Origin of the sequence: Streptomyces sp. PA03-6a (genome assembly GCF_033792765.1) — a bacterium.
Classification (GTDB): Bacteria; Actinomycetota; Actinomycetes; order Streptomycetales; family Streptomycetaceae; genus Actinacidiphila.
The window spans coordinates 1-45438 of sequence record NZ_JARAVK010000049.1 but is presented as its reverse complement, the minus strand read 5'-3'; the positions used below and the strand labels follow the sequence as shown (position 1 = coordinate 45438).

Annotated in this window: 43 protein-coding genes and 1 pseudogene; 22 read left to right on the top strand and 22 right to left on the bottom strand. The window is 72.3% G+C overall.

Going from position 1 to position 45438, the window contains the following annotated elements; translation table 11 throughout:
- Positions 1–202 precede the first annotated feature (202 nt).
- Positions 203–2482, top strand: coding sequence for a transglycosylase domain-containing protein (locus PV350_RS14795; RefSeq protein ID WP_500334201.1), 2280 nt, complete (start codon positions 203–205; stop codon positions 2480–2482).
- A gap of 140 nt (positions 2483–2622) precedes the next feature.
- A complete protein-coding gene (locus PV350_RS14790; protein WP_499512907.1) occupies positions 2623–4170 on the top strand; it encodes a glycosyltransferase family 87 protein in 1548 nt (515 codons plus the stop codon).
- Between the two features lie 22 nt (positions 4171–4192).
- On the opposite strand, the gene PV350_RS14785 is transcribed toward PV350_RS14790, so the two are convergent.
- The 3 genes from PV350_RS14785 to PV350_RS14775 all read right to left on the bottom strand — a co-directional run bounded on the left by PV350_RS14785 (position 4193) and on the right by PV350_RS14775 (position 6876).
- Positions 4193–5224, bottom strand: a complete 1032-nt coding sequence (locus PV350_RS14785; protein ID WP_500334198.1) for an alanine racemase — start codon at positions 5222–5224, stop codon at positions 4193–4195.
- 51 nt (positions 5225–5275) lie between these two features.
- On the bottom strand, positions 5276–6397 hold the full coding sequence (locus tag PV350_RS14780) for a lipid II:glycine glycyltransferase FemX (RefSeq protein WP_499512909.1): 1122 nt from the start codon (positions 6395–6397) through the stop codon (positions 5276–5278).
- Positions 6398–6540: 143 nt separating this feature from the next.
- Positions 6541–6876 carry a hypothetical protein gene (locus tag PV350_RS14775; RefSeq protein ID WP_499512910.1) on the bottom strand — a complete coding sequence of 112 codons (336 nt, stop codon included), beginning with the start codon at positions 6874–6876 and terminating at the stop codon, positions 6541–6543.
- Positions 6877–7167: 291 nt separating this feature from the next.
- On the opposite strand from PV350_RS14775, the gene rpsF reads away from it, so the two are divergent.
- The 4 genes from rpsF (at position 7168) to rplI (ending at position 8858) form a co-directional block, all read left to right on the top strand.
- On the top strand, positions 7168–7458 hold the full coding sequence (rpsF, locus tag PV350_RS14770; protein WP_361791024.1) for a 30S ribosomal protein S6: 291 nt from the start codon (positions 7168–7170) through the stop codon (positions 7456–7458).
- A gap of 61 nt (positions 7459–7519) precedes the next feature.
- Positions 7520–8110 (top strand): single-stranded DNA-binding protein, encoded by a 591-nt coding sequence (locus tag PV350_RS14765; RefSeq protein WP_499512911.1) that lies wholly within the window; start codon positions 7520–7522, stop codon positions 8108–8110.
- A 44-nt stretch (positions 8111–8154) separates the two neighbouring features.
- Positions 8155–8391, top strand: coding sequence for a 30S ribosomal protein S18 (gene rpsR / locus PV350_RS14760; RefSeq protein ID WP_026250812.1), 237 nt, complete (start codon positions 8155–8157; stop codon positions 8389–8391).
- 17 nt (positions 8392–8408) lie between these two features.
- Entirely contained in the window at positions 8409–8858 is a 450-nt protein-coding gene (gene rplI / locus PV350_RS14755) for a 50S ribosomal protein L9 (RefSeq protein ID WP_089225418.1), read from the top strand.
- A 116-nt stretch (positions 8859–8974) separates the two neighbouring features.
- Here the strand turns inward: rplI and PV350_RS14750 are convergent, their stop codons facing one another.
- Complete coding sequence (locus tag PV350_RS14750) at positions 8975–10318, bottom strand: MATE family efflux transporter (protein ID WP_500334196.1); 1344 nt, start codon at positions 10316–10318, stop codon at positions 8975–8977.
- A 437-nt stretch (positions 10319–10755) separates the two neighbouring features.
- Here PV350_RS14750 and dnaB point away from each other — a divergent pair, with 437 nt between their 5' ends.
- Positions 10756–12225, top strand: coding sequence for a replicative DNA helicase (gene dnaB, locus PV350_RS14745; protein ID WP_500334194.1), 1470 nt, complete (start codon positions 10756–10758; stop codon positions 12223–12225).
- Positions 12226–12278: 53 nt separating this feature from the next.
- On the opposite strand, the gene PV350_RS14740 is transcribed toward dnaB, so the two are convergent.
- On the bottom strand, positions 12279–13145 hold the full coding sequence (locus tag PV350_RS14740; protein ID WP_499512914.1) for a GNAT family N-acetyltransferase: 867 nt from the start codon (positions 13143–13145) through the stop codon (positions 12279–12281).
- 84 nt (positions 13146–13229) lie between these two features.
- On the opposite strand from PV350_RS14740, the gene PV350_RS14735 reads away from it, so the two are divergent.
- The 4 genes from PV350_RS14735 (at position 13230) to PV350_RS14720 (ending at position 17184) form a co-directional block, all read left to right on the top strand.
- Positions 13230–14183 (top strand): LysR family transcriptional regulator, encoded by a 954-nt coding sequence (locus PV350_RS14735; RefSeq protein ID WP_500334192.1) that lies wholly within the window; start codon positions 13230–13232, stop codon positions 14181–14183.
- Positions 14144–14776, top strand: coding sequence for an HAD family hydrolase (locus PV350_RS14730; RefSeq protein WP_499512916.1), 633 nt, complete (start codon positions 14144–14146; stop codon positions 14774–14776). Before PV350_RS14735 ends, PV350_RS14730 begins: the two co-directional genes overlap by 40 nt.
- Positions 14777–15031: 255 nt before the next feature.
- Positions 15032–16471 (top strand): globin domain-containing protein, encoded by a 1440-nt coding sequence (locus PV350_RS14725; protein WP_499512917.1) that lies wholly within the window; start codon positions 15032–15034, stop codon positions 16469–16471.
- A 53-nt stretch (positions 16472–16524) separates the two neighbouring features.
- Positions 16525–17184, top strand: a complete 660-nt coding sequence (locus PV350_RS14720; protein ID WP_499512918.1) for a pyridoxamine 5'-phosphate oxidase family protein — start codon at positions 16525–16527, stop codon at positions 17182–17184.
- A gap of 42 nt (positions 17185–17226) precedes the next feature.
- On the opposite strand, the gene PV350_RS14715 is transcribed toward PV350_RS14720, so the two are convergent.
- The 6 genes from PV350_RS14715 to PV350_RS14690 form a co-directional block, all read right to left on the bottom strand.
- Positions 17227–17754, bottom strand: a complete 528-nt coding sequence (locus tag PV350_RS14715; RefSeq protein ID WP_499512919.1) for an NUDIX domain-containing protein — start codon at positions 17752–17754, stop codon at positions 17227–17229.
- 103 nt (positions 17755–17857) lie between these two features.
- Complete coding sequence (locus tag PV350_RS14710; RefSeq protein WP_499512920.1) at positions 17858–18754, bottom strand: LysR family transcriptional regulator; 897 nt, start codon at positions 18752–18754, stop codon at positions 17858–17860.
- 226 nt (positions 18755–18980) lie between these two features.
- Positions 18981–20117: a cystathionine gamma-lyase gene (locus PV350_RS14705; RefSeq protein WP_499512921.1), complete on the bottom strand. Its 1137-nt coding sequence runs from the start codon at positions 20115–20117 to the stop codon at positions 18981–18983.
- Positions 20118–20198: 81 nt separating this feature from the next.
- Positions 20199–21086: a fructosamine kinase family protein gene (locus PV350_RS14700; RefSeq protein WP_499512922.1), complete on the bottom strand. Its 888-nt coding sequence runs from the start codon at positions 21084–21086 to the stop codon at positions 20199–20201.
- On the bottom strand, positions 21083–21604 hold the full coding sequence (locus PV350_RS14695) for a low molecular weight protein-tyrosine-phosphatase (RefSeq protein WP_499512923.1): 522 nt from the start codon (positions 21602–21604) through the stop codon (positions 21083–21085). Before PV350_RS14695 ends, PV350_RS14700 begins: the two co-directional genes overlap by 4 nt.
- 24 nt (positions 21605–21628) lie before the next feature.
- The gene (locus tag PV350_RS14690; RefSeq protein ID WP_499512924.1) at positions 21629–22006 is read right to left on the bottom strand and encodes a phage holin family protein; all 378 of its coding nucleotides are present in this window, start codon (positions 22004–22006) and stop codon (positions 21629–21631) included.
- A gap of 57 nt (positions 22007–22063) precedes the next feature.
- On the opposite strand from PV350_RS14690, the gene PV350_RS14685 reads away from it, so the two are divergent.
- Positions 22064–22381: a cupin domain-containing protein gene (locus tag PV350_RS14685; RefSeq protein WP_499512925.1), complete on the top strand. Its 318-nt coding sequence runs from the start codon at positions 22064–22066 to the stop codon at positions 22379–22381.
- 122 nt (positions 22382–22503) lie between these two features.
- Entirely contained in the window at positions 22504–22716 is a 213-nt protein-coding gene (locus PV350_RS14680; RefSeq protein WP_018558186.1) for a DUF5326 family protein, read from the top strand.
- 43 nt (positions 22717–22759) lie between these two features.
- Here the strand turns inward: PV350_RS14680 and PV350_RS14675 are convergent, their stop codons facing one another.
- The 3 genes from PV350_RS14675 to PV350_RS14665 form a co-directional block, all read right to left on the bottom strand.
- Entirely contained in the window at positions 22760–24235 is a 1476-nt protein-coding gene (locus tag PV350_RS14675; RefSeq protein ID WP_500334189.1) for a flotillin family protein, read from the bottom strand.
- Between the two features lie 120 nt (positions 24236–24355).
- On the bottom strand, positions 24356–24556 hold the full coding sequence (locus tag PV350_RS14670) for an NfeD C-terminal domain-containing protein (RefSeq protein WP_018558188.1): 201 nt from the start codon (positions 24554–24556) through the stop codon (positions 24356–24358).
- 19 nt (positions 24557–24575) lie between these two features.
- Entirely contained in the window at positions 24576–25874 is a 1299-nt protein-coding gene (locus PV350_RS14665) for a YibE/F family protein (protein WP_499512927.1), read from the bottom strand.
- Between the two features lie 181 nt (positions 25875–26055).
- Here PV350_RS14665 and thiC point away from each other — a divergent pair, with 181 nt between their 5' ends.
- Positions 26056–27822: a phosphomethylpyrimidine synthase ThiC gene (gene thiC / locus PV350_RS14660; protein WP_500334187.1), complete on the top strand. Its 1767-nt coding sequence runs from the start codon at positions 26056–26058 to the stop codon at positions 27820–27822.
- Positions 27823–27832: 10 nt separating this feature from the next.
- Here thiC and PV350_RS14655 read toward each other — a convergent pair whose 3' ends face one another.
- From PV350_RS14655 to PV350_RS14635, 5 genes are all read right to left on the bottom strand, one after another.
- On the bottom strand, positions 27833–28915 hold the full coding sequence (locus PV350_RS14655) for a hypothetical protein (protein WP_500334185.1): 1083 nt from the start codon (positions 28913–28915) through the stop codon (positions 27833–27835).
- Between the two features lie 113 nt (positions 28916–29028).
- On the bottom strand, positions 29029–29598 hold the full coding sequence (locus tag PV350_RS14650; RefSeq protein ID WP_500334183.1) for a DUF4240 domain-containing protein: 570 nt from the start codon (positions 29596–29598) through the stop codon (positions 29029–29031).
- A 48-nt stretch (positions 29599–29646) separates the two neighbouring features.
- Positions 29647–30507 carry a hypothetical protein gene (locus PV350_RS14645; protein WP_499512931.1) on the bottom strand — a complete coding sequence of 287 codons (861 nt, stop codon included), beginning with the start codon at positions 30505–30507 and terminating at the stop codon, positions 29647–29649.
- A 161-nt stretch (positions 30508–30668) separates the two neighbouring features.
- Positions 30669–31706: a metallophosphoesterase gene (locus PV350_RS14640; RefSeq protein ID WP_500330958.1), complete on the bottom strand. Its 1038-nt coding sequence runs from the start codon at positions 31704–31706 to the stop codon at positions 30669–30671.
- A gap of 168 nt (positions 31707–31874) precedes the next feature.
- Complete coding sequence (locus PV350_RS14635; RefSeq protein ID WP_500334181.1) at positions 31875–32975, bottom strand: LacI family DNA-binding transcriptional regulator; 1101 nt, start codon at positions 32973–32975, stop codon at positions 31875–31877.
- A 338-nt stretch (positions 32976–33313) separates the two neighbouring features.
- Between PV350_RS14635 and hisC the strand changes: the two genes are divergently transcribed.
- From hisC to PV350_RS14610, 5 genes and pseudogenes are all read left to right on the top strand, one after another.
- Positions 33314–34387 (top strand): histidinol-phosphate transaminase, encoded by a 1074-nt coding sequence (hisC, locus tag PV350_RS14630; protein WP_500334179.1) that lies wholly within the window; start codon positions 33314–33316, stop codon positions 34385–34387.
- Between the two features lie 145 nt (positions 34388–34532).
- On the top strand, positions 34533–36032 hold the full coding sequence (locus PV350_RS14625; protein ID WP_499512934.1) for a cytochrome ubiquinol oxidase subunit I: 1500 nt from the start codon (positions 34533–34535) through the stop codon (positions 36030–36032).
- 11 nt (positions 36033–36043) lie between these two features.
- Positions 36044–37045 (top strand): cytochrome d ubiquinol oxidase subunit II, encoded by a 1002-nt coding sequence (gene cydB, locus PV350_RS14620; RefSeq protein WP_499512935.1) that lies wholly within the window; start codon positions 36044–36046, stop codon positions 37043–37045.
- A gap of 13 nt (positions 37046–37058) precedes the next feature.
- On the top strand, positions 37059–40544 hold the full coding sequence (cydD, locus tag PV350_RS14615) for a thiol reductant ABC exporter subunit CydD (RefSeq protein WP_500334176.1): 3486 nt from the start codon (positions 37059–37061) through the stop codon (positions 40542–40544).
- A 51-nt stretch (positions 40545–40595) separates the two neighbouring features.
- Positions 40596–41702 (top strand): annotated as a pseudogene (locus tag PV350_RS14610) (GAF domain-containing sensor histidine kinase); the annotation flags it as partial.
- Between the two features lie 12 nt (positions 41703–41714).
- Here the strand turns inward: PV350_RS14610 and PV350_RS14605 are convergent.
- Positions 41715–42575 (bottom strand): HAD family hydrolase, encoded by an 861-nt coding sequence (locus PV350_RS14605; protein WP_499512937.1) that lies wholly within the window; start codon positions 42573–42575, stop codon positions 41715–41717.
- A 108-nt stretch (positions 42576–42683) separates the two neighbouring features.
- Here PV350_RS14605 and PV350_RS14600 point away from each other — a divergent pair, with 108 nt between their 5' ends.
- Positions 42684–43100, top strand: a complete 417-nt coding sequence (locus PV350_RS14600) for a DUF6083 domain-containing protein (RefSeq protein WP_500334173.1) — start codon at positions 42684–42686, stop codon at positions 43098–43100.
- Here the strand turns inward: PV350_RS14600 and PV350_RS14595 are convergent.
- Complete coding sequence (locus PV350_RS14595) at positions 43093–43980, bottom strand: LLM class flavin-dependent oxidoreductase (RefSeq protein WP_499512939.1); 888 nt, start codon at positions 43978–43980, stop codon at positions 43093–43095. The genes PV350_RS14600 and PV350_RS14595 overlap by 8 nt on opposite strands.
- A 367-nt stretch (positions 43981–44347) precedes the next feature.
- On the opposite strand from PV350_RS14595, the gene PV350_RS14590 reads away from it, so the two are divergent.
- On the top strand, positions 44348–44905 hold the full coding sequence (locus tag PV350_RS14590; protein WP_499512940.1) for a DUF6344 domain-containing protein: 558 nt from the start codon (positions 44348–44350) through the stop codon (positions 44903–44905).
- Positions 44906–44966: 61 nt separating this feature from the next.
- On the opposite strand, the gene PV350_RS14585 is transcribed toward PV350_RS14590, so the two are convergent.
- Complete coding sequence (locus PV350_RS14585) at positions 44967–45269, bottom strand: hypothetical protein (RefSeq protein ID WP_500334170.1); 303 nt, start codon at positions 45267–45269, stop codon at positions 44967–44969.
- Here PV350_RS14585 and PV350_RS14580 point away from each other — a divergent pair.
- Positions 45259–45438 (top strand): hypothetical protein (locus tag PV350_RS14580; protein ID WP_500334168.1); only part of this gene is annotated, 180 nt, incomplete at its 3' end. The genes PV350_RS14585 and PV350_RS14580 overlap by 11 nt on opposite strands.

The following is a 45438-nucleotide window of genomic DNA, read 5'->3' as shown; positions in this document are numbered from 1 at the left end:
CGCGGGTACGGGGGGCCGGTCCCGCGGGGCCGAGCCGCCGTACCAGGGGCGGGCAGCCGCGCGCCGTGCCGCCCAGGCCACGCAGAAGGGCGGCCGCCGCCGTGGCGCCACGGACGCGCAGGGCGGCCGCGGTGGGGGCCAGCCCCCGAAGAAGCGCATCATCGATTACCCCCGTTGGGGGAAGGACGGATGGCGCCGCTGGATGCCGTCCTGGAAGCTCGCCTCAGGGCTGTGCCTGTTCTTCTTCGGCAGCCTGGTCGCGGTCGCGGGCGTGGGCTACGCGATGGTGGGCATCCCCAACGAGAACGACGCCGCCAAGTCGCAGAACAACGTCTTCTACTGGGCCAACGGCAGCCGCATGGTGGCGACCGGCACGGGTGCCAACCGGCAGAACGTGACGCTCTCCGACATCCCCAAGGCCATGCAGAACGCGGTGATCTCCGCGGAGAACAAGAGCTTCTACGAAGACTCGGGCGTGGACCCCATGGGCGTCGGCCGGGCCCTGTTCAACATGGCGAAGGGCGGTGACGCGCAGGGCGGTTCGACGATCACCCAGCAGTACGTCAAGAACACCTACCTGAGCCAGGACCAGACGGTCAGCCGCAAGTTCAAGGAGCTCTTCATCTCCATAAAGGTGGGGACGAAGCTCGAGAAGCCCGACATCCTGCAGGGCTACCTGAACACCTCGTACTACGGGCGGAGCGCCTACGGCATCCAGGCGGCCGCGCAGACGTACTACGGCCGTGACGCCGACAAGCTCACCCCGAGCCAGTGCGCATTCCTCGCCGCGCTGCTCAAGGGCCCGACGTACTACGACCCGGCCGGTGCCACGAACATCGACAGCACCGCGACGGCGAAGGCGAACCGGGCCCGCTCCGAGGAACGCTGGAAGTGGATCCTCGGCGAGATGTACAAGGACGGCAAGCTCAACAAGGACGAGTACACCGAGGCCGTCAGCAAGTACCCGATGCCGCAGGGCCTCAAGGCGACCGCCGGCATGAGCGGTCAGATCAGCTACCTGGTCGACATCGCCAAGAGCTACGTGCTGAGTCACTCGGACATCAGCCAGAGCCAGCTGGACAAGGGCGGTTACGAGATCCACACGACCTTCGACAAGAAGAAGGTCGAGTCGCTCAAGAAGGCCGTCGACAAGGTCCGCACGGACAACATCAACCCGAAGAAGCGCGACGCCGACAAGTACGTCCAGTTCGGCGCGGCGTCGGTGGTACCGGGTGACGGCAAGATCGTCGCCATCTACGGCGGCGAGGGCTACGAGCACGGCCAGTTCAACAACAACGCCAACACCACGGGTGTCCCCGTCGGCTCCACCTGGAAGCCGTTCGTCCTGGCCGCGGCGATGCAGTACGGCACCAACCAGACCAACGGCGTCGGGCTGTCGCCGCAGAGCAAGTACAACGGCAACGACCTGCTCAAGATCAAGGACCATGAAGGCAACTACGTCCTGAAGAAGGACGGCAGCGTCTTCAAGCAGAAGAACGAGAGCGGATACCCCTGGGGCTACATCACGCTGCGCAAGGCGATGGAGCAGTCCATCAACACCCCCTTCGTGCAGCTCGGCGAGGACGTCGGACTGCCCAAGGTGGCCGAGATGGCGAAGAACGCGGGTGTGCTGGACTCGAGCTTCGAGTCCCTGAACGCCTCGTTCTCGATCGGTACGTCCAAGCCGTCCGCCATCCGCATGGCCGACGCCTACGCGACGTTCGCCTCGTCGGGCACGCAGGCCGAGCCCTACTCCGTCACCAAGGTGGTCGCGGGCGGCAAGGTCCTGCCGGGCTTCGGCAAGCCGAAGATCAAGCGGGACGCGATCGACAGCAACGTCGCCGACAACGTCACCGACGTGCTGCAGAACGTGGTCAAGAACGGCACCGGTCAGAAGGCCCTGGCGGTCGGCCGCACGGTGGCGGGCAAGACGGGTACCACGGACAGCGAGAAGGGAACCAGGTCCGCCTGGTTCGTCGGGTACACCAAGCAGCTGTCGACCTCGGTGGTCCTGTTCCGGGAGAACCCCAAGAAGCCCGGTCTGATCGGCATGGCGGGCACCGCGGGGAAGGACTCCGCGCACGGTGGTGAGATGCCGGCGGAGGTCTGGGCGAGGTACATGTCCGAGGCGCTCACGGGGAAGGACGAAGGCTTCCCGGACCCCGGGAAGATCGGTGAGGTCAAGGACCAGGCCGGCGCCCCGTCGGCGAGCCCCTCGGTCTCGGCCAGCCCGACCGAGTCGGCGACCACGAAGCCGACCCCGACCATCTCGCAGCCGCAGACCACGCCGACCCCGACCGACTCCGGTGCCTGCAAGCCCTGGGAGTGGGGTTGCCAGGACGGCGGTGGTGGCAATGACGGTGGAGCCACGGACGGCGGCACGGGCGGGACACCGTCGTCGACCCCGTCGTCCAGTACCACCGGCAGGGGCAACGGAGGCAACGGCAACAACGGCGGGCTCCTAGGAGGCAATGGCGGTTGACCGCCCCGCGTTGCGTGGAGCAGTGACCCGCGGCCGCGGAGGGCAGCACGCCCTCCGCGGCCGCGGGCGTTCCCGCCGGGAGGAGGGCCGCGTGGGGATCCGACGCTCCGCGCGTGGCGATGTAGGGCAGGATGTGGCCCATGACGATCGTGCGCGAAGACCCCCACCACGAGGCCTCGGAGGCCGAGGCGGTCGTGCCCCCGACCCGCGAGGACCCGGTCGCCGTGGCCGGGAGCGAGGTCATCGGCGGCCCGCTCGGCCGCTTCGCGGCCGTGGGGCGGCGGGGCTGGTGGAACCCCCTGCGCGTGGTCGTGCTGGTCGCGATCGGGATGTTCGCGCTGGGCATGGTGCAGAAGCTGCCGTGCTACGACAGCGGCTGGTTCTACGGGGCGAACGCCCAGTACAGCCACGCCTGCTACTCCGACATCCCGCACCTGTACTACGGCCGGGGCTTCGCCGACGACCTCGTCCCGTACTTCGACCGCATCCCGGACACGGTCTCCGGCGGCATGGGTTACCTGGAGTACCCGGTCCTGACGGGGCTGTTCATGGAGGTCGCCTCCTGGCTCACCCCGCACGGCGGCACGATCCAGCACCGGGAGCAGATCTACTGGTTGGTCAACGCCGGGATGCTGCTGGTCTGCACCGCCGTCATCGCGGTCTGCGTCGCCCGGACCAACCGGCGCCGCCCGTGGGACGCGCTGCTGCTCGCGCTGGCGCCCGCGTTCGCGCTGACCGCGACCATCAACTGGGACCTCTTCGCGGTCGCCCTCGCGGCCGCCGGGATGATGCTGTGGTCGCGCAACCGGCCGCTGGCCGCGGGCATCCTGATCGGGCTGGCGACGGCCGCCAAGCTCTACCCGGTGCTGCTGCTGGGGCCGTTGTTCCTGCTGTGCCTGCGGGCCGGGAAGCTGAAGGCCTGGGGCGCGGCGGTGGGCGGTGCCGCGGTGGCCTGGTTCGTGGTGAACGTTCCCGTGATGCTGCTCGCCTGGGACGGCTGGGCGAAGTTCTACACCTTCAGCCATGAGCGGGGCATCGACTACGGCTCGGTCTGGCTGATCATCTCCCAGCAGACCGGCAAGTCCATCGACGGCGCGAACTCCTACGCCATCGCGCTCATGCTGCTGTTCTGCGCCGGCATGGCGGGGCTGACCCTCTACGCCCCGCGGCGCCCGCGCTTCGCGCAGCTTGCCTTCCTCGTCGTGGCCGCCTTCATCCTGACCAACAAGGTCTACTCGCCGCAGTACGTGTTGTGGCTGGTGCCCCTCGCGGCGCTCGCGCGGCCGCGCTGGCGGGACTTCCTGATCTGGCAGGCGGCCGAGGTCATGTACTTCCTCGGGATCTGGTCGTACCTGGCGTACACGACGGGCGGCAACAGCAAGGGCCTGCCCCAGGACGGCTACCACCTGGCCATCGCGGCGCACCTGATCGGGACGCTGTACCTGTGCGTGGTCGTCGTCCGCGACATCGTCTTCCCCGAGCGCGACGCAGTCCGCCAGGACGGCTCGGACGACCCCTCGGGGGGCGTGCTGGACGGGGCGGAGGACGCGTTCGTGCTGGGGCGGTCCCCGCACCGGCCGCGGCACGCGGCGCCGCTGCAGGGCGGGCCCGAGGACGGGCACGGCTACGGCGAGGCGCGCCCGGTGCAGTGGGGCGTGGACCCGGCGCCGCCGGCCCCGCCCCACTGAGCGGAGGGGACGCCAGGGGCGTTCAGCGGTCGACGACGCGGTCGAACGTGGTCGTCGTGTGCCGCAGGTGCGCCACCAGCTCGTCCCCGACCGCCGGGGGCGCCACGTCGCCCGGCAGGAAGAGGATCGACACCTGCATGTGCGGGGGCTCGGCGAACCAGCGCTGCTTGCCGGCCCACACGAAGGGCGACAGGTTGCGGTTGATGGTGGCCAGACCGGCCCTCGCGACGCCCTTGGCGCGCGGCATGACGCCGTGCATGGCCTTGGGGGCCTCCAGGCCCACCCCGTGCGACGTACCGCCCGCCACGACGACCAGGTGGCCGTCCTCAGAGGCCTTGTTCTGGCGGTAGCCGAAGCGCTCGCCCTTGGCGATGCGGGTGACGTCCAGGACGGCGCCCCGGTACTCGGTGGCCTCGTGGTCGCCGAGCCACAGCCGGGTGCCGATCCGGGCGCGGAAGCGGGTCTGCGGGAACTGGTTGCGCAGCTGGGTCAGCTCGACGGCCTTCAGGTGGCTGACGAACATGGTGTGCAGCGGCAGCCGGGCCGCGCGCAGCCGCTCCATCCAGCGGAAGACCTCCTCCACCGCGTCGGAGCCGTCGGTGCGGTCCAGCGGCAGGTGGATGGCGAAGCCCTCCAGGCGGACGTCGTCTATGGCCGAGTGCAGCTTGACCAGGTCGTCCTCGCTGACGCCGTGGCGCCGCATGCTGCTCATGACCTCGATGACCACCCGGGCGCCGACCAGGCCGCGCACGCCCTCCACGGAGGACACGGAGCGGATGGCACGGTCCGGCAGGGGCACCGGCTCCTCGCCCAGCCGGTACGGGGTCAGCACCAGCAGGTCGCCCCCGAACCAGTCCTTGATCCGTGCGGCCTCGTACGTCGTGCCCACGGCGAGGACGTCCGAGCCGAGCCGGATCGCCTCCTCGGCCAGGCGCTCGTGGCCGAAGCCGTACCCGTTGCCCTTGCAGACGGGGACCAGCCCGGGGAACTGCTCCGCCACGGACTGCTGGTGCGCACGCCAGCGCGCGGTGTCGACGTACAGGGTGAGCGCCATGGCCGGAACGAGGACCTTTCTGCGGTGTCTGCGGTCGGTCGGGCAGGTGGGTCAGCGGCGGGACATGTAGATGTCGAGCGCCTTGTGCAGGAGCTTGTTGAGCGGGAAGTCCCACTCGCCCAAGTATTCGGCAGCCTGCCCGCCGGTGCCCACCTTGAACTGGATGAGACCGAAGAGGTGGTCGCTCTCGTCGAGCGAGTCGCTGATGCCGCGCAGGTCGTACACGCTCGCGCCGAGCGCGTAGGCGTCCCGCAGCATCCGCCACTGCATGGCGTTGCTCGGCCGGACCTCGCGCTTGTGGTTGGCCGAGGCCCCGTACGAGTACCAGACGTGCCGGCCGACGACGAGCATCGTCGCGGCGGCGACCGCCTCGCCCTCGTGCTGGGCGAAGTACAGCCGCATGCGGTTGGGGTCCTCGGAGTTGAGGACCTGCCACATGCGCTGGAAGTAGGACAGGGGCCGCGGGCGGAAGTGGTCGCGCTCGGCGGTCACCTCGTACAGCTGCTGCCACACGGGGAGGTCGTCGTAGCCGCCCTGGACGACCTCGACGCCGGCCTTCTCGGCCTTCTTGATGTTGCGCCGCCACAGCTGGTTGAAGCCCTTCTGGACGTCGTCCAGGCTGCGGTTCTCCAGCGGGACCTGGAAGACGTAGCGGGGCTGCACGTCGCCGAAGCCGGCGCCGCCGTCCTCGCCCTGCTGCCAGCCCATGCGGCGCAGCCGGTCGGCCACCTCGAAGGCGCGGGGCTCGATGAAGGTGGCCTCGACGTCGCGCAGGCGCTTGACGTCCGGGTCGGCGATGCCGGACTTGATGGCGGCCGCGTCCCAGCGGCGGATGACGACCGGCGGGCCCATCTTCACGGAGAACGCGCCCTGCTGCTTCAGGTGGGCCAGCATCGGGCGCAGCCACTCCTCCAGGTTGGGCGCGTACCAGTTGATCACCGGGCCCTCGGGGAGGTAGGCGAGGTAGCGCTTCACCTTGGGCAGTTGCCGGTAGAGCACCAGGCCGGCGCCGACCAGCTCACCGGTCTTGTCGTCGAACCAGCCGAGGTTCTCCGAGCGCCACTCCGTCTTGACGTCCGCCCAGGCGGGAACCTGGCAGTGGCTTGCCGAGGGCAGGCTCTGGATGTACGCCAGGTGCTGTTCCCGACTGATGGTCCTCAGGGTCAAGCTCATGCGGGGCGCTCCCCATCGCTGCGGCTACGGCATTGCTGACTGCACTACTGCGCCGAAGCCTACTGCGAACGGCGAACGCCCCCACGAGGGCTGTGGACAACTCGGTCCGCGGCTTCGCCCGGCGGGGGCCGGGAAACGGGGGGCTAGGACACCACCCCGCCGAAGAGGCCGCCGTGGGCCATGCCGATGTAGAAGCCGACCGCGGCCAGCCCCATGCCGATGATGAAGAAGAAGCGCTCGGCCGTGGTGGCGGAGCGGTACTGCCCGACGGCGCCCACGAGGATGCCGACCAGGCCGGCCCAGGAGCTGAGCAGGTGCAGCCCGCTCCAGAACGCCGCGATGGAGGAGATCAGGCCGAGCACGACGGTCGCGACGGCCAGGGTGTTCTCCACCGGGTGGGGTCGGCCGTCCGAGTTGAGGGTGCTGAGGATCCGCTGGTAGAGACGGCTGCCGGTGGTGGGTCGCACTGCCTGTGCCATAGGGCACCTCCGTGATGGAGAGGTGGCGCATCGTAGCGCCGGACACACCCGATGTGTACAGATTGCGGGCTTCCGGGGCCGGATTTCAACCGGAAGCCACGAGGCGGGTAGTGTGTACCGTCTGCACCGGTGTCTGTGCAGGTCCACACGACGGTCCCGAAGGGCCTTCGGGGAGTGATCCCCGGAACGCCGCGGGCGTTGTCGGTGGGCCGCGATACCGTTGCGACGCGATGCAAACCCTCCTGCCACGGAAACGCCGTGGCCGCTGAGTCCAAAGGAGGTGGGTTCCACATGCGTCACTACGAGGTGATGGTGATCCTCGACCCCGATCTCGAGGAGCGTGCTGTCTCCCCGCTGATCGAGAACTTCCTCGGCGTCGTCCGCAATGGCGGCGGCAAGGTCGAGAAGGTCGACACCTGGGGCCGTCGTCGTCTTTCGTACGAGATCAAGAAGAAGCCCGAGGGCATCTACTCGGTCATCGACCTCAACGCCACTCCTGAGGTCGTCAAGGAGCTCGACCGTCAGATGAACCTGAACGAGTCGGTCCTCCGGACCAAGGTCCTCCGTCCCGAGACCCACTGAGCCTGACGGCTCAGGCAGTCGGGAAACCGAGAAGCCAAGCAAAGCCGAGAGGTCACTCACCATGGCAGGCGAGACCGTCATCACGGTCGTCGGCAATCTCGTCGACGACCCCGAGCTGCGCTTCACCCCGTCCGGTGCGGCGGTCGCGAAGTTCCGTGTCGCGTCCACTCCCCGCACCTTCGACCGGCAGACCAACGAGTGGAAGGACGGCGAGAGCCTCTTCCTCACGTGCTCGGTCTGGCGGCAGGCGGCGGAGAACGTGGCCGAGTCGCTCCAGAAGGGCATGCGCGTCATCGTGCAGGGCCGTCTGAAGCAGCGCTCGTACGACGACCGCGAGGGCGTCAAGCGGACGGTCTACGAGCTGGACGTCGACGAGGTCGGCGCCAGCCTGCGCAGCGCGACCGCCAAGATCACCCGGGCCAGCGGCGGCGGCGGTGCCTCCCGCGGCGGCCAGGGCGGTTACGGCGGCGGTGGCCAGGGCGGCCAAGGCGGCGGCTGGGGCGGTGGCCCCGGTGGCGGCCAGGGCGGTGCGCCCGACGCCGACCCGTGGGCGACCGGTGCTCCGGCCGGTGGCGGCCAGGGCGGCGGTGGCGGCGGCTGGGGCGGTGGCTCCGGCGGCGGCGGCGGTTTCTCGGACGAGCCGCCCTTCTAAGGGCGGCGGCGTACCAAACTTCTTGATCACACTGGAGAGAGACAATGGCGAAGCCGCCTGCTCGCAAGCCTAAGAAGAAGGTTTGCGTGTTCTGCAAGGACAAGATCACCTACGTCGACTACAAGGACACGAACCTGCTGCGGAAGTTCATCTCCGACCGCGGCAAGATCCGTGCCCGCCGGGTCACCGGCAACTGCACCCAGCACCAGCGCGACGTCGCCACGGCCGTGAAGAACAGCCGTGAGATGGCGCTGCTGCCCTACACCTCGACCGCTCGCTAAGGAAGGGTGACCGAGCAATGGCGAAGATCATCCTCACCAACGAGGTCAGCGGCCTCGGTGCCGCCGGCGATGTCGTCGAGGTCAAGAGCGGCTACGCCCGCAACTACCTGATCCCGCGCGGCTTCGCGATCGCGTGGACCAAGGGTGGCGAGAAGGACGTCGAGCAGATCCGCCGCGCGCGCCGGATCCGTGAGATCGCGACCGTCGAGCAGGCCAACTCCTTCAAGGCGCAGCTCGAGGGCGTCAAGGTCAAGCTGTCGACCCGCGCGGGCGACGCCGGCCGGCTGTTCGGTTCGGTGACCCCGGCCGACATCGCCGCCGCCGTCAAGGCCGCGGGCGGTCCGGACGTGGACAAGCGCCGGATCGAGATCGGTTCCCCGATCAAGACGCTGGGCTCGCACAAGGTGTCGGTGCGTCTGCACCCCGAGGTCGAGGCCGCTCTCGACGTCGAGGTCGTCGCTTCCTGACCCTCGCGCACCGCGTGAACGCCGGGCCCGGAACCGCGAGGTTCCGGGCCCGGCGCCGTTCCACGTACGGGAGCCGTGCGGAAGGCGTGCGGGAGGCGTACGGCAGGGCCCGCGGGTCAGGCGCGTACGGCGCCGGTGACGGCCCACTTCCCCGAGCGGGCGCGCCAGTGGAGGCCGGCCAGCCGGGTGAGCATCATCAGCCCCATCGCCCACCACAGGGCGGTGAGTCCCCCGCCCAGGGCCGGTACGGCCAGCGCCACCGGGGCGAAGACGGCGAGGGTGACGACCGTGGACCAGGCCAGATAGGTGCCGTCGCCGGCGCCGATGAGGACCCCGTCCAGCACGAAGACCACGCCGCAGACCGGCTGGGAGAGCGCCGCCACCAGCAGGACGGCCGTCAACTGGGAGCGCACGGCCGGGTCCGGGGTGAACAGCGGGGCGATCAGCGGCCGGGAGACGGCCAGGAGCAGGCCGATCACCACGCCGGAGGCGATGCCCCACTGCACCATGCGGCGGCACGCGGCCCGGGCCCCGGCCACGTCGTCGGCACCGAGGTAGCGGCCGATGATGGCCTGACCCGCGATGGCGATGGAGTCCAGGGCGAAGGCCGCCAGCGACCAGAGGGTGGTGGTGATCTGGTGGGCGGCGACGGAGGCGTCCCCGAGCCGGGCCGCGACCACGGTGGCGAGCAGCAGGACGGCCCGCAGGCTCAGGGTGCGGATCAGCAGGGGCGTCCCGGCCTGGGCGCAGGCGCGGATGCCGGCGAGGTCGGGCCGGAGCGAGGCGCCGTGCCGGCGGGCGCCGCGGACCACGACGACGAGGTAGACGGCCGCCATCGCGTTCTGGGCGATGACGGTGCCCCAGGCGGAGCCGGCGATGCCGAAGCCGGCGCCGTACACCAGCACCACGTTGAGCACGGCGTTCACGGCGAAGCCGCCGACGGCGACGTAGAGCGGGGTACGGGTGTCCTGCAGCCCGCGCAGCACACCGGTGGCCGCGAGGACGACGAGCATCGCGGGGATGCCGAGGGCGCTGATCCGCAGGTAGGTGACGGCGTACGGCGCCGCGGTGCCCGAGGCGCCGAACAGGTCGGCGAGGGCGGGCGCCGCGGGGACGGCGACGGCGACCGCGGCGGCGCTGATGAGGAGGGCGAGCCAGATGCCGTCCATGCCCTGGCGGATCGCCGCGGGCAGGTCGCCCGCGCCGACCCGGCGGGCGACGGCGGCGGTGGTGGCGTAGGCGAGGAAGACGAAGACGCCGACGAGGGTGGTCAGCAGGGCGCCCGCGACACCGAGCCCGGCGAGCTGCGACGTGCCGAGGTGGCCCACGATCGCGCTGTCGGCCATGAGGAAGAGCGGTTCGGCGACCAGCGCGCCGAAGGCGGGCAGCGCGAGGCCTATGATCTCGCGGTCGTGGCGGCGTACGGCCTGCTGGGGGGAGTGTTCGGCGACCTGGGGCACCCGGCAAGGGTAATCATCCACATGTAAGGGATGCAAGGCAATGCAGCCTCTTACTTCCGGCTGCGCAGGGTGATCTCCTCCGTGCCGTTTGTCGTGATCTTGGGCCGAGCGGGCAAGTTTTTCTTGTCCACAGTGGGTGGATGAAGAAAGCGCAGGTCAGCCGCGTGATCATTGGGTGATTGTGTGCTTGTCCACCGCGCTGTCCCCCGCCCTGTACACAGCTGGAGCGGGCTTCTCCACAGGTAGGGGCGGTTCTTCAACAGGTCATCCCCAGCCCCTGTGGATAACCGTCTTGGCTGTGGACCCCGCGGACCCCTACCGTGGGGCGTCGCCCGACGTGCCACAGGTGTGTCCGGGCGGCTGATTGTCAGAGCCGTGGCGTAGGAAATGGAACACGACGCAGCGGTCCGCGTCGGACGGGAGGAGGTGGCAGGGGGGTGAGCCAGCCCGAACCCGCGGACGACCATTGGGGGAGCGAGCCGCCGTTCCCGCCGGACGGTCCCGGCGACCGCCTGCCCGTCTCCCGCTTCCGCCGGAGGGACGAGCGGGACCGCGACCGTGACGACGACCGCGGAGCGGCGGGCTTTGAACGCGTACCCCCGCAGGACCTGGACGCCGAGATGTCGGTGCTCGGCGGCATGCTGCTGTCCAAGGACGCCATCGCCGACGTCGTCGAGGTGCTGAAGGGCGCCGACTTCTACCGGCCCGCCCACGAGACCATCTACGCCGCGATCCTCGACCTCTACGCCCGCGGTGAGCCCGCCGACCCCATCACCGTCGCCGCCGAGCTGACCAAGCGCGGTGAGCTCGTGCGCGTGGGCGGGGCCCCCTACCTGCACAGCCTCGTCAACGCGGTGCCCACCGCCGCCAACGCCGAGTACTACGCGGAGATCGTGCACGAGCGCGCGGTCCTGCGCCGGCTCGTCGAGGCGGGCACGCGCATCACGCAGATGGGGTACGCCGCCGACGGCGACGTCGACGAGATCGTCAACTCCGCGCAGGCCGAGATCTACGCCGTCACCGAGCAGCGCACCAGCGAGGACTACCTCCCGCTCTCCGAGATCATGGAGGGCGCCCTCGACGAGATCGAGGCCATCGGCTCGCGCAGCGGCCAGATGTCCGGGGTGCCCACCGGCTTCGCCGACCTGGACTCCCTCACCAACGGCCTGCACCCGGGCCAGATGATCGTCATCGCCGCCCGTCCCGCGATGGGCAAGTCCACGCTCGCGCTGGACTTCGCCCGTGCCTGCTCGGTCACCAACGGCATGCCCAGCGTCTTCTTCTCCCTCGAAATGGGCCGCAACGAGATCGCGATGCGCCTGCTGTCCGCCGAGGCCCGGGTCGCCCTGCACCACATGCGCTCCGGCAACATGACCGACGACGACTGGACGCGGCTGGCCCGCCGCATGCCCGACGTCTCCGCGGCGCCCCTCTACATCGACGACTCGCCGAACCTGTCGATGATGGAGATCCGGGCCAAGTGCCGCCGGCTCAAGCAGCGCAACGACCTCCGCCTGGTCGTCATCGACTACCTCCAGCTGATGCAGGCGGGCGGTTCGCGCCGGCCCGAGAGCCGTCAGCAGGAGGTCTCCGACATGTCCCGTAACCTCAAGCTCCTGGCCAAGGAGCTCGAGGTGCCGGTCATCGCGCTCTCCCAGCTGAACCGTGGCCCCGAACAGCGCACGGACAAGAAGCCCATGGTCAGCGACCTGCGTGAATCTGGCTCCATCGAGCAGGACGCGGACATGGTGATCCTGCTGCACCGCGAGGACGCCTACGAGAAGGAGTCCCCGCGCGCGGGCGAGGCCGACCTGATCGTCGCCAAGCACCGCAACGGCCCCACGGCCACCATCACCGTGGCCTTCCAGGGCCACTACTCGCGCTTCGTGGACATGGCCCAGACCTGAGCCACCCGGGGGCGGCGATCCGCCGTGCGACCTTCGCGCGGCAGGACGGCGGTTCAGCCCAGGGCCACCATCAGCGGTGTGTGGCGGCGGTGTTCGTCGCCGGGCAGGTCACGGTCACCGAGCACCATGAGGGTGTTGGGGAAGACGGGGGTCACGCCGTGTTCCGCGGCCCAGCCGTCGAGACCGCCGGGGGTGCCGGTGCGCAGGTCGAGGCGGACGGGTGTGCCCGCGTCGCGGGTGATCGCGTCGATCAGCCCCTTGGCCCCGGCCGCGCTCCCGGCCACGACGGGCCCCACGACCAGGGTGTCCGCGTTGAGCCAGGCCGAGGCGTAACCGGTCAGGACACCGTCCTCCTCGGTGACCAGGAGGCGTTCGGCGAACCGCGGCAGGTCGCGCAGGAGCGGTGAGCGGTCCGCGCCGAACACCTCGGCGTCGAGGACGAGCAGGGCCGGCAGGTCGGCATCGGTGAAGGGCCGCGGCCGCGCGGCGGCGGGACCGTCGGCCCCGGCGGGTACCGACGGGGCGAAGCGGCCGCGGTGCGTGACGACGGTGCCGACCGCCCGGAAGCCGAGCTTCTCGTAGAGGGGGCGGCCGCGGTCGGTGGCGTGCAGGGTGACGGTGTCGTCGCCCGCCTCGGCCAGGACGTGGGTCATGATGCGCCGCCCGAGGCCCTGCCCCTCGTACCGGGCCGCGACCAGGACCATGCTGACCGCAGCCAGGCCGCCCGCGTAGCGCGTCAGGACGGTGGTGGCGGCCAGGCCGTCGCCGTCGGGGGCGTCGATGCCGTAACCGGTGCCGTGGGTGAGCAGGAAGCGCCACTTGTGCTCCTCGGCGCCCCAGTCGCGGCTGACGGCCAGCGCGCTGCAGGCGGGGAGGTCGGCGGGGGTGAGGCGGCGCACGGGGGCCGTGGGGGATGTCATGCGGGCAGCGTGCCGTGGCGGCGGCGTGCGGCACCCATAGTTTTCCCCTATGGGCATCGGCCGGAGCCTGGCTATCCTCCGGGGGTGACGCTGACCTTGCCCGGCCTGCGGGCGTTCGTGGCGGTGGCGCGTACGGGCTCGTTCTCGGCGGCCGCGCGGCAACTCGACGTACGGCAGCCCACGGTGAGCGAGTCGGTGCGCCGGCTGGAGGCCGCCGCGGGGCGGCCGCTGCTGGTGCGGAACCGCGAACGGGCCGAACTGACCGACCTGGGACGGCGGATCCTGGCCCACGCGGTGGCGGCGGTCGACGCCGCGGACGAACTCGAGGGGCTGCTGGACGGGGCGTCCCGGCCGTTCACCGTGGGCTTCCTGGGGGAGGCGGCGGTCGGCCGCACCCGGGAGCTGCTGGACCTGGTCCAGGCCCGCGCCCCGGGCGACGTGCGGCTGCGGCGCTACGACTTCGACGACCCCTCCTGCGGGCTGCTGGACGGGCACTCCGACCTGGCCATCGTGTGGCCCCCGTTGGACGCACCGGGACTGGGGATGGTGACCGTCTCCAGCGACCGGCGCTGCGTGGCGCTGCCCGCGACGGACCCGCTGGCCCGCAGGAGCGAGGTAGCGCCCGCCGAACTGGGCGGCAGGACCTGGGTGGTGCCGCGGACCGGGGACGCGGCCTACGCCGGCTTCCGCCATCCGTCGGCCGTGGGCGTGGTCCACGTGGCCGGGACGGTGCCGTCGGGGTCGCTGGAGGAGACGCTCGAACTCGTGGCGGCGGGGCGGGGTTGCGCACTGGCGAGCACGGCGACCGACGAGCACTACGCGCGGTCGAACGTGGTGATCGTGCCGCTGGCCGGGGACGTGCGCTGCACGGTCGCGCTGGCCTGGCGGGCGGCGGACCGCAGGCCCGCGGTCCGCGGGGCGGCGGAGGACGCCGCCCGGCTGTTCGGAGGGACGCCGCCGGGGACCGGCCGGGCGGCGGGTGACGAGGGAGGGACCGCGTGGGACGGCTGCACATCTTCGACATGGACGGGACGCTGATGCACGGCTCCTCGGCGAGCATGGAACTCGCCCGGGAGCTGGGGCTGGTGGCGGAGTTCCGCGAGCTGGAGCACGCGCTCGGGCGGGGTCTGCTGGATTCGCCGGGCTACGCGGAGCGGGCGTACGAGCTGTGGCGGGCGCTCACCCCGGCGCAGGTGGCGACGGCGTTCGAGGGCGCCCCGTGGCTGGCCGGGATACGGGAGGTGTGGGCGGACATCGCCGCCCGCGGGGAGCACTGCGCGGTGGTGTCGCTCTCCCCGGACTTCTTCGTGCGCCGGCTGCTGGAGTGGGGGGCGCACGAGGTGCGGGCGTCGGTCTTCCCGGAGTTCCCGTTCGGCCCGGCGGCGGGACTGGACGTGGCGGGGATCCTGCTGCCGGAGACGAAGGTGACGGCGGCGGACGAGCTGTGCGCCCGCTACGGGGTCAGCCGCGCGGAGTGCGTGGCCTACGGGGACTCGTTGTCGGACACGGCGCTCTTCGCGGCGGTGCCGGTGTCGGTCGCGGTCAACGGGGACCACCACGTGAGCGGGCTGGCCAGCCATGCGTACACCGGGCGTGATTTGCGTGAAGCGTATGCGCTGGTCGTGGGCTGAATACGTGACGGTGGAACTGTGGTGATCGTCACGGGAATTGAGTGACGGTTGTGAAAGCAGTGACTCGGGGTAGGGTCGTCAGGGTTCCGCGGCAGCGGGGCTTCACATTCGGCTGAGCTTAACGGGATCGGTAACCGCGTTTCCCGTACTTCCGGCTATTTGTCCGGGCGGCGTGAAGTCCTGGCAGGCTTTCCGCGCAGGATGTGTGGCCGATGTACGGACACCGACCGGGAGAAGCTCGAGGCGAAGCTGACCATGGACGCTCTGACCACGAACGCGGCCGAACCGGGAAAGGGAGCCGGGGCTGGGTCCTCCGGATGGTTCACGCCGCACACACCCCCTGACGGGCCGAGACCCCACCACGAGGGCGGGGGCGGCGGCGAGCCGAGCCGCCCGGTACGGCCCATAAGGCCGGTGGGCACGGGAGCCGGGCGGAACACCGGCCCCGGCCCGGCGCTGCCCCGGCCCGGCCCCCCGCAGGACGCGCCGGGGCCGCGGCACCACCCGGAGCCGCCGGACCGGCAGCCCCCGCCCCGGGCCGAGGCCCGGCCGCGGTCGCGGCAACCGAGCGCGGACGCACTGCTCATCCGGCGGACGATGGAGGAGGTCGCGCCCGTAGCCGACAAGACGACGTCGTATTTCTATGCACTTTTGTTCATACGGCATCCGGAGTTGCGCGAACTCTTTCCGGCCGCGATGGACGCGCAGCGCGACCGATTGTTGAAAGCGCTCCTCACCGCCGCGGAACACATGGACGACGCCGAGATACTCACCGAATACCTGTCCCACCTGGGCCGCGGCCACCGGAAATACGGCACCCGGCCCGAGCACTATCCGGCCGTGGGGGAATGCCTGATCGGGGCGCTGACCCGGTACGCCTCGGCGGTCTGGAACGACGAGGTCGAGGCGGCCTGGGTGCGCGCCTACACGGCGATCTCCCAGATCATGATCGACGCGGCGGCGGCCGACGAGAAGCACGCGCCGCCCTGGTGGCAGGCGGAGATCGTCAGCCACGAACCGCGCACCTCCGACATCGCGGTGCTCAGCGTCCGCCCCGACCAGCCCTACCCCTTCCTCGCGGGCCAGTACACGACCCTGGAGACGCCCTGGTGGCCGCGGGTCTGGCGGCACTACTCCTTCGCCAGCGCCCCCCGCCCGGACGGCCTGCTGGTCTTCCACGTGAAGGCCGTGCCGGCCGGCTGGGTCAGCGGGGCGCTGGTCCACCGGGCCCGGCCCGGCGACGTGCTGCGGCTCGGTCCTCCGGGCGGCTCCATGGTCGTGGACCACAGCACCGACAACGGACTGCTCTGCCTGGGCGGCGGCACCGGCATCGCCCCCATCAAGGCCCTGGTCGAGGACGTCGCCGAGCACGGCCGCCGCCGTGCCATGGACGTCTTCTACGGCGCCCGCAGCGACCACGACCTGTACGACCTGGACACCTTGGTGGGGCTCGCCCGGCGCCACCCCTGGCTCTCGGTGCGCCCCGTGGTCTCCCACGGCCGCGGCGAAGTGGGGCTGCACGGCCCGCTCCCCGAGATCGTGCGGCAGTACGGCCCCTGGCCCGAGTACGACGCGTACCTCAGCGGGCCGCCCGGGATGATCCGCAGCGGCGTCGACACCCTCGTGCGCAGCGGCATGCCCTCCCAGCGCATCCGGCACGACCTGATCGAGGAACTGGTCGCGGCCGGCGACTGAATCCGCTCCGCCCGCGCCCCCGGGCCCCACCACCCCCCCCACGAGGAGAAACGTTGCCGCAGGAACGTCCCGGAAGTGCGGGAGAGCACCGCGTCCAGGAGGAGATGGGCACGGCCGACCGCGCGGACCGCTTCTACACCGAACAGGTGCTGGACCACCTCAACCCGCTGATGCGGGAGTTCACCGAGCGGCAGGAGATGTTCTTCCTGTCCACGGCGGACGCCCGGGGGGAGTGCGACAGCACCTTCAGGGCAGGTCCGCCCGGCTTCCTGACCGTGCTGGACGAGCGGACCCTGGTCTACCCCGAGTACCGGGGGAACGGCGTGATGGCCTCGCTGGGCAACCTGCGCGAGAACCCGCACGTGGGCATCCTGATGCTCGACTTCACCCGGGACCGGATCGGACTGCACGTCAACGGCCGCGCGCGGGTGGTCCCGGACGGCGCGATGCGCGCCCTGCACCCCTGGCTCCCGGTGGACCCGGTGCCCGGCCGCAGGCCTCAGCTGTGGGTACGGGTGAGCGTCGTGGAGGCGTACGTCCACTGCTCGAAGCACATCCCGCGGATGGCGAAGGTGCCCCTGCAGGGCGGCCGGGCCTGGGGCACCGACGACGTGCGGCGCAAGGGCGGCGACCACTTCCGGGCGGCCGCAGACGCCGCGCGCTCCGCCGCCGCGCGGCCCGGCGGCGCGGGCCCGGGCTGGTTCGGCGTCTGAGGCCGCCCCGCTCGGCCCGCTGCCGGCCGGGCCGCCCCGAGGTCAGCCGAGGTCGGCCGAGAGCAGTCCCAGCACCCCTTCGATGTTGCCGTCCAGGTAGTGCCGCAGGGTCAGCGGGACGATCTCCACGGAGGCGAGCCCGACCCGGCTGAAGGGCACGCGGACCACGTCGTACGTCCCCGAGGGCTCGTCCACCTCGGGGCCGTGCCGCCGCGAGGGGTCCATGGAGGCCAGCCGGCACACGAAGAAGTGCTGCACCTTCACGCCGTGCGAGCCGTCCTCGCCGATGTGCTCGACGGTGTCGACGAAGGCCGGGACGACATCGGTGACCTTGGCGCCGAGTTCCTCGTCCAGCTCTCTGTGGAGCGCCTCGACGATGGTGGCGTCCTCGCCTTCGACCCCGCCGCCGGGGGTGACCCAGTACGGGTGGAGCCCGGGCTTGGTGCGCTTGATGAGCACGAGGGAGTCGCCGTCGAGCAGGATGGCACGGGCGGTGCGCTTGACCACCGGCCGGGTGGCCGGGGCGGTCGGTGCACCGGGTGTGGCAGGTGCTTCGATGTCCGGGGGCATGCCTGAGATCTGCCGCGGCGCGGGAGGCGGCAAACGCCTCCGGGACGGCGAATCGGAACGCCGCGTTCTCGCGGAGGTCACCTGCCGTACGCCGGGCGCGCGGTCACCAGGCCGCGGAGGAGCGCATCAGCTGCTCGTGCACCCGCGCGATGTGCGGCAGCGCGAGCGTCCCGGCGCGCACCGAGACGAAGTACGTGCGCAGGGGTGGCACCGGCGGCTCCAGGAGCGCCTTGGCGGCGCCCGCCGTGATGGCCTCGCAGCACAGGTAGCGCGGCAGGACGGCCATGCCGACCCCGGCGACCACGCACTCCAGGACCGCCCTCAGGTCGGGCACGACCACGGCGGGGACGATGGCAGGGGTGGTGTCGAAGACCGCCGACCAGTAGTGGTCGATCAACGGCATGCCCTCGTCGTAGGAGATCACGGGGATGTCGTCGAGGACCTGTGCCCCGTGGGTTCGCACCGCGAGCGGGCCGCCGATCCGCTCCTGCCAGACGGGCGCGGCCACGAGTATCTGCTCCTCGTCCCACAGGGCGCTGGCGGTCAGCAGCCGGTCGCGCGGCCGGAGGGTGCCGATGGACAGGTCGTGGTGGCCCGCGGCGAGGCCGGCCAGGGCCTCGTCCTCGCCGGCCAGTGCGATCCGCAGCTGCAGGCCCTCGGCGACCAGCGGGGCGAGGGCGGGGAGGGCGCGCAGGGAGGTGAAGGTGGGCGGCCCGGCGAGGTGCAGGGTGCGGTTGCCGGACTCCTCGTCGAGGTCCGCCTCGGTTATCTCCAGGAGGGCGTCGAGGTGCGGGGCCACCCGGTGGGCCAGGTCGTCCCCGACGGGGGTCGGGGCGACGCCGCGCGGCAGGCGCAGGAACAGGGGGCGGCCCACCTGCCGCTCCAGGCTGCGGATCTGACTGGTGACCGCGGGCTGCGACAGTCCCAGCAGCTGGGCGGCCCTGGTGAAGGAGCCGGCCCGGTGCACGGTGACGAACGTGCGCAGCAGAGCCAGATCCATGGAACCGCTCCCTCCCAGCCACCGGTACGACCCCAACATATAAATATATCGATAGGTCTGTATCGCAACTGTGATTGGACACTGACGCAGAGTCAACTAGCCTTGTTCGAGCGGATCTCCGCGCGTAAAGCCAGGGTGGTCCGAGCCACGAGGGGGGAGGCTCGGGCCACCCATTCTGCGTAGGTCCCTCTACGTAGATATATCTGTTTGAGATGAACGAACGGGGTCAGCGCGCGGCGGCGTCCAGGGCCTGCGTCACATCCCGCAGGATGTCGGCCGCGTCCTCCACCCCCACCGAGAAGCGGACGAAGCCCTCGGGGACCGCGTCGCCGCCCCAGCGCGCCCTGCGTTCCGCGGTGCTGGTCACGCTCCCGAAGCTGGTGGCCTCGGTCGTCAGCAGCAGCTCGGACAGGAAGCGCTCGGCGTGCTCCTTGTCGGGCAGCGTGAAGGACACGACGCTGCCGAACCGGGTCATCTGCGCGGTCGCGACGGCGTGCGCCGGGTCGTCCACCAGACCCGGGTGACGGACATCGGTCACCTCGGGGCGCCGGCGCAGCGCGGCGGCGAGCTCCAGGGCGTTGGCGGCCTGCTTGTCCACCCGCAGCGCGAGCGTGGACAGCGAACGGTGGGCCAGCCAGGCCTCCATGGGACCGGGGATCGCGCCGACCGTCTTGCGCCACATCCGCACCCCGGCGGCGAGCTCGGGCCGACGGGTGGTCACGTAGCCCAGCAGCAGGTCGCCGTGGCCGGACAGCGCCTTGGTGCCGCTCGCCACCGAGAAGTCCGCGCCCAGGTCGAGCGGACGCTGGCCGAGCGGGGTGGCGAGGGTGTTGTCGACCGCCACGAGCGCGCCCGCGGCGTGCGCGGCGTCGGCCAGCCGGCGGATGTCGCACACGTCGAGGCCCGGGTTGGAGGGCGTCTCGATCCACAGCAGCCGGGCGCCCTCCAGCACCTTCAGCTGGGCGTCGCCCGCGGTGGGCGCCAGGCGGACCGAGACCCCGTAGTCCTCCAGGCGGCCCTGGAGGGTGCGCGTCGCCTGGTAGCAGTCGGAGGGCAGCACCACCGTGTCGCCGGAACGCACCTGGGAGAAGAGCACGGAGGAGATGGCGCCCATGCCCGAGGCGAAGGCCAGCGTCTGCGCGGGGACGTCCGGGGACTCCAGGGCGGAGATCGCCTCCTCCAGCCGGGTCCAGGTGGGGTTCTCGTCACGGCCGTAGGTGTACGGGCCGGTGACGTCGCCCGGCAGGTGGAAGTGCGCGGCGAACACCGGGCCGGGCAGCGCCGGCTCGTGGGGCCGGGCCGGCGGGCGGCCCGCGTGCACACTGCGGGTGCTGTCCCCGGGTCTGCTCTCGTACTCCGTCATCGCCCTCTCCTCGCTCTCCCCGTCTTCGCGAACGTACAGGCGGAAGATACCGGTGTACGGGCCAACGAACACGGCCGTCCGCTAGGCGGACGCGAGGGCCTCACGGGCGGCCCGGCCCGCGGCGGCCCCGTAGCCCGCCCCGAACAGGACGGCGTGCACCAGCAGGGGGTGCAACTGGTGCAGCGGCACCCGTTCCCGGCGGCCCGGCAGCGGCCGGACCTCCTCGTACGCGGCGAGCACCCGCTCCAGGTGCGGGCAGCCGAACAGCTCCAGCATCGCCAGGTCGGCCTCGGGGTGCCCGCCCTGCGCCGCCGGGTCGACGACGCGGGCGCGGCCGTCGGCGGCGTACAGGACGTTGCCGGACCACAGGTCGCCGTGGATCACCGCGGGCGGCTGCGGGGGGCCGCCGATCCGCGGCAGCAGCTCGCAGACCCGCTCGACCGCGCGGACGTCGGCCGGTGTCACGGCGCCGTCGTCGGCGGCCTGCCGCAGGAAGGGCAGCAGCCGCCGGCCGGCGTGGAAGGAGGGCCAGTCCCCGGGGGAGCCGGACGCCTGCCCGGAGCCGGGCGACGGCAGGGGGAGCGAACCGATGTAGGCGGGGTGTGCCGTCCCGTACCCCGGGGCGGGGACCCGGTGGAGGGCGGCGAGTTCACGGCCCAGGCGCTCGGCGGCGGCAGGGGTGGCCGGGCCGGGCTCGACCCACTCCAGGACGAGCGTGCGCTCGTCGGCGGCGAGCACCTCCGGTACGGCGACCGTGCCGGTCCCGCCCAGCAGCCGCAGGCCCGCGGCCTCGGCGGCGAAGAAGCCCGGCGGCGCGTCTGCGAGGGACTTGGCGAAGACCGTGCCGCCCGAGCGGCGCCGCAGCCGTACCGCCCGGCAGATCGAGCCGCCGCCCACCGGGCCGAGCTCGGTCACCGGCTCGCCCAGCAGGGCGGCGACCCGGTCCGCGAGTCCGGCCGGACGGGTCACGGCGTGGGTGCGGGCTCGCCGAGGGCGTCGCGTACGGCCTCCAGCAGGCCGTCGGCGGCGGCCTCGCACATCCCCAGGCACTCCTCGAAGCCGCCGATGTCCCCGTAGTAGGGGTCGGGCACGTCCAGGTCGCGGCCGTCCGCGCCGGGGTCGTAGGAGCGCAGCAGCCGCACCTTGGCGGCGTCCTCCGCGGTCGGCGCCAGCCGGCGCAGGTCCCGCAGGTGGCCGGAGTCGAGGGCGATCACCAGGTCGAGCCCGGCGAACCACTCGGGCTGGAACTGGCGCGCGATGTGCTCGTGCCCGTACCCGGCCGCGCGGAGCACGGCCACGGTGCGGTGGTCGGCGCCGTCGCCCTCGTGCCAGGAGCCGGTCCCCGCGCTGTCCACGACGACCAGGGCGCCGAGTCCGGCCTCCTCGACACGGGCGCGGAAGACGGACTCGGCCATCGGCGAACGGCAGATGTTGCCGGTGCACACGAAGCACACCCGCAGCGGGGTGCGGGAGGACGGAGCGCTCATGGGCTCCATGATGCAGCCCCGGGGTCAGTCCTCGTCCGGCAGGACCATGTTCAGGGCCCAGGAGACGATGCTGATGATCAGACCGCCGAGGAACGCCGCCCAGAAGCCCTCGACGTGGAAGTCCAGGTCGAGCTTGCCGGAGATCCAGGAGGTGAGCAGCAGCATCAGGGCGTTGACGATCAGCGTGAACAACCCGAGGGTGAGCACGAGCAGGGGCAGCGAGAGCAGTTTCACCAGCGGCTTCACCAGCCAGTTCACCACGCCGAAGACCAGGGCGACGAGGATGAGGGTGAGGGCCTTGTGCGCGGTGTCGTCACCGGTGAGCGTGATGTTGCCCACGAGCCAGATGGCCACCAGCAGGGCGCCGGCGTTCGCGAGCGTCTTGACGACGAAGTTCATCATGGCTGAGATCGTCGCAGAAGTGATCCCACAGGCACAGGGGCGAGAGGGAGCGGGTAAGTGAAGGTGTTCCGGCTGGACGACCTGGAGGCCGAGCGGGCCGCCAACGAGGGCGCGTACCTCGGCTTCCTGCGCGAGCGGAACATGTCCGCCGGGCTCTACGCCCTGCGGGCCGGGGAGCTCGACCCGCAGAAACCGCACGCGCAGGACGAGATCTACCTGGTCGTGAGCGGCCGGGCGCTGATCACCGTGGGGGAGGAGACGACGCACGTCGCGCGCGGCAGCGTGGTCTACGTCCCGGCCGGGACTCCGCACCGCTTCCACCACGTCACCGAGGACCTGAACGTCATGGTGGTTTTCTCGCCCCCCGAGGCGTGAGGGCCTCCGCCCCCGGGTTCCCGTAGGGGGAGGGTCAGGGACGGATGGGGACCGCGAGGCCTCCGCAGGGGGCCGCCGCGGCCCTAGCCTGGGAGCGGAAGGACGACAAGGAGGAGGAAACGGTGAAGCTCTTCGAGGGCCTGCCCTGGTGGGTCAAGTGGGTCGCGGTGCCCGTGATCGCGATCGTGGTCTTCGGCGGCATGATCGCCAGCGCGATCGGGTTCCTGTTCTGGCTGCTGTTCAAGGTGCTGGTCTTCGTGGCACTGGTCGGCGGTCTGGTGTACGTGGTCAAGAAGTTCACCTCGTCCTCGTCCGACTCCCGCGACAAGTGGTGACCCCGTGGGGCCCGGTCACCGGGCCCCACGGGAGGTGCGCCGCTCAGTCCTGGAGCCGCACGCGCTCCGGGCCCCGCGGCGCCGCACCGTTCGGTGGGGCGTCGCCGCCGGTGCCGGTCGCGCCGTTCATCTGGGCGAGCAGCTGACGGGCCAGGCCCAGGCCCGTACCACCCATGGTCAGTGCCTTGGCGAACATCTCCGACATCCCGTCGGCGCCGTTCAGCAGCACCATGTGGTCCACGTTGCCGAAGGCCTCGGCACCCGCCCGGACGATCTCCGGCCAGTTCTCGGCCAGCTGCTGGGCGACGACCGCCTCCTGGTTCTCCGCCAGGGCCGCGGCCCGCGCCTTGATCGACTCGGCCTCGGCCAGGCCCTTGGCCTTCGCGGCCTCGGCTTCCGCCAGACCCCGCGCCTGGGTCGCGGCGGCCTCGGCCTCACCTGTGGCCCGGGTGGCCGCGGCGGCCGCCTCACCGCCGATCCTGGTCTGCTCCGCCTGCGCCGCCGCGGCCGTTTTGACGCGGTTCGCCTCGGCGATGGCGGCCAGTTCCGTCTCGCGGGCCTTCGCCTCGGCCGCCGAGATGCGCGCGTCGCGCTCGGCCTCGGCCAGCGTCCGCTTCTCGTACGCGGAGGCGTCCGCCGGCTTGCGGACGTCCGCCTGCAGCTGCTGCTCGCGCCGCTGCGCCTCCAGTTCGGCGACCCGGGTCTCCTGGACGACGACCTCCTGCCGGGCCGCCGCCTCCGCGAGCGGGCCCGCCTGCCGGGAGGACGCGGTGGCCTTGTCCCGCTCGGCCATGTAGCCGGCCTGCAGGATCTGGCTGTCCCGGGTCGCCTCCGCCATGCGGGCCGCGGCCTGCTGCTCGGCCTCGGTGGCCAGCCGGTCCGCCTCCGCCTGCGCGATGCGCGCGTCACGCTGGACGGCCGCGGCGTGCGGAGCGGCCAGGTTGTTGATGTAACCGGTCGGGTCGACGATCTCGTGGATCTGCAGCGAGTCGATGATCAGACCGAGCTTCTCCATCTCCGAGCCCGAGGCGGCCCGGGTCTCGGCGGTGAGCCGCTCCCGGTCCCGGATCATCTGCTCCACCGTCAGCCCGCCCACGATGGAGCGCAGATGACCGGCGAAGACGTTGTGCACCCGCTCGGGCATGAACTTCTGCTGGTCCAGGAACCGCCGTGCCGCGTTGGCGATGGAGACCATGTCGTCGCCGACCTTGAAGATGACCACGCCGTGCACCTTCAGCGGGATGCCCTGCTGGGTGACGCAGTCCACGTTCAGCTCGGCCTCGTTGAGGTCGAGCGAGAGCCTGCGCACCGCCTGCACGCCGGGCAGGACCAGGGTCCCCCGTCCCGTGACGATGCGGAACCCCATGCCCTCCCCCACACCGTCCGTACGGTGCTTGGAACCGGAGATGACCAGTGCCTCGTTGGGCTCGGCGACCCGCCACATGAGCCGGAACAGGCCGATCAGGATGATGACCGCGACGAGCGCCCCGCCCGCCGCAACGCCGATGAGCATCGGCATACGCCCCCTTACGAATGGCCCCGATCGGGGCCGCGTACGGGAGTGTGCGCCTGTGGGTGACGGTCCGGTAGGTCCTGGCGGATCCTTGTTGCTTTCTTGACGCGGAGCGGAGCGATCCGCTCAGCCGTACGCGGGCGCCACGTACACGGTCCGCGGCGGCAGGTGCTCGACCACCACCACGACCGTGCCCTTCTCGATGCGCTCCCCGGCGGTCGCCGGGTACGCCAGGAACGCCTCCGCACCGCCCCGCACGTGCACGATCACCTCGCCGACCAGCCCCGGCCCGACCGTCCCGGTCACCCTGCCCTGCAGTCCGACCACGTCCCCCGCCCCTCCCGGCTCACTTGGCGCGGCGCCGGTGCCCGCGACCGGTGCCCGTGGGAACAGTGTCGCCGCTGCCGCGGTCCGCCGACACCACCAGCGCGGCCAGCGCCGTCGTCAACGGCACCGCCACCACCAGGCCGATGCTGCCCACCAGGGTGCGCACGATCTCCTCGGCGACCAGCTCGCTGCCCGCCACCGCCAGCACCCCGCGCTCCGCGATGGAGAAGAGCAGCAGCAGCGGCAGCGCCGCACCCGCGTACGCCAGCACCAGGGTGTTGACGACCGAGGCGATGTGGTCCCGGCCGATGCGCATCGCCGCCGAGTACAACTGCCGCGGGCCGGCCGACGGGTTCGCCTCCCGCAACTCCCACACGGCCGAGGTCTGGGTGACCGTCACGTCGTCCAGGACGCCGAGCGAACCGATGATGATGCCCGCCAGCAGCAGACCGCGGATCTCGATGTCCGGGTAGAGGGAGTGGATCAGCCCGGTCTCGTCCGAGGTGTTGCCGCTGAGCAGCGCCCAGTCGATGAAGACCGAGCCCAGGACGCCGATCAGCAGCAGCGAGCACAAGGTGCCCAGGACCGCCACCGAGGTACGGGCGTTCAGACCGTGGCACATGTAGAGCGCGATCAGCATGATGGCGCTGCCGCCGATCACCGCCACCAGGAGCGGATTGCTGCCGTGCAGGATCGCCGGGAGGATGAACAGCGTCAGCACGGCGAAGCTGATGACCAGCGCGGCCAGCGCCAGGATCCCGCGCAGCCGCCCGACCACGACCACCACCGCGGCGAAGATCCCGGCCAGCAGCCACAGGGGGAACGCCCGGTCGAGGTCGGTCACCGAGTACTGCAGTTCGCGCGGCGCCTGGGGCGCGTACGCCAGCAGCACCTTCTGGCCCTTGGTGTAGTGCCGGGTCTGGGTCGGCTGCACGATCTCGGTGAAGGTGCGGCCCGCGTCCTTGCCCGAGGTGACCTCGATGGTCGCGCGCTGGCAGATCGCCGGACCGGACGGCGCCGCCGACGGCCCGGGGGAGGGAGCGGCGCCGGCGCCCGGTTCGGCGTTGACCTCCGAGCACTTGACGTCCTCGACCTTCACCACCCGTCCGGACTGCGTCTGCTGGTCGAAGCCGACGCCGGTGCGGTCGTGCTCCGGCACACCGCCCGGCCACAGCACCACCAGGCCGGCCACCACGGCCGCGACGAAGGGGACGAGGACGGCGGCGATGACCTTGCGCAGGTGCCGGGAGACCGGCGGCACCGGGCCGTGACCGTGTCCGTGACCATGGCCGTGCGCGTGCGGGTGAGTGGAGTCCACCGCCCGATCATCGCAACACCCCCTGGTGTGCGTCAGCGAGGACCCGCTAGCGTTGAGGCACCTTTGCAAACGCGGGAGCTCGGAGCACCGGGCTGAGAGGGCGCTGACCGGCCGAGGGGCCACCAGCTGCGCCGACCGCTGAACCTGTTACCGGGTAATGCCGGCGTAGGGAGTGGGTCTCATGACCATGCAGGATGCACGCGCGCGCGAAATCGGCTGGCACAAGGGGTACGTGACCGGGTCCCGCCCGGACATCGCGGTCCCCGTCCGCCGGGTGCACCTGACCAACGGCACGGACGTGACGCTGTACGACACCTCCGGCCCGTACACCGACCCGAACGTCACCACCGACGTCCGCCGCGGCCTCCCGCCGCTGCGGGAGAACTGGATCGTCGCCCGCGGCGACACCGAGGAGTACCCCGGCCGCCCCGTCCGCCCCGAGGACGACGGCCTCAAGCACACCTCACCGCGCGGCGGCCTGCGCAACCTGGACGCCGTCTTCCCCGGCCGTCCCCGCCTCCCCCGGCGCGGCCGGCCGGGACAGCCGGTGACCCAGCTGGCGTACGCGCGGCGGGGCGAGGTCACCCCGGAGATGGAGTACGTCGCGCTCCGCGAGGGCGTCTCCCCCGAGGCCGTCCGCGAGGAGATCGCGGCGGGACGCGCCGTCCTGCCGGCGAACGTCAACCACCCGGAGATCGAGCCGATGGTCATCGGCAAGCGGTTCCTGGTGAAGGTCAACGCCAACATCGGCAACTCGGCCGTCACCTCCTCCATCGAGGAGGAGGTGGACAAGATGACCTGGGCCACCCGCTGGGGCGCCGACACGGTCATGGACCTCTCCACCGGCCGCAACATCCACACCACACGCGAGTGGGTGCTGCGCAACTCCCCCGTCCCCATCGGCACCGTCCCCCTCTACCAGGCCCTGGAGAAGGTCGACGGCAAGGCCGAGGAACTGACCTGGGAGATCTACAAGGACACCGTCATCGAGCAGGCCGAGCAGGGCGTCGACTACATGACCGTCCACGCCGGCGTGCTGCTGCGGTACGTCCCGCTGACCGCGCGCCGCAAGACGGGCATCGTCTCCCGCGGCGGGTCGATCATGGCGGCCTGGTGTCTGGCGCACCACCAGGAGAGCTTCCTCTACGAGAACTTCGAGGAGCTCTGCGAGATCCTCGCCGCCTACGACGTCACCTACTCCCTGGGCGACGGCCTGCGTCCCGGCTCCATCGCGGACGCCAACGACGAGGCCCAGTTCGCGGAGCTGCGCACGCTCGGCGAACTCAACACCGTCGCCAAGCGGCACGGCGTGCAGACGATGATCGAGGGGCCGGGGCACGTCCCCATGCACAAGATCAAGGAGAACATCGACCTCCAGCAGGAGATCTGCGAGGAGGCGCCGTTCTACACCCTCGGCCCGCTCACCACCGACATCGCGCCCGCCTACGACCACATCACCTCAGGCATCGGCGCCGCGATGATCGCCTGGTGGGGCACGGCCATGCTCTGCTACGTCACCCCCAAGGAGCACCTGGGCCTGCCCGACCGCGACGACGTCAAGACCGGCGTCATCACCTACAAGATCGCCGCCCACGCCGCCGACCTCGCCAAGGGCCACCCCGGTGCCCAGGAGTGGGACGACGCCCTGTCCGACGCCCGCTTCGAGTTCCGCTGGGAGGACCAGTTCAACCTGGCCCTCGACCCGGACACGGCACGGGCCTTCCACGACGAGACGCTGCCTGCGGAGCCGGCCAAGACCGCGCACTTCTGCTCCATGTGCGGGCCGAAGTTCTGCTCCATGCGGATCTCCCAGGACATCCGCCGCCAACACGGCGGCACGCCCGAGGAGATCGAGGCCGGCATGGCGGAGAAGTCCCGCGAGTTCGCCGCCTCGGGCAACCGCGTCTACCTCCCGGTCGCCGAGACGGGCGGCAGGTCGGCCGGCTGACCCGGCCGCCTCAGCGGAGGGGGGCCCGCCAGGCCACCAGTCCGGGCCGGCCCGCCTCCGCGAAACCCACCGCGAACGGCTTGTCGCCGTCGTCCGTCACCAGGTGGATGCTGCACTCGGTCACGCTGTCGCCCGGCGGGACCATCCGGGCGACCCAGTCGGACGGACAGCCGGGGACCTTCGTGTCGAGGACGAAGGAGGTTTTGCCCCGAATCTGCCGACCGCTCTCGGTGAGCAGGCGGACGTGGCCGTTCTGGTCGGGGTAGAGGTCTTTCGGCCCGGTGTTGGTGTAGGTGACCGACACGTAGTACGGGACGCCGCGCCGCTCGTTCCCGTTGAGGTCGAGGTCCAGCGCCGCCAGGTCGGCCGCCCTGCCCCGCCGTACGGACACCAGCGTGGCGGGCAGTTCGAGGACGCCGTCTTCGCGGGCGTCCCACTGGACGGGGATGACCTCGCCCGGCTCCGCCAGCCCGGCGGACGCCGCCTCGATGCCGCCCTCGACGGGCCAGGCGGCGACCGCGCCGCCCTCGTCGAGGTAGCCGTCGGCGTTGTGCGTCAGCGACAGCACGCCGACGCCCTCGGGCAGGGCGTAGGTCACGCAGGTGGTGTACGAGTCGCCGGGCGCCAGCGTCTTCGGCGCGGTGTCCGCGCAGGGCAGGTCGATCCCGCCCGGCCTGCCGCCGCTGACCCGGACCTTCTCCCCGCGCGCCCAGTCGGTGCCGTTCAGGGCGAAGTCGCTGTCCACCGTGTAGGCGGCGGGGATCTTCTGCCGGCCGGTGTTGGTGACCTCGAAGGTGAGGTAGTGGGGGACCATGCCCTTCAGCCCCTTGTCCGCGCGAGCCCCCCGCATGTCCTCCTCCGAACCCCGGACCAGGCTCTTGACCGTGATCCTGACCTCGTACGACCGGTCGTCGGTGTCCGTGTGGACGACGTCCCGTGCGCCGGTCCGCACCGGCAGGTCCGTCCGGGAGGCGGGCCTCTCCGCGGCTCGCTCCGCGGCCCCGCCCGCGCCCTGTTCCCCCGCGCACCCGGCGAGGAGGGGTATCGCCGCCGCGCCCAGGGAGGCCTTCCTGACGTAGCTGGACAGGCGCATGGACTCCCCTTGCCGCACGATGATCCGGATCCGCCGGAGGACTGACGCATCGTAGGACGTCGGAGCGGAGGCGGGGCGGCGGGGGGCGCGACGGTCCGGTACGCCGACCACCCCTATTCGCCGTCCGGACCGAGGTGCAGGGCGGCCAGGAGGGGCAGCCGGCGGTGCATCTCCGCGTCGTCGTCGAAGTCGAAGTCCTCGCCCATGTCGGGCTCCGACGGCTTCCGGGTATGGGCGGGGTGGTGCACGGACCAGGCGGTCCAGAAGGCTTCCGGGTCGCCGGTGAGGCGCTCGAAGGCCTCGACGGCCACGTAGTTGACCTCTTCGCGGAACAGGGCGTCGCTTCCTTCCCGCGCGGCCGTGACCGCGCCGGGGTGGCCGGCCAGGCTGTCCGGCCCGGCGGCCACGCGTTCGTACCAGTCGCGGCCCTGGGCGATCACGCCGGCGCGGAAGTCGGTGAAGGAGTCGTCGGAACAGCCGCCGCCTATGAGATAGGCGGCGGCCCAGACGTCCCAGCGGTACAGGGCGTCGTGCAGTTCGTCGAAGTGTTCCGCGTATTCCAGGATCTCCTGGCGCGGCCGTTCGGTCAGCAGGCGTACCAGCGCCTCGTCGAAGGGCTCGCCGCCGACCGCCGCCGTGGCGCGGGCGGAGTCGATCAGCTGCCAGAACCGGTCGGTGTCCATGCCCGCACTGTGGCACCGGGGTACGACAACGTCCCCGGGTCCGTCCGGTCAGTCCGGGGTGTGGTCCGGGCCGCCGAAGTCGGGGCTGGAGAAGTCCGGGCTGGTGAAGTCGGGGCTGGTGAAGCGGTCCCCGGGTTCGGGGGACGACTCGGGGCCGGGGCTGGAGAAGTCGGGGCGGGAGTAGCCGAGGCGTGGCATCCGGGAGGTGCCGCCGCCGGGGCTCGCGGTGGGGGCGGTCGGGGCGGCGCCGGCGGCCTTGGCGAGGGCATCGTCGAGGAAGGGCTGCAGCCCCCGCTCCACCAGGGCCCGGCGCCACAGTTCGCGGGCGAGCGCGACGTCCCGTGACTCGTCGTCGGGAGGGTCGTGGAGGGCGGTCGAGCCGTTGCGCAGCGCGGTGAGCAGCAGTCCGACCATGCCGATGACGACGCCGCAGGCGGCGACGGCCGCGAAGAGCCAGCCGGCTTGCCGCAGCGGCTGGGCGATCGCCGGTTCGGGGTGCCCGAAGCGCAGGGCGTACCCGAGCACGAGGAAGATGACGGCGGCCGTGCCCGCCAGGATCGGCGTGAGCACGGCGACGACGGCGAACAGCCCGGCCCCCGAGCCGTCGGCGGCGACCGGGGCCGCCGCGGCCGCGTAGCCGATGCCCGGCACGGCGGCGGTGCGTGCCTCGCGGCGTTGCTCCGCGAGGGCCTCGCGGACCTTGACGAACTGCTCGTACTCCGGCGCGGCGCAGGCGGAGATGGGCACGGCCGCGTTGAGCGCCAGGGTGCGCAACTGTTCGGCGTTGAGGCGGCTGCGCGGGTCGGCGAGGGCGGCGCGCGTGCCCTCCGAGTGCAGAGCCGTGTCGAGGGCGCGCTCGAACTCCGGGCGGTCCTCGGTCAGCAGGTGTGGAGCGCTGTTCATGTGCATCCCCCGATGCTCCGTCTCCGGTGCCGCCCGGAGTTCACGAAGGACTGAGGTCCGGTCCGGCTGGGCGGAAGCGGAGGAGAAGCTGCCTACGGATATCCCGATGGTAGAGCGCGGAGGTGACGCGGTGACAGAGTGTTTCCGGAAAATGGGGGTTTCGGGGACTACAACGGCAGCTGTGCGACCAGGAGTTTGCCGTCCATGGTCACTCCGCCGTCCATGGCCACGGCCAGGTCGTCCGCGTATACGTGCGGTCCCTCGATGACGGCGGACCGGTCCGGCTGCTCGGCGCCGAGCTCCCCGCCGGGCTCGCCGAGCAGGTACGGGATCGGGCTGTGGCCGTGCACGACGCGGTGGCCGCCGTAGGTGTCGAGCAGTTCGCGGGCGGCCTCCGGTCCCGACTCGCCGCGGAAGGCGAAGCGCCGGGTGAACTTGCGGAACAGTTCCCAGCACTCGTCGGCGTCGCCGCGCTGCAGGATGCCGGTGACGGCGTCGTTCATGGCGTCGATGGTGCCGCCGTACTCCAGGTACGCGGTGGTGTCGGAGTGCAGCAGCAGGTGGCCGTCGGTGAGGGCGGCCGCGTCCAGCCGGGACATCCAGGCGACGTGGTGGTCCTGCAGCCGCTCCATGTCGGTGGTCTGGCCGCCGTTGAGGCGCCAGGCGGCGAGGAAGGAGGCGGTGCCGGCGGCGGAGTTCACCGGGGTGTCGCCGAAGCGGTGGGCGCCGAGCAGCAGCAGTTCGTGGTTGCCCATGAGGGCCCTGGTGTAGCCGCCGGCCGCGGCGGCCTCCGCGGACAGCTGCATGACGAGCTCGATCACGCCGATGCCGTCGGGGCCGCGGTCGGTGAAGTCGCCGAGGAACCACAGGCGGGCGTTGCCGGCCGCCCAGTGGCCCTCGGAGTCGATCAGCCCGGTCGCGTACAGGGCCTCGCGCAGCCGGTCCAGGTAGCCGTGGACGTCGCCGACGACGTAGAGCGGGCCCAGCGCCTGGGGGTCGGTCGCGGTGACCACCGGGAGGTCGTGCTGCGTGGGTGTGTACTCCGGCGGCATCATCCGCTCGTCGATCATGGTCGGTTCGTGCCCGGCCGGGTAGCCCGGTGGGGCCCCGACGGCATCGGCGGGGTGCGCCGACGGCGTCATGGGCGCACCGTGCGCCACCACCTCCGCGGGGTCCTGGGACCAGCCGTACGAGGTACCGGGCATGGGTCCCTGACCTGCCCCCTGAGTCATCGACCCCTCCACCGTCGCGCCACCATCCGCCCATCATAGGAATGACGATGTCGTGGCGTGACACACCTGCTGATAGCGATTTCATCCGGTGCGGACAAATCCGCACGGGGCGGACCGTTCTCGGCCCGGAGGCACCGGTTCCTATCCCCCCGCGGGCCCGCGGGGCGGGCTGACGGTGGTGCGCGGCGAGCGCCGCTGGGAGGAGGTGCGGACGATCAGGTCGGTCGGCATGACCTGCTGCACCGGGCGGCCCGCGTCCACCCCCTCGATGGCGTCGATGAGCAACTGGACGACCGCGGTGCCGATCCGGCCCGGTTTGAGGGAGAGCGTGGTGATCGGGGGCTCGGTCGTCGCGTAGACCATGCTCTCGCTGCAGCAGACCAGCAGGAGGTCGTCGGGCACGCGCAGCCCGTAGCGGCGGGCGGCGGCGAGCAGGTCGGTGCCGTTGGGGTCGAAGAGGCCGTAGACCGCGTCGGGGCGGTCGGGCCGGGCGAGCAGGCGGTCGGCGGCGACGGCGCCGGCGCACGGGTCGTGGGCGGGGTAGGCCTCGACGACGGGTTCCTGGCCGATCCGCTCGCACCAGCCCAGGTAGGCGGTGGTGGACAGGCGGGTGTAGGTGTCGGTGCTGGTCCCGGTGAGCAGGCCGATCCTGCGGGCCCCGGCGTCGGCGAGGTGCTCCAGGATGCCGAGCACGGCGGCCTCGTGGTCGTTGTCGACCCAGGCCCGTACGGGCAGGCTGCCGGCCGGGCGGCCGTCGCTGACCACGGGGATGCCCTGCCGCACCAGCTCGGTGACCATCGGGTCGTGGTCGGAGGGGTCGATCACCACCGTGCCGTCCAGCGCGACGTTGCTCCACACGTCGTGCCGCGAGGAGGCGGGCAGGATGACCAGGGCGTAGCCGCGGGCGAGCGCGGCGGAGGTGGCGGCCCGGGCCATCTCGGCGAAGTAGGCGAACTCCGTGAAGGTGAAGGGCTCTTCGCCGTACGTCGTCACGGTCAGGCCGATCAGCCCCGACCTCCCGGTGCGCAGCGTGCGGGCGGCGGCGGAGGGGCGGTACCCCAGCCGGTCGGCGACCTCACGGACGTGACGGCGGGTGGCGTCGGGCAGTCGGCCCTTGCCGTTGAGCGCGTCGGAGACAGTGGTGATCGAGACGCCGGCCGCGGCGGCCACGTCCCTGATGCCGGCCCGCTCCAGCCGGCGTCCGACGGGCCGGCTCGCCTGGTGGTTCCCTGCTGCTGTCATGGCGTGGTGATAGTAGGGGTCGGGTGGTCCTTTCGCGGGGTGCCGGAGAAGGCGTTGACAGATACGTTTCCCCGCACACGCTGCCGGGCGTGGCCGGGAAAGCGCAGGTGGCGGCGGGTGGCTACCACGGGTTACGGGTCCGTCACGGGGCCGTGCCCGCCCCGTCCCCCACGGTGTGCACGTCCATCAACTCACCCCTTCGAGGGATGCGCGCCACCGCGCGCGCCACCGGCGCCCAGTGCGTCGCACCGCCTGCTGCGTCCGTCGCGAGCCCCTGCCGCGCGCCCGTGGGCCGCAGGGCCTCCCCCGGCCGGGCGGCCGCTCGTATGGTGTGGGGCATGAGCCCCAAACTGCGCCGCGAACTGGACGGCATCCCCACGTACAAGCCGGGCAGACCCCCGGCCGTGGAAGAGGGAGTGACCGCTTACAAGCTGTCCTCCAACGAGAACCCCTACGCGCCGCTGCCCGGTGTCCTGGAGGCGGCCACCGCCGCCGCGGAGAACTTCAACCGCTACCCGGACATGGCGTGCACGGCCCTCCACGGCGAGCTGGCGCACCGCTTCGGCGTGCCGGTGGAGCACATCGCCACCGGCACCGGCTCGGTCGGGGTCGCGCAGCAGCTGCTGCAGTCGACCGCCGGACCGGGTGACGAGGTCATCTACGCCTGGCGGTCCTTCGAGGCCTATCCGATCATCACGCAGATCAGCGGAGCGGCCTCGGTGCCGGTGCCGCTGGACGCGGACGAGACCCACGACCTGGACGCGATGGCCGGGGCGATCACCGACCGGACGCGGCTGGTCTTCGTCTGCAACCCCAACAACCCCACCGGCACGGTGGTCCGCCGGGCCGCGCTGGAGCGCTTCCTGGACCGCGTCCCCTCGGACGTGCTGGTCGTGCTGGACGAGGCGTACAAGGAGTTCATCCGCGATCCCGAGGTCCCGGACGGCGTCGAGGTCTACCGCGACCGACCCAACGTGGCGGTGCTGCGCACCTTCTCCAAGGCGTACGGGCTCGCCGGGCTGCGCGTGGGGTTCGCGATCGCGCACGAGCCGGTCGCGGCGGCGCTGCGCAAGACGGCCGTCCCCTTCGGGGTGAGCCAGCTCGCCCAGGACGCGGCGGTGGCCTCGCTGCGCGCGGAGGCGGTGCTGCTGGAGCGGGTCGACGCGCTGGTGACCGAGCGGGCCCGGGTGTTCGACGGGCTGACGGCACAGGGCTGGACGGTGCCGGAGACCCACGCCAACTTCGTGTGGCTGCGACTGGGGGAGCGCACCGGCGACTTCGCCGCGGCCTGTGAGCGGGCCGGCGTCACCGTCCGTCCGTTCGCGGGGGAGGGCGTGCGGATCACGGTCGGCGAGGACGCCGCCAACGACGTCCTGCTCCGTACGGCCGAGGCCTTCCGCAAGGAGCTGTAGCCGTCCCCACGCGGCGCCGCGGGCGTCGTGGCGCGCCCTTTTCGCCCCCTCCCACCCCCCGGTGTGAGGGGGCGAAAACGTGTGCGGCATACTGAGCTTGTGAATGCGTTCACTTTCACAAGCTCGGCAAGATAGGAGGCGTGGCGTGGACCTGGCACTGGACTCCGTGGCCGTCGCGCGATGGCAATTCGGCATCACGACCGTCTACCACTACCTCTTCGTCCCCCTCACGATCTCCCTCGCCGCGCTGACCGCGGGCCTCCAGACGGCCTGGGTGCGCACGGGCAAGGAGAAGTACCTGCGGGCGACCAAGTTCTGGGGCAAGCTCTTCCTGATCAACATCGCCATGGGCGTGGCCACCGGCCTGGTCCAGGAGTTCCAGTTCGGCATGAACTGGTCGGACTACTCGCGCTTCGTCGGCGACGTGTTCGGCGCCCCGCTCGCCTTCGAGTCGCTCATCGCCTTCTTCTTCGAGTCCACCTTCATCGGCCTGTGGATCTTCGGCTGGGACAAACTCCCGCAGAAGATCCACCTGGCCTGCATCTGGCTGGTCTCGCTGGGCACGATCGCGTCCGCGTACTTCATCCTCGCCGCCAACTCCTGGATGCAGCACCCGGTCGGCTACCGCTACAACAAGGTCACCGGCCGCGCCGAGCTGACGGACTTCTGGGCCGTGCTCACCCAGAACACCACCCTCGTCGTGGTCTTCCATACGCTGACCGCGGCCTTCCTGACCGGCGCCGCCTTCATGATCGGCATCTCGGCCTACCATCTGGCCCGCCGCAAGCACGTCGCCGTCATGAGGACCTCGCTGCGCCTCGCCCTGGTCACCGCCGTCGTCGCCGGCCTGCTCACCGCGATCAGCGGCGACCGGCTGGGCAAGGTCATGTACGAGCAGCAACCGATGAAGATGGCCGCCGCCGAGGCCCTGTGGGACGGCGAGTCCCCGGCCCCGTTCTCGATCTTCGCGTACGGCGACGTCGAGAAGGGCCACAACACCGTGGCCGTCGAGGTCCCCGGACTGCTGTCCTTCCTCGCCCACGACGACTTCAGCTCGTACGTCCCCGGCATCAACGACGTCAACAAGGCCGAGCAGGAGAAGTACGGTCCCGGCGACTACCGGCCCAACGTCCCGGTCGCCTACTGGGGCTTCCGCTGGATGATCGGCTTCGGCATGACCTCTTTCGCGGTCGGCCTGGCGGGACTCTGGCTCACCCGCCGCAGGTTCTGGCTCGCCGAGGACCGGCGCACCGCCGACGACGAGCCACCGCACCTGATGCTCACCAGGAACAACGCCCTCTCGCCGGCCCTGTCCCGCTGGTACTGGCGGATCGGGCTGCTCACCATGGGCTTCCCGCTGATCGCCAACTCCTGGGGCTGGATCTTCACCGAGAACGGCCGCCAGCCGTGGGTCGTGTACGGGCTGCTGCGCACCGAGGACGCGGTCTCCCCCGGCGTCTCCACCGCCGAGATGCTGACCTCGCTGATCGTCCTCACCGCGCTCTACGCCGTCCTCGCCGTCGTCGAGGTCAAGCTCCTGGTCAAGTACGCCAAGGCCGGGCCGCCCGAGCTCACCGAGTCCGACCTCAATCCCCCCACGAAGATCGGCGGCGACGCCGACCGTCCGATGGCCTTCTCGTACTAGGGAGAGACGGCATGCACCTCCACGACGTCTGGTTCGTCATCATCGCCGTCCTGTGGACCGGCTACTTCTTCCTCGAGGGCTTCGACTTCGGCATCGGCGTCCTCACCCGGCTGCTCGCTCGCGACCGCCCCGAACGGCGGGTGCTGATCAACACCATCGGCCCGGTCTGGGACGGCAACGAGGTCTGGCTGATCACCGCCGGCGGCGCCACCTTCGCCGCCTTCCCCGAGTGGTACGCCACCCTCTTCTCGGGCTTCTACCTGCCGCTGCTGGTGATCCTGCTCTGCCTGATCATCCGGGTCGTGGCCTTCGAGTACCGCGCCAAGCGGAGCACCGAGCGCTGGCAGACCGGCTGGGAACAGGCCATCTTCTGGACTTCCCTGCTCCCCGCCTTCCTGTGGGGCGTGGCGTTCGCCAACATCGTGCACGGGGTGGACATCGACGCCTCCGGTGAGTACACCGGCGGGGTCCTGGACCTGCTCGGCCCCCACGCCCTGCTCGGCGGACTCGTCACGCTCAGCCTCTTCACCTTCCACGGCGCGGTCTTCGCGGCCCTGAAGACCCTCGGTGACATCCGCGACCGCGCCCGCCGCTTCGCCACCCGGGCCGGAGCGGTCACCGCCGTGCTCGCGGTCGCCTTCCTGGCCTGGACGCAGGGCAGCGGCGGGAACGCGGCGAGCCTGGCGGCCGCGGCCGTCGCCGTGCTCGCGCTGTTCGCCGCGCTGGGCGCCAACCTGAGGGGCCGCGAGGGCTGGGCGTTCGCCTTCTCCGGGGTCACCGTCACCGCCGTGGTGGCGATGTTCTTCCTGGTGCTCTTCCCGGACGTCATGCCCTCCACGCTGGACCCGGCGTGGAGCCTGACGGTGGAGAACGCCTCCTCGACCCCGTACACGCTGAAGATCATGACCTGGTGCGCCGCGATCGCGGCCCCGCTGGTCGTGCTCTACCAGGCCTGGACGTACTGGGTGTTCCGCAGGCGGATCGGCACCCAGCACATCGCCGAAGCGCACTGAGGAGCTGTTTCACGTGAAACCCGTCGACCCCCGGCTCCTGAGGTACGCCCGCGCGACCCGTGTGTTCCTCGCCGTCTCCGTCCTGCTCGGTCTCGCCGGTGCGGGCCTGGTCATCGCGCAGGCGATGCTCCTCGCGGAGATCGTCGTCGGGGGTTTCCAGGACGGTCTCGACGCCGGAGCGCTGCGCACCCCCCTGCTGCTGCTCGCCGGCGTCGCGGCCGGCCGGGCGGCCGTCTCCTGGCTCACCGAGCTGTGCGCCCACCGAGCCTCCGCCGCGGTCAAGTCCCGGCTGCGCACACGGCTGCTGGAGCACGTCACCGCACTGGGCCCGGCGGGGCTCACCGAGCGCCGGACCGGTGAGCTCACCACGCTCGCCACCCGGGGCATCGACGCCCTCGACGGCTACTTCGCCCGCTACCTGCCCCAACTGGGCCTGGCGGTCGTGGTGCCCGCCGCCGTCCTCGCCCGCATCGTCACCGAGGACTGGATCTCGGCGCTCACCATCGCCCTGACCCTCCCCCTCATCCCGGTCTTCATGGTCCTCATCGGCTGGGCCACCCAGGCCCGCATGGACCGTCAGTGGCAGCTGCTCGCCCGGTTGTCCGGCCACTTCCTCGACGTCGTCGCGGGCCTGCCCACCCTCAAGGTCTTCGGCCGGGCCAAGGCCCAGGCCGAGTCCATCCGCGCCATCACCGCCGACCACCGGCGCGCCACGATGCGGACGCTGCGCATCACCTTCCTCTCCTCCTTCGCCCTGGAACTGCTCTCCACCATCTCCGTCGCCCTGGTCGCCGTCGGCGTCGGCATGCGGCTGGTCCACGGTGAACTCGACCTCCACACCGGGCTGGTCATCCTCGTCCTGGCGCCGGAGGCGTACCTGCCGCTGCGCCAGGTGGGAGCCCACTACCACGCGGCCGCCGAGGGGCTCTCCGCCGCCGACGAGGTCTTCGCCGTGCTGGAGACCGCGCCGCCCCGGCGCGGCACGGCCCCGGCCCCCGACCTGCGGACCGCGGTCGTCGAACTGGACGGGGTCGCCGTGCGGGGCCGCCTCGGCGCGGTCTCCCTGCGGGTCTCCCCCGGCGAGACGATCGCCCTGACCGGTCCCAGCGGGATCGGCAAGAGCACCTTGCTCTCCGTGCTGCTCGGCTTCACCGAGCCGACCTCGGGACGGGTCCTGGCCGGCGGCACCGACCTCGCCGCCCACGACCCGGCCGGCTGGCACCGGCAGATCGCCTGGGTCCCCCAGCGGCCGTACCTCTTCGCCGGGACCGTCGCCGACAACGTACGACTGGCCCGCCCGGACGCGAGCCCGGCCGGGGTCCGCGCCGCGCTCCGGGACGCCGGCGCCCCGGACCTCGACCCCGCGACGGCCGTCGGGGAGGGCGGCGCCGGGCTCTCCGCCGGACAGCGGCAACGCGTCGCCCTGGCCCGGGCGTTCCTCGCCGACCGGCCGCTGCTGCTGCTCGACGAACCCACGGCGGCGCTGGACGGGGAGACCGAGGCGGCCGTGGTCGACGCCGTACGGCGGCTCGCCGCCGGCCGGACGGTGCTGCTCGTGGTGCACCGCCCGGCGCTGCTGGCCGTGGCGGACCGCACGGTACGGCTCGACGGGCGCCCGGAGCGTGCCCTGCCGTCCACCGCGGCGCACCCGGCCGGGGCCGAACGGCAGGCCGCGGCCACGGCCAGTGCCCCCGAACCCCTCGGCGCGGCCCTCGCCGTCGCCCCGCCCGCGCCCTCCACGGCTTCCAGGACCTCCGCGCCGCTGACCCGGGTACGCCGGGTCACGTCGCCGCTGCGGCCGCGGTTCGCCCTCGCGTTGCTGCTCGGCGCCCTCGCGCTGCTGAGCGCCGTCGGCCTGATGGCGACCTCGGCCTGGCTGATATCCCGGGCCTCGCAGCAGCCGCCGGTCCTCTACCTGATGGTCGCGGTCACCGCGACCCGCGCCTTCGGCATCGGCCGGGCGGTGTTCCGCTACGCCGAGCGCCTGGTCTCGCACGACGCCGTCTTCCGCGCCCTGGCCGACCTCAGGGTCACCGTGTACCGCAGGCTGGAGCGGCTCGCGCCCGCCGCGCTGCGCGACACCCGGCGGGGCGACCTGCTCTCCCGCCTCGTCGCCGACGTGGACGGCCTGCAGGACTACTTCCTGCGCTGGCTGCTCCCCGCGGGCGCCGCCGCGCTCACCGGCACCGCGGCGGCCGCGTTCACCGCGTGGCTGCTGCCCGGTGCCGGAGCCGCCCTGGCGGTGGGACTGCTCACCGCCGGCGTGGCCGTGCCTGCCGTCTCCGCGGCGCTCGCCCGGCGCGCCGAACGCGCCCTCGCCCCCGCCCGCGGCGAACTCGCGGCCCAGGTCGTCGAGGTGCTCACCGGCACCGCCGAACTGACCGTCGCCGGGGCACTGCCCGGGCGCCGCGCCGAGGCGGCCGAGACGGACCGAGTGCTCACCCGGATCGCGGCGCGCTCCGCGGCCGGTGCGGCGCTCGGGGCCGGACTCGGCGCCCTGGTCAGCGGGCTCACCGTCACGCTCTGCGCCTGGGTGGGCGTGCAGGCGGTGGCCGCCGGCGGACTGTCCGGGGTCGCGCTCGCGGTCGTCGTGCTCACCCCGCTCGCGGCCTTCGAGGCGGTGGCGGCCATGCCGCTCGCGGCGCAGTACCGGCAGCGCAGCCGGCAGGCGGCGCAGCGCGTGTACGACGTGCTCGACACCCCCGAGCCCGTACGGGAGCCGGAACGCCCCGCGCCCGTGCCCGCCGGACCGCACCCCCTGGTGCTGCGCGGTCTCACCGCCCGCCACCCGGGGCGGCCCCGGCCCGCGCTGGACGGCGTCGGCCTCGAACTGACGCCCGGTCGCCGGATCGCGGTCGTCGGCCCCTCCGGCTCGGGCAAGACGACCCTCGCCCACGTGCTGCTGCGCTTCCTGGACGTCGAGGCGGGCACCTACACCCTCGCGGGCACCGACGCCACGGCCCTCGACGGCGACGCCGTGCGCCGCATGGTCGGCCTGTGCGCCCAGGACGCGCACGCCTTCGACAGCACGGTCCGGGAGAACCTGCGCCTGGCCCGCCCCGGCGCGGACGACGCGGAGCTGCGCGGCGCGCTCGCCGCGGCCCGGCTCGACCTGGAGCTCGACCTCCCGGTCGGCGAGCACGGCACCCGCCTGTCCGGCGGCCAGCGCCAGCGGCTGGCGCTGGCCCGGGCGCTGCTCGCCGACTTCCCCGTCCTGGTGCTCGACGAGCCCGCCGAACACCTCGACCTGGCCACCGCCGACGCCCTGACCGCCGATCTGCTGGCCGCGACCACGGGCCGCACGACCGTGCTGATCACCCACCGTCTCACCGGTCTGGAGGAGGTCGACGAGATCCTCGTCCTCGACCGCGGCCGGGTCGTGCAGCGCGGTACGCACCAGGAGCTGGCCGCCGCCGACGGCCCGTTCCGCCGGGGCCTGGACCGCGAGCGTGCGGCCGACGCACTGGGCGCGCCCGAGCCGGAGTCGATCACGGCGTAGGACGCGGCACCGGCCTAGGCTCGCCGTATGGCAGAACCACTGGCCAAGCTGCTGGACGCCGTCGGCTCGGTCACGACCGCGCTGCTGGCGGACGAACAACCGGGCGAGAACGCGCTCGACGTCGTCGCCGAGCAGGCCCGCGCACTCGTGGCGGCCGACGCGGGCCTGGTTCTGCTGCCGACGGTCGAGGGCGGTCTTGAGGTGGTCGCGGTCTCGGCCCAGCAGCCCGCGGGCCTGGTCGGCACGGTGCTCGAGGCGGACAGCCCGCCCGTGGCGCCGCTGATGGCGGGCGAGCCGGTGTTCGTGGAGGACGCCTCGACCGACGACCGGATGACCATGGCGATCGCCCCGCGCTTCGGGGCCTGCATGATCCTGCCGCTGCAGAGCAGCGGCCATGTGATGGGCGCGCTCGCGCTGCCGAGGGCCCACGGCGGGCCGGGCTTCACCGAGGACGAGCGCTTTGTCGCCGTCCAGTTCGCGGCGCAGGCGGCGCTTGCGCTGCTGCTCGCCGGCGCCCAGCGCGACCGCAACCGGCTGGCCGTCTACGAGGAGCGCGACCGGATCGCCCGCGACCTGCACGACCTGGTCATCCAGCGGCTGTTCGCGACCGGCCTGATGCTGCAGGGGGCCCGGCGCAAGGCGCTGCCGCCCGACGCGGAGGAGGGCATCGCGCACGCGGTCGAGGAACTGGACGCCACCATTCAGGAGGTGCGGACGGCGATCTTCGCGCTGCAGCAGGAGCCGGGCGACGACGCACCGGCGGGACTGCGCGCCCAGGTGCTGCGGGAGACCGGCTCCGCCGCGCGGGGCCTGGGCTTCCCGCCCTCCGTCCGCTTCGTCGGGCCCGTCGACCACCGGGTCGGCGCGCTCAGCGCCCGCAACCTCGTGGCGGCGCTGCGCGAGGCGCTGTCCAACGTCCAGCGGCACGCGGGCGCCACCTGGGTCGAGGTGGTGCTCGACGCCACCGCCGTCCTCGCCGACGGCCGGGAGGGGGTGCGGCTCATCGTCTCCGACGACGGCGTCGGCATCCCGGAGACCGGGCGGCGCAGCGGGCTGCGCAACCTCGCCCGCCGCGCGGAGTCGCTGGGCGGCGAGTCGATCTTCGGGCCGGGGCCGGACGGCAAGGGCACCACGCTCGCCTGGGAGGCGCCCCTGTGAGGCCGGGCGCGGTCAGCGGGCGGCGAGGATCCGCTCGATGACCAGGGCGACGCCGTCCTCCTCGTTCGCCACGGTGCGGTGCGTCGTGGCGGCCAGCACCTCGGGGTGGGCGTTGGCGACGGCGTACGAGGTGCCCGCCCACGACAGCATGGCGAGGTCGTTGGGCATGTCCCCGAAGGCCACGACCTCCTCGGCGGAGATGCCGAGGTCCGCGCAGCAGCGTGCGAGCGTCGTCGCCTTGCTGACCCCCGCACCGCTGATCTCCAGCAGCGCCGACGCGCTGGACCGGGTGATCTCGGCGTGCTCCCCGGCCACCGCGCGTGCGGTGCGCAGGAAGGCGTCCGGGTCGATGGACGGGTGCTTGGCCAGCAGCTTCAGCACGGGCTGGCCCTGCCGCCCGCCGTCCAGCAGCTCCTCCACCGGGGCGACGACCGCGTCGGGCGCGGGGGCGTACGGCGGGTACTCCGGCTCGTACGCGAAGCCGCCGGTCAGCTCGACGGCGAAGGTCGTGCCGGGGACGGCGGTGCGCAGGGAGGCGATCACCGCGAGCGCGTCCCGCGGGTCGAGGGGGTAGGCCGCCAGCAGCCGCTTGTCGCGGTGCAGGTCGTAGACGGCGGCGCCGTTGGCGCAGATCGCCATGCCGTGGCCGGCGGTGTGCGCGGCGACGACGTCCATCCACCGCGCGGGCCGGCCGGTGACGAAGAAGACCTCGATGCCCGCTGCCTCCGCGTCCGCCAGGGCGGCGATCGTCCGGGCCGAAACGGTCTTGTCGTCGCGCAGGAGCGTGCCGTCCAGGTCGGTGGCGATCAGCCGCGGCGCGGGGGCCGCGAGGGTGGCGTCCGGGGTCCTGGGATGCTGGGTGGCTGAGGTCACCGACCCATGGTCCCCCATGCGGTTGCATATGACAGCAGGCGGGCGCTGAGTGCGATCACCGCCACACTCTCCGTCGCCGTTGTCAGTGCCGGGTGCCACCATCTCGCCATGGCCCTTGTGCGTTGTGAAGAGCAGCCCGACCGGGAACCGGTGCTCCTGGCCGAGGCTTTGCCGACCGTCGTGGACGGCATCCGCCTGGCCGCGCGCACCGCGATACCCGTCGCCGATCCGGCGGCCGGCACCGCCACGACCTGCGGCCGCTGCGCCTGCGCCGCGTACCGCCACCGCACCGCCTGCGGCCACTGGATCCTGGTCGAGCCCGGCGAGTGGCCGCCGGCCACCGTCCCGGCCGGTCGCCGCTGGCGCGTCGCGGGCGACGGCACGGCGGTCAACCTGCGTGCCGCCGACCCCTCCGACACCTGCCGGATCAGTCATTTCGACGTCTGTCCCGCGGGTCCGCCGCCCACGGCGTCACCCGTGCTGCTCGGCCAGTGGCGGCGCAACGCCCGCCGCCGGCTCAACTGAGCTGGGCCGGCGCCTCGGTCGCGATGCGCTCGAAGACCTTCTGGTCCGCCGCGTAGACGGAGTCCGGCACCGGCCAGTGGAGCACGATCTCGGTGATGCCGACCTCCGCGTAGCGGCCGGCGAAGTCGACGAAGGCGTCGAGCGACTCCAGCGGGCGCTCGGCCGTCGACCCGGTCAGCAGGATGCGGTCGAGCTCGCCCGGATCCCGCTCGATCTCGGCGCAGGCGATCTCCAGCTGGTCGTACTGGTGCGAGACGACCTCGGGGCACTTGTCCACCGGCACCTCCGCCGGGCCCTTCGGGTCGCCGTAGGTCACCCAGGCCTGGCCGTAGCGCGCCGCCAGCCGCAGCCCGCGCGGGCCCGTCGCGGCCACCGCGAAGGGCACCCGCGGCCGCTGCACGCAGCCGGGGATGTTCCGCACCTCGTCCGCCGAGTAGAACTCGCCCTCGTGACTCACCACCGGCTCCGTCAGCAACCGGTCCAGTACGGTGACGAACTCGCCGAAGCGGTCGGCCCGTTCCCGCGGTGTCCACGGCACCTGCCCCAGCGCGGTCGCGTCGTAGCCCACCCCGCCGGCGCCGATGCCGAGCGTCAGCCGCCCGTCGCTCACGTCGTCGAGGGAGATCAACTCCTTGGCGAGCGTCACCGGGTGCCGGAAGTTCGGCGAGGTCACGAGCGTGCCCAGCCGGATCCGCTCCGTCGCCGCGGCCGCCGCCGTCAGCGTCGGCACCGCCCCGAACCACGGGCCGTCCCGGAAGCTCCGCCACGACAGGTGGTCGTAGGTGTAGGCGGCGTGGAAGCCGAGTTCCTCGGCCCGACGCCAGACCTTCCGGCCCTCGTTCCAGCGGTGGATCGGCAGGATCACAGTGCTCAGGCGCATGTCCTCCACCCTACGGGCCCTGGTGCCGCCCGGCCCGGAGCGGTCGGACGACCTCGGCTCCGGCGGCCGTCCGGTGGAAATCGCCGGGCAACCGCCCCCCGCGGCCCCCGCCTGCGCACCCTGTGGACGGGGCGGCGCCCGCCACGCGCAACGGGACGCCGCCCTACCCCCGGACGTCAGGACCCGCAACTCGGTGTGCACTGCGCGGGAAGGTCCTCGCCGGAGCGGCCGGCCGGGGCACGGCTGGGCCACCCGGGTGGTGTTGATCGGAATATCGGCACCCTCGGGGTGCGGCACCGAGGATTTCGTGCTCACTTCCGCATCATCGGATTAGTCGCTCCCGACTCACCGAAGGAAGTGAGAGGTCATGGCTGCCAACACCCATGTCAGGACGTTCTGGGACGTCTTCGTGACGCTCCTGCTCAAGATGGTCGCGTACTTCGGGTTCGCCGTCCCGGCGTCGCGTAGCACGGCTCCTGCCGCGCCGCGACCCGAGACCGTCCCCGGGACCCGGTTCCTGCCGACCGCCGAGGCGGTCCGCCACTGGGCACCGGCGCCGCGTACGGAGCCGGCACCACAACCGGTGGTGGTGGGCGCCGCCGCGTCCGGTCCAGGGCCGCGCGTCGAACCGGGCGGACGCACACCGGAGGTCCCGTCGTGCCGCACGTCGTACCGCAGCGAACCCGTCGTGCCCGAGCCGTCCGTCCCCTTCGTCCCGGCGCCCTGCCTCACCGCCGCGGCCGACGCGCACTCCTTGCCGCCGACGATGAAGCAGCGCATCCGGGCCGAGGCCCACGGCGCCTCGCCCGTGGCCCGCGTGCGCACCCGCCCGATCGGCGACGCCGGCCTCGACCCCGCGCTGACCGACGCGACCGCGGCCCCGGCCCGCACCCCCCGCCGCCGCGAGTGGGCGCTCTGCGCATGACCGCCGCGGACGCGCGTGACCAGCCGGTACGGCGTGCCGCACGGCTCCCGTTGACGTCACGTCAGGCCGTCCCCACCGCGAGGGACCGCGTCGAGCGGACCGCCCGAGGGCAAGCGCACCAGCACCACCACGGCGCCGGACACGGCGCCCGCTCCAGCGGATCCGTCCGGACTCCCCGGACGACGGGCGCACACACCGGCCCGCGCCGGAGCACGGCGGTGAGCACCACGAGCACCACCCCGATCAGGACCACGAGCACCACCCCGAGCAGGACCACGAGCACCACCCCGATCAGGACCACGAGCACGATGACGAGGACGACGATGCCGGAGACGACCCGCACCCCCGGGGCTGTGACGGTCACCGCCGGCTCGACCCGGCCCCACACGCGGCGGGACACCCCGGTCCGCGACGGAGCCACGGACCGTCCGGTCGCCGACCCGCCCGCGCACGACGGCGGCCCGTACCGCCGCATCCGCGCGTACGGCGGAGCAGGCACGTACCGCCCACGCACGCCCCGCACCCCCACGCCC

Excerpts from the sequence above, each read along its gene's own strand:
- PV350_RS14795 (WP_500334201.1), top strand. The coding sequence starts at position 203 with ATGCCGTCCTGGAAGCTCGCCTCAGGGCTGTGCCTGTTCTTCTTCGGC.
- PV350_RS14790 (WP_499512907.1), top strand. The coding sequence starts at position 2,623 with ATGACGATCGTGCGCGAAGACCCCCACCACGAGGCCTCGGAGGCCGAG.
- PV350_RS14785 (WP_500334198.1), bottom strand. The coding sequence starts at position 5,224 with ATGGCGCTCACCCTGTACGTCGACACCGCGCGCTGGCGTGCGCACCAG.
- PV350_RS14780 (WP_499512909.1), bottom strand. The coding sequence starts at position 6,397 with ATGAGCTTGACCCTGAGGACCATCAGTCGGGAACAGCACCTGGCGTAC.
- PV350_RS14775 (WP_499512910.1), bottom strand. The coding sequence starts at position 6,876 with ATGGCACAGGCAGTGCGACCCACCACCGGCAGCCGTCTCTACCAGCGG.
- rpsF (WP_361791024.1), top strand. The coding sequence starts at position 7,168 with ATGCGTCACTACGAGGTGATGGTGATCCTCGACCCCGATCTCGAGGAG.
- PV350_RS14765 (WP_499512911.1), top strand. The coding sequence starts at position 7,520 with ATGGCAGGCGAGACCGTCATCACGGTCGTCGGCAATCTCGTCGACGAC.
- rpsR (WP_026250812.1), top strand. The coding sequence starts at position 8,155 with ATGGCGAAGCCGCCTGCTCGCAAGCCTAAGAAGAAGGTTTGCGTGTTC.
- rplI (WP_089225418.1), top strand. The coding sequence starts at position 8,409 with ATGGCGAAGATCATCCTCACCAACGAGGTCAGCGGCCTCGGTGCCGCC.
- PV350_RS14740 (WP_499512914.1), bottom strand. The coding sequence starts at position 13,145 with ATGACATCCCCCACGGCCCCCGTGCGCCGCCTCACCCCCGCCGACCTC.
- PV350_RS14725 (WP_499512917.1), top strand. The coding sequence starts at position 15,032 with ATGGACGCTCTGACCACGAACGCGGCCGAACCGGGAAAGGGAGCCGGG.
- PV350_RS14715 (WP_499512919.1), bottom strand. The coding sequence starts at position 17,754 with ATGCCCCCGGACATCGAAGCACCTGCCACACCCGGTGCACCGACCGCC.
- PV350_RS14710 (WP_499512920.1), bottom strand. The coding sequence starts at position 18,754 with ATGGATCTGGCTCTGCTGCGCACGTTCGTCACCGTGCACCGGGCCGGC.
- PV350_RS14705 (WP_499512921.1), bottom strand. The coding sequence starts at position 20,117 with ATGACGGAGTACGAGAGCAGACCCGGGGACAGCACCCGCAGTGTGCAC.
- PV350_RS14695 (WP_499512923.1), bottom strand. The coding sequence starts at position 21,604 with ATGAGCGCTCCGTCCTCCCGCACCCCGCTGCGGGTGTGCTTCGTGTGC.
- PV350_RS14690 (WP_499512924.1), bottom strand. The coding sequence starts at position 22,006 with ATGATGAACTTCGTCGTCAAGACGCTCGCGAACGCCGGCGCCCTGCTG.
- PV350_RS14675 (WP_500334189.1), bottom strand. The coding sequence starts at position 24,235 with ATGCCGATGCTCATCGGCGTTGCGGCGGGCGGGGCGCTCGTCGCGGTC.
- thiC (WP_500334187.1), top strand. The coding sequence starts at position 26,056 with ATGACCATGCAGGATGCACGCGCGCGCGAAATCGGCTGGCACAAGGGG.
- PV350_RS14655 (WP_500334185.1), bottom strand. The coding sequence starts at position 28,915 with ATGCGCCTGTCCAGCTACGTCAGGAAGGCCTCCCTGGGCGCGGCGGCG.
- PV350_RS14650 (WP_500334183.1), bottom strand. The coding sequence starts at position 29,598 with ATGGACACCGACCGGTTCTGGCAGCTGATCGACTCCGCCCGCGCCACG.
- PV350_RS14645 (WP_499512931.1), bottom strand. The coding sequence starts at position 30,507 with ATGCACATGAACAGCGCTCCACACCTGCTGACCGAGGACCGCCCGGAG.
- PV350_RS14640 (WP_500330958.1), bottom strand. The coding sequence starts at position 31,706 with ATGCCCGGTACCTCGTACGGCTGGTCCCAGGACCCCGCGGAGGTGGTG.
- PV350_RS14635 (WP_500334181.1), bottom strand. The coding sequence starts at position 32,975 with ATGACAGCAGCAGGGAACCACCAGGCGAGCCGGCCCGTCGGACGCCGG.
- hisC (WP_500334179.1), top strand. The coding sequence starts at position 33,314 with ATGAGCCCCAAACTGCGCCGCGAACTGGACGGCATCCCCACGTACAAG.
- cydB (WP_499512935.1), top strand. The coding sequence starts at position 36,044 with ATGCACCTCCACGACGTCTGGTTCGTCATCATCGCCGTCCTGTGGACC.
- PV350_RS14600 (WP_500334173.1), top strand. The coding sequence starts at position 42,684 with ATGGCCCTTGTGCGTTGTGAAGAGCAGCCCGACCGGGAACCGGTGCTC.
- PV350_RS14595 (WP_499512939.1), bottom strand. The coding sequence starts at position 43,980 with ATGCGCCTGAGCACTGTGATCCTGCCGATCCACCGCTGGAACGAGGGC.
- PV350_RS14590 (WP_499512940.1), top strand. The coding sequence starts at position 44,348 with ATGGCTGCCAACACCCATGTCAGGACGTTCTGGGACGTCTTCGTGACG.